This window comes from Nocardia otitidiscaviarum NBRC 14405, assembly GCF_000308635.1.
In the GTDB taxonomy this organism is placed as follows: domain Bacteria; phylum Actinomycetota; class Actinomycetes; order Mycobacteriales; family Mycobacteriaceae; genus Nocardia; species Nocardia otitidiscaviarum.
In genome coordinates, this window is the sequence record NZ_BAGD01000281.1 from 55,693 (window position 1) to 113,363 (window position 57,671).

Annotated in this window: 48 protein-coding genes and 1 tRNA gene (2 of these 49 only partly in view); 32 read left to right on the forward strand and 17 right to left on the reverse strand. The window is 69.9% G+C overall.

Features of this window, described 5'->3' with window-relative positions:
• Positions 1 to 643 carry the 3' portion of an RNA polymerase sigma factor SigJ gene (gene sigJ / locus ON31_RS33505; protein ID WP_039819230.1) on the forward strand. 254 nt of this gene lie to the left of the window's left edge, so 643 of the gene's 897 nt are visible here — the last part of the coding sequence; the start codon falls outside the window, past its left edge; it ends in the stop codon at positions 641 to 643.
• 12 nt (positions 644 to 655) lie between these two features.
• Here sigJ and ON31_RS33510 read toward each other — a convergent pair whose 3' ends face one another.
• Entirely contained in the window at positions 656 to 1,117 is a 462-nt protein-coding gene (locus ON31_RS33510) for an SRPBCC family protein (protein ID WP_029931894.1), read from the reverse strand.
• 256 nt (positions 1,118 to 1,373) lie between these two features.
• On the opposite strand from ON31_RS33510, the gene ON31_RS33515 reads away from it, so the two are divergent.
• Positions 1,374 to 1,979, forward strand: a complete 606-nt coding sequence (locus tag ON31_RS33515; RefSeq protein WP_063821611.1) for a dihydrofolate reductase family protein — start codon at positions 1,374 to 1,376, stop codon at positions 1,977 to 1,979.
• Here the strand turns inward: ON31_RS33515 and ON31_RS33520 are convergent.
• The gene (locus ON31_RS33520; protein WP_039819231.1) at positions 1,966 to 3,030 is read right to left on the reverse strand and encodes a hypothetical protein; all 1,065 of its coding nucleotides are present in this window, start codon (positions 3,028 to 3,030) and stop codon (positions 1,966 to 1,968) included. The two genes, ON31_RS33515 and ON31_RS33520, sit on opposite strands and share 14 nt — an antisense overlap.
• A gap of 364 nt (positions 3,031 to 3,394) precedes the next feature.
• Here ON31_RS33520 and ON31_RS33525 point away from each other — a divergent pair, with 364 nt between their 5' ends.
• On the forward strand, positions 3,395 to 3,760 hold the full coding sequence (locus ON31_RS33525; RefSeq protein ID WP_029931897.1) for a hypothetical protein: 366 nt from the start codon (positions 3,395 to 3,397) through the stop codon (positions 3,758 to 3,760).
• 34 nt (positions 3,761 to 3,794) lie between these two features.
• Here the strand turns inward: ON31_RS33525 and ON31_RS33530 are convergent, their stop codons facing one another.
• Positions 3,795 to 5,606 carry a hypothetical protein gene (locus tag ON31_RS33530; protein WP_051038261.1) on the reverse strand — a complete coding sequence of 604 codons (1,812 nt, stop codon included), beginning with the start codon at positions 5,604 to 5,606 and terminating at the stop codon, positions 3,795 to 3,797.
• A gap of 152 nt (positions 5,607 to 5,758) precedes the next feature.
• Between ON31_RS33530 and ON31_RS33535 the strand changes: the two genes are divergently transcribed.
• Positions 5,759 to 6,679, forward strand: a complete 921-nt coding sequence (locus tag ON31_RS33535) for a LysR family transcriptional regulator (protein ID WP_039819391.1) — start codon at positions 5,759 to 5,761, stop codon at positions 6,677 to 6,679.
• Between the two features lie 106 nt (positions 6,680 to 6,785).
• Positions 6,786 to 7,538: an SDR family oxidoreductase gene (locus tag ON31_RS33540; protein ID WP_039819233.1), complete on the forward strand. Its 753-nt coding sequence runs from the start codon at positions 6,786 to 6,788 to the stop codon at positions 7,536 to 7,538.
• A 6-nt stretch (positions 7,539 to 7,544) separates the two neighbouring features.
• Here the strand turns inward: ON31_RS33540 and ON31_RS33545 are convergent, their stop codons facing one another.
• From ON31_RS33545 to ON31_RS33555, 3 genes are read right to left on the reverse strand one after another with little or no spacing between them, the layout of a single operon-like run.
• Entirely contained in the window at positions 7,545 to 8,354 is an 810-nt protein-coding gene (locus tag ON31_RS33545) for an alpha/beta fold hydrolase (protein WP_039819392.1), read from the reverse strand.
• Positions 8,355 to 8,389: 35 nt separating this feature from the next.
• The gene (locus tag ON31_RS33550; protein WP_039819234.1) at positions 8,390 to 9,535 is read right to left on the reverse strand and encodes an FAD-dependent oxidoreductase; all 1,146 of its coding nucleotides are present in this window, start codon (positions 9,533 to 9,535) and stop codon (positions 8,390 to 8,392) included.
• Positions 9,536 to 9,553: 18 nt separating this feature from the next.
• On the reverse strand, positions 9,554 to 10,873 hold the full coding sequence (locus tag ON31_RS33555) for a carboxylesterase family protein (RefSeq protein ID WP_051038299.1): 1,320 nt from the start codon (positions 10,871 to 10,873) through the stop codon (positions 9,554 to 9,556).
• A gap of 100 nt (positions 10,874 to 10,973) precedes the next feature.
• On the opposite strand from ON31_RS33555, the gene ON31_RS33560 reads away from it, so the two are divergent.
• A complete protein-coding gene (locus tag ON31_RS33560) occupies positions 10,974 to 11,552 on the forward strand; it encodes a TetR-like C-terminal domain-containing protein (protein WP_039819236.1) in 579 nt (192 codons plus the stop codon).
• 71 nt (positions 11,553 to 11,623) lie between these two features.
• Here ON31_RS33560 and ON31_RS33565 read toward each other — a convergent pair whose 3' ends face one another.
• Positions 11,624 to 12,799 (reverse strand): cytochrome P450, encoded by a 1,176-nt coding sequence (locus tag ON31_RS33565; protein ID WP_039819237.1) that lies wholly within the window; start codon positions 12,797 to 12,799, stop codon positions 11,624 to 11,626.
• An 86-nt stretch (positions 12,800 to 12,885) separates the two neighbouring features.
• On the opposite strand from ON31_RS33565, the gene ON31_RS33570 reads away from it, so the two are divergent.
• On the forward strand, positions 12,886 to 13,449 hold the full coding sequence (locus ON31_RS33570) for a TetR/AcrR family transcriptional regulator (RefSeq protein ID WP_039819238.1): 564 nt from the start codon (positions 12,886 to 12,888) through the stop codon (positions 13,447 to 13,449).
• Here the strand turns inward: ON31_RS33570 and ON31_RS33575 are convergent.
• From ON31_RS33575 to ON31_RS33590, 4 genes are all read right to left on the reverse strand, one after another.
• Positions 13,437 to 13,931, reverse strand: coding sequence for a VOC family protein (locus ON31_RS33575; protein ID WP_039819240.1), 495 nt, complete (start codon positions 13,929 to 13,931; stop codon positions 13,437 to 13,439). The genes ON31_RS33570 and ON31_RS33575 overlap by 13 nt on opposite strands.
• A 54-nt stretch (positions 13,932 to 13,985) precedes the next feature.
• Complete coding sequence (locus tag ON31_RS33580; protein ID WP_039819241.1) at positions 13,986 to 15,203, reverse strand: RNA polymerase sigma factor; 1,218 nt, start codon at positions 15,201 to 15,203, stop codon at positions 13,986 to 13,988.
• Position 15,204: 1 nt separating this feature from the next.
• A complete protein-coding gene (locus ON31_RS33585; protein ID WP_039819242.1) occupies positions 15,205 to 15,546 on the reverse strand; it encodes a YciI family protein in 342 nt (113 codons plus the stop codon).
• 105 nt (positions 15,547 to 15,651) lie between these two features.
• Positions 15,652 to 16,833 (reverse strand): cation:proton antiporter, encoded by a 1,182-nt coding sequence (locus tag ON31_RS33590; protein ID WP_039819244.1) that lies wholly within the window; start codon positions 16,831 to 16,833, stop codon positions 15,652 to 15,654.
• Positions 16,834 to 17,366: 533 nt separating this feature from the next.
• Between ON31_RS33590 and ON31_RS33595 the strand changes: the two genes are divergently transcribed.
• Complete coding sequence (locus tag ON31_RS33595) at positions 17,367 to 19,022, forward strand: S8 family peptidase (RefSeq protein WP_039819245.1); 1,656 nt, start codon at positions 17,367 to 17,369, stop codon at positions 19,020 to 19,022.
• Positions 19,023 to 19,029: 7 nt separating this feature from the next.
• Here the strand turns inward: ON31_RS33595 and ON31_RS33600 are convergent, their stop codons facing one another.
• Positions 19,030 to 19,818, reverse strand: a complete 789-nt coding sequence (locus ON31_RS33600; protein WP_039819246.1) for an IclR family transcriptional regulator — start codon at positions 19,816 to 19,818, stop codon at positions 19,030 to 19,032.
• A 104-nt stretch (positions 19,819 to 19,922) separates the two neighbouring features.
• Between ON31_RS33600 and hutH the strand changes: the two genes are divergently transcribed.
• From hutH to ON31_RS33620, 4 genes are read left to right on the forward strand one after another with little or no spacing between them, the layout of a single operon-like run.
• A complete protein-coding gene (gene hutH, locus ON31_RS33605) occupies positions 19,923 to 21,467 on the forward strand; it encodes a histidine ammonia-lyase (RefSeq protein ID WP_039819393.1) in 1,545 nt (514 codons plus the stop codon).
• Positions 21,464 to 23,113 carry a urocanate hydratase gene (hutU, locus tag ON31_RS33610; protein WP_039819247.1) on the forward strand — a complete coding sequence of 550 codons (1,650 nt, stop codon included), beginning with the start codon at positions 21,464 to 21,466 and terminating at the stop codon, positions 23,111 to 23,113. The genes hutH and hutU overlap by 4 nt, the downstream gene beginning before the upstream one ends.
• Positions 23,114 to 23,117: 4 nt before the next feature.
• Positions 23,118 to 24,332, forward strand: a complete 1,215-nt coding sequence (locus ON31_RS33615) for an allantoate amidohydrolase (protein WP_255222366.1) — start codon at positions 23,118 to 23,120, stop codon at positions 24,330 to 24,332.
• Entirely contained in the window at positions 24,329 to 25,624 is a 1,296-nt protein-coding gene (locus ON31_RS33620; RefSeq protein WP_039819248.1) for a formimidoylglutamate deiminase, read from the forward strand. The genes ON31_RS33615 and ON31_RS33620 overlap by 4 nt, the downstream gene beginning before the upstream one ends.
• Here ON31_RS33620 and ON31_RS33625 read toward each other — a convergent pair.
• The 3 genes from ON31_RS33625 to ON31_RS33635 all read right to left on the reverse strand — a co-directional run bounded on the left by ON31_RS33625 (position 25,621) and on the right by ON31_RS33635 (position 28,032).
• The gene (locus ON31_RS33625; protein ID WP_051038263.1) at positions 25,621 to 26,433 is read right to left on the reverse strand and encodes a DUF4389 domain-containing protein; all 813 of its coding nucleotides are present in this window, start codon (positions 26,431 to 26,433) and stop codon (positions 25,621 to 25,623) included. The genes ON31_RS33620 and ON31_RS33625 overlap by 4 nt on opposite strands.
• A 229-nt stretch (positions 26,434 to 26,662) precedes the next feature.
• Positions 26,663 to 27,328, reverse strand: coding sequence for an MspA family porin (locus ON31_RS33630; protein ID WP_029931914.1), 666 nt, complete (start codon positions 27,326 to 27,328; stop codon positions 26,663 to 26,665).
• A 65-nt stretch (positions 27,329 to 27,393) separates the two neighbouring features.
• Positions 27,394 to 28,032, reverse strand: a complete 639-nt coding sequence (locus ON31_RS33635; protein ID WP_029931915.1) for an MspA family porin — start codon at positions 28,030 to 28,032, stop codon at positions 27,394 to 27,396.
• Between the two features lie 343 nt (positions 28,033 to 28,375).
• Here ON31_RS33635 and ON31_RS33640 point away from each other — a divergent pair, with 343 nt between their 5' ends.
• From ON31_RS33640 to ON31_RS33675, 8 genes are all read left to right on the forward strand, one after another.
• Positions 28,376 to 29,428, forward strand: coding sequence for a FecCD family ABC transporter permease (locus tag ON31_RS33640; RefSeq protein ID WP_039819249.1), 1,053 nt, complete (start codon positions 28,376 to 28,378; stop codon positions 29,426 to 29,428).
• Positions 29,425 to 30,474 carry a FecCD family ABC transporter permease gene (locus ON31_RS33645; RefSeq protein WP_039819251.1) on the forward strand — a complete coding sequence of 350 codons (1,050 nt, stop codon included), beginning with the start codon at positions 29,425 to 29,427 and terminating at the stop codon, positions 30,472 to 30,474. The genes ON31_RS33640 and ON31_RS33645 overlap by 4 nt, the downstream gene beginning before the upstream one ends.
• 11 nt (positions 30,475 to 30,485) lie before the next feature.
• Positions 30,486 to 31,325, forward strand: coding sequence for an ABC transporter ATP-binding protein (locus ON31_RS33650; RefSeq protein WP_039819398.1), 840 nt, complete (start codon positions 30,486 to 30,488; stop codon positions 31,323 to 31,325).
• Between the two features lie 123 nt (positions 31,326 to 31,448).
• A complete protein-coding gene (locus ON31_RS33655) occupies positions 31,449 to 38,978 on the forward strand; it encodes a non-ribosomal peptide synthetase (RefSeq protein ID WP_169335065.1) in 7,530 nt (2,509 codons plus the stop codon).
• Between the two features lie 53 nt (positions 38,979 to 39,031).
• Positions 39,032 to 40,015, forward strand: coding sequence for an ABC transporter substrate-binding protein (locus ON31_RS33660; protein WP_255222368.1), 984 nt, complete (start codon positions 39,032 to 39,034; stop codon positions 40,013 to 40,015).
• Positions 40,012 to 41,235: an enterobactin transporter EntS gene (gene entS, locus ON31_RS33665; RefSeq protein ID WP_039819255.1), complete on the forward strand. Its 1,224-nt coding sequence runs from the start codon at positions 40,012 to 40,014 to the stop codon at positions 41,233 to 41,235. Before ON31_RS33660 ends, entS begins: the two co-directional genes overlap by 4 nt.
• A gap of 5 nt (positions 41,236 to 41,240) precedes the next feature.
• Entirely contained in the window at positions 41,241 to 42,077 is an 837-nt protein-coding gene (locus tag ON31_RS33670; protein WP_039819257.1) for a siderophore-interacting protein, read from the forward strand.
• A gap of 6 nt (positions 42,078 to 42,083) precedes the next feature.
• Positions 42,084 to 42,323 (forward strand): phosphopantetheine-binding protein, encoded by a 240-nt coding sequence (locus ON31_RS33675; RefSeq protein ID WP_039819258.1) that lies wholly within the window; start codon positions 42,084 to 42,086, stop codon positions 42,321 to 42,323.
• Between the two features lie 131 nt (positions 42,324 to 42,454).
• Here the strand turns inward: ON31_RS33675 and ON31_RS33680 are convergent, their stop codons facing one another.
• The gene (locus tag ON31_RS33680) at positions 42,455 to 44,107 is read right to left on the reverse strand and encodes a (2,3-dihydroxybenzoyl)adenylate synthase (protein WP_039819260.1); all 1,653 of its coding nucleotides are present in this window, start codon (positions 44,105 to 44,107) and stop codon (positions 42,455 to 42,457) included.
• A gap of 92 nt (positions 44,108 to 44,199) precedes the next feature.
• On the opposite strand from ON31_RS33680, the gene ON31_RS33685 reads away from it, so the two are divergent.
• Genes ON31_RS33685 through ON31_RS33695 form a run of 3 tightly spaced genes read left to right on the forward strand, consistent with a single transcriptional unit; the run spans position 44,200 to position 46,860 of the window.
• A complete protein-coding gene (locus tag ON31_RS33685) occupies positions 44,200 to 45,006 on the forward strand; it encodes a 2,3-dihydro-2,3-dihydroxybenzoate dehydrogenase (protein WP_039819261.1) in 807 nt (268 codons plus the stop codon).
• A gap of 9 nt (positions 45,007 to 45,015) precedes the next feature.
• A complete protein-coding gene (locus ON31_RS33690) occupies positions 45,016 to 46,170 on the forward strand; it encodes an isochorismate synthase (RefSeq protein WP_039819263.1) in 1,155 nt (384 codons plus the stop codon).
• Between the two features lie 27 nt (positions 46,171 to 46,197).
• The gene (locus ON31_RS33695; RefSeq protein ID WP_039819264.1) at positions 46,198 to 46,860 is read left to right on the forward strand and encodes an isochorismatase family protein; all 663 of its coding nucleotides are present in this window, start codon (positions 46,198 to 46,200) and stop codon (positions 46,858 to 46,860) included.
• Positions 46,861 to 46,914: 54 nt separating this feature from the next.
• Here the strand turns inward: ON31_RS33695 and ON31_RS33700 are convergent, their stop codons facing one another.
• Positions 46,915 to 47,826: an esterase/lipase family protein gene (locus ON31_RS33700; RefSeq protein ID WP_051038264.1), complete on the reverse strand. Its 912-nt coding sequence runs from the start codon at positions 47,824 to 47,826 to the stop codon at positions 46,915 to 46,917.
• 163 nt (positions 47,827 to 47,989) lie between these two features.
• On the opposite strand from ON31_RS33700, the gene ON31_RS33705 reads away from it, so the two are divergent.
• From ON31_RS33705 to ON31_RS33745, 9 genes are all read left to right on the forward strand, one after another.
• A complete protein-coding gene (locus tag ON31_RS33705; RefSeq protein ID WP_039819265.1) occupies positions 47,990 to 48,916 on the forward strand; it encodes a cyclase family protein in 927 nt (308 codons plus the stop codon).
• Positions 48,917 to 48,979: 63 nt separating this feature from the next.
• Positions 48,980 to 50,119: an alpha/beta fold hydrolase gene (locus tag ON31_RS33710; protein ID WP_039819267.1), complete on the forward strand. Its 1,140-nt coding sequence runs from the start codon at positions 48,980 to 48,982 to the stop codon at positions 50,117 to 50,119.
• 144 nt (positions 50,120 to 50,263) lie between these two features.
• Entirely contained in the window at positions 50,264 to 51,061 is a 798-nt protein-coding gene (locus tag ON31_RS33715) for a DUF6585 family protein (protein ID WP_039819268.1), read from the forward strand.
• 74 nt (positions 51,062 to 51,135) lie between these two features.
• Complete coding sequence (locus tag ON31_RS33720; RefSeq protein WP_051038265.1) at positions 51,136 to 52,170, forward strand: AraC family transcriptional regulator; 1,035 nt, start codon at positions 51,136 to 51,138, stop codon at positions 52,168 to 52,170.
• Between the two features lie 183 nt (positions 52,171 to 52,353).
• Positions 52,354 to 53,745 (forward strand): lipase family protein, encoded by a 1,392-nt coding sequence (locus tag ON31_RS33725; protein WP_039819269.1) that lies wholly within the window; start codon positions 52,354 to 52,356, stop codon positions 53,743 to 53,745.
• 26 nt (positions 53,746 to 53,771) lie between these two features.
• Positions 53,772 to 55,838, forward strand: a complete 2,067-nt coding sequence (locus ON31_RS33730; RefSeq protein ID WP_147287187.1) for a CocE/NonD family hydrolase — start codon at positions 53,772 to 53,774, stop codon at positions 55,836 to 55,838.
• A gap of 336 nt (positions 55,839 to 56,174) precedes the next feature.
• Positions 56,175 to 56,996, forward strand: coding sequence for a hypothetical protein (locus ON31_RS33735; protein ID WP_147287186.1), 822 nt, complete (start codon positions 56,175 to 56,177; stop codon positions 56,994 to 56,996).
• The gene (locus ON31_RS33740) at positions 56,993 to 57,430 is read left to right on the forward strand and encodes a hypothetical protein (RefSeq protein ID WP_029931936.1); all 438 of its coding nucleotides are present in this window, start codon (positions 56,993 to 56,995) and stop codon (positions 57,428 to 57,430) included. The genes ON31_RS33735 and ON31_RS33740 overlap by 4 nt, the downstream gene beginning before the upstream one ends.
• Before the next feature lie 218 nt (positions 57,431 to 57,648).
• Positions 57,649 to 57,671, forward strand: a tRNA-Ala gene (locus tag ON31_RS33745); it runs 50 nt beyond the window's last position.

Consider the following 57,671-nt stretch of genomic DNA (forward strand, 5'->3'; position numbering starts at 1 on the left):
TATCGGCCCATGGCTTCCCGAACCGCTGCTCACCGACGACGCCGATACCGCCGATGCCGCGCTGCGCACCGAGGCGGTGTCCATGGCCATGCTGGTGGTGCTACAGACCCTGACCCCGTTGGAGCGGGCGGTCTTCGTGCTGAACGAGGTCTTCGGGTACCGGCACGCCGAGATCGCCCCCATGATCGGCCGTGAGGCGGCCGCCGTGCGGCAGCTCGCGCACCGCGCCCGGTCGCACGTACAGGCGCGCCGACCCCGCTTCCGTGCCGACCCGGTGGTGCAGCGGCGGGTCACCGAGCGGTTCCTCGACGCGCAGCGGGGCAGTGATCTGTCGGCTCTGATGGACTTGCTCGCGCCCGACGTCATCTTCCATTCCGACGGCGGCGGACGTATCCGGACCGCACTGCGTCCCATCGAGGGTGCGGCCAAGGTCGCCCGCCTGCTCACCGGTCCCGGCGTCCGGAGCACCATGGTCGATCTCGACCTTCGGCTCGGCCACATCAACGGTGAGCCTGCCGTCGTCTGTTTCCGCCGGGGCGAGCCCTACGGCGTCGGCGTGCTCGACATCGATCCCGAGACCGAGCGCATCCGATGCATCTACACCATCGGCAATCCCGACAAGCTCATCGGCATGGCGCGCTGAGCCCGTACCGGGTCAGCTTCCCGGTCGCGGCACGTCCCCGCGCCAGGCCCCGGTCTCGTGCCCCTGCTCCTCGATGAACTGCTTGAAACGCTTCAGATCGCCCTTCACCCGCAGGTCGAGGACGCCGAGCTTGTCGCCGACGTTCTCCACGAATCCCTCCGGATCGATATCCATCTGCGTGATCACCCGGGTGGTGGTGTCGTCGATGCGGTGGAAGGTCACCACACCCGCGTGCTCCGGCCCGCTGTCGGAGTGCCAGGACACCCGCTCCTCCGGATGCTGTTCGGTGATGGTGGCGTCGAATTCGCGTTCCACCGGACCGAATTTCACCTTCCAGTGCGTATGGGTGTCGTCGAGCTGATCGATGCGCTCCACCCCCTCCATGAAGCGGGGAAACGATTCGAACTGCGTCCACTGGTTGTAGGCCGTCCGGATCGGCACATTGACCTCGGTCGAAGCGGTGACGGTACTCATAGCAACCTCCTTCTCCCGGCGCCCGCCCGGCGTGACGGGACCGGATCTTCGTCTGCCGATACCTTCGACACAGTGGTCGGGCTACCCGGCGGGTGCGCCGATAAACGGTCCGGCGCACCGCTCACCACGGCGGCGCGGGACTCCGGGCACGAACTCGGCTACTTAAGTAGCCGCCGCGGGAATACCGATGCGCCGCGCACCGCGATGACCGAAGACTTCAGTGTCCCTTCGGCTCGGATTCACAGGTAGGTGCGTGATGGCAAGCGTGGCGCTCTGGATGCAGATGTCCCTCGACGGTTTCGCCGAGGGCGCGGGCCGCGAAGTGCACTGGCCGGTGGTGGACGAGGAACTGTGCGCACCGTTCCTGGACGAGTTCCGCGCCGCCGACGCCTTTCTCTACGGCCGCGAAACCTTCGAGATCATGGCCGCGTTGTGGCCGACGGCCGATTCCGACCACGCGATCTCGCCGTTCTATGCCGACTTCGCCCGGGTCTGGAAGGACAAGCCGAAGATCGTGCTGTCCCGTACGTTGCGTGCACCCGGGTGGAACACTCGGGTGATCGGTCGCCGGGCGGTCGACGAAATCGCCGCGCTGCGGTCCGGTCCCGGTGGCACCGTGATCCTGTTCGGCGGCGTCGAGACGGCGTCGACCTGTATCGCCAACGATCTGATCGACGAGTATCGGCTGTTCGTACACCCGATCCTGCTCGGTCGCGGCATACCGCTGTTTCCGTCGTCGGTCGACACCTCGCGGCTCCGGTTGACGGACGTGACCACCTTCGACAGTGCCGTCGTGATGATGCGCTACCGTCCCGAACGCCGCGACGCCTGCGAATTCACCGAGGTGGTCAACGATTCGTGAGTCCGGGCCGCTCCGCCGGTGCTGTCGCGCCGAGGTGGGACACCGCAGCGCTGAACTCCACGATGGGGACCTCGACCTGGCCCCACGGTGTGTGAACGGTTCCGGGCCGGACCAGCAGCTGCGGGACCTGGATGTGCTGGGGGTCGCACCAGGTGGGCCGCGGTTGCGGCGCTGGCGGAAAGTCGGTGCAGCCGAGGCTGTTACCGCCCGGATCGTGATCGTCATCGTCGTCGTGATCCCCGCCGTCGTCGATCGGTCCGCCGGGGAAGCCGGGGTGCGGGGGAAGCCAGGGGAACCACGGCCCGCCGGGGAAGGCCGGGTCCCAGGGGAACAGCGGTCCGCCGGGAATCCCGTGCTGCGGCGGTTGGTCGGTTCGCGGGGGTGCCGCGGGCTCCGATGGTTCCACGGGGTGGGGCGGTTCCGTGGGCTGCGACGGTCCGCCGGGTTGTACCGGGACGGCGGGCTGCGCCGGGATGTCGGGCCGCACCGGGAAGTTCGGCAGGTCGAGCCCGCCCCCGTCGCCGTGACCGGGGCCGCCGGTGCCGTGACCGATACCGCCATCCGAGTCGTGGTCATCCCGCTGCCACGCGGGCCCGTCGCCACGGCCGCCGTCGAACCCCGGGGCGTCGGGGATTCCGCCTCCGATGCCGGGGCCGTCCATGCCCGGGCCGCCGAATCCGTGGTCATCGTCGGTGTCGCCGCCGAAGCCCGGTCCGCCCCCGTCCCAGCCGCCCATACCGGGTGTGCCGCCGCCCGGTGAATCGCCGGGGGTCCGCGAGGGGTCCGACCAGTTGTCGGTATCGAACCCGCCGCCGTCGAACCCGCCGCCGTCGAACCCGCCGCCGTCGAACCCGCCGCCGTCGAACCCGCCGCCGGTGTCGCTGTCACCCGCGGAGCCGTCGGCACCCGGGGCGGCCGTCGCCGTCGCGGCGGTGAATACGCCACCGGCGAACCCGGCCGTGACACCGGCGGGGATCAGGCTCAATGAGGCCGCGATCGCCGTGGTGGCCAGCAGTGTCGGTGTGCGGCCACGCTGTCTCGCAGTGCGCATACCCGTCTCCGTTCATCGGATGCCTTCCGTGCCATCGCACCGAAGGGGTCGGAACTCCTCAATGCATTCAATGTACCGTTGATTAGCGGTACATTGAATGGCGTGTTCTCAGAGCTGGAAGGTTGCATCTCGGGACTGTTGGTCGCTCTTCGGATTGCCGAGAAAGGGCTGTATCCGGCGGATCTCGCCTGGTGAAAGGGCGTCGGTGGGCTGGCGGAGATCTTCCCGGTGCTGGGAACGGTGAGTTCCCTCCTAGGTGTGACACTGGTTAACGCGCCACTGAATAGCGGCAAGAAGCTACCGGATCGATCGGCCACTACCCAGCCCGCCGATTCGACCGAACGGTATGAACGGAGCAAATTCGATGTCCAGCACCACGATGCCGACCACCCGGGCCCGCCGACTGCTGGCCGGTGCCACCCTCGCCTGCGCACTGACCGGCGCGGCCTTCATCACGGGCACCGGGGCCGCGAGCGCCGCGCCCGACAAGGACTTCGGCGATTCGACCGGATGGGATCACATCGACCCGCGCGGGTTCCACCACTCGTTCGACGACCCCCGGTCGCGGGCCGAGCGGGATCGGGCGCGGCGTGACCACCTCCCGACCTCCTTCGGCGAGCAGGCCGAGGCGTCGAACAGCTCCGGCGGCACCACCACCACCTGGACTCAGGTCGGCCGCGACAACGGCTCCGGTTGGGTAGTGTGCCGGCCGCTGGCCCGGGTTTGCTGATGCACCTCGATCGTCGGCTCGGTCGGCCCGCTACTCAGTTGTCCCAGGAGGCGACGCCGACCGGCCCGACGCCGACGCACACCGTGAGCCCCGGGGTGAGCGCGCCGATCCGGAGCGCGCGGCCGCTGCCGACCGTACGCACATAGACGGTGTTCAGCCCGCGCCGGATCGGAACGGTCACCCAGTCGCCGTATTCCAGGGCGACCGTGATGCTGCCGTCCCCGCTCGCGAGGTAATTGAGTTGGGCCGTCCATTCGTGATCGAGCAGGGGGCCGTCGAGCGGGAGAACGGTGGGCGCGGTGCCCTGGACGCGGTATCCGCAGTCGCGGTCGGGTCCTGGAGTGATGCTGCGGTTCCACCAGACCGCGGCGTCGACGATCGCGCCGGTGTCGGTGATCATCCGCAGCCGGGGCGTGGAGGTGGCGAAGGCGTCCGCCGGTGCGACGGCGGACAGCACCCGGCTGACCAGATTCTGCGGATAGACCGTCGGGTTCAGCACCTGCCACGGCACTTCTTGTTCCAGCAGTGGCTCCTGCCGCCAATCACGCAGTGCCGCCTCGGCATTCGCGATGTAGGTGCGCGCCGGGTTGGGCTGCCAGCAGCGCACGAAGGCGTAGGTGGACCACAGGCAGCTCAGGATGAACACCATCGTCACCGCGATGGTGACGCGGGGGCGCACACGGGTGCTGCGGCGGGCGTGCGCCGACAGGACCAGGGCGAGCGCCGCGGCCAGCACCACCGTCGAGTCGGCGAAATAGCGCAGTGACCGGAGCAGTTCCGCCGCAGCGGTATTCGGCCCGCCGCGCGCCAGCACCACCGGCAGCTGTGCGAGCAGGATATAGGCGGCAACCACCAGCCAGACCGCGAGCACGCGCCGGCGGGCGCGGATGGTCACCGCCACCCCGGCGGCCAGCGCGAACCACGCCGCCGCCACCGCCCAGTCCGGCGGATCCGCCCACGGTGTCGCCGGAGGCCAGCGCTCCCAGTGCCACGGACCGCCGAACAGTGCGGGCGTGACCTCCAATGCCGCTGTCCCGGAGAGGAATTCCCGGGTCTCGGTACTGCCGCCCGAGGCGCGGGGCAGCCCGACCACCGCGAGATAGGCCAGTGACCAGCAGGTGAGTACCACGCCGGACCCGATCCACAGCGCCGCACCCCGTCGCGCCACCGTGCGCACCGGCGCTGCCCGCCCGTCGAGGTACCGGACCAGCACCGCGAAGGCGAAGGCCGCGAACGGCACGATCGCCGCCTTCTCGAAGAACAGCAGCGCCACCGCCGAGACCGCGACCCCCGAAATCGCGTACCGTCGTCGCCGAGTCCGCGTCAGCAGCACCGCATCGGCGATCACCCAGGCCAGCGCGCCCTGCAACGGCAGCGCGTTGAGCGCCGCCGACCACCACGCGAAGGCGGGAATCGTCAACGGGCAGAACGCATAGAACACCAGCGGCACCAGCGCCACCCACCGCGCGCCCAGCAGCACCAGCAGCATGCGCAGTACGGCCACCGACGCGACGAATTGCAGCAGCACCATGGAGGCCGCTGCCGCAGTCCACCCCAACGGTGCCACCGCCGTCACCACCCACGCGGTGACGAAGGCCAGCGGCATGAAATGCCCGTCGTGGTCGTGCAGCAGCAGCTCCGCCGACCACACCGGATACTCGGCCGCCCGGCTCACCAGAATGAAATCGTCCCAGTAGAAGTACCCGGACCCGGCGACCCACCCTCGAATCACCAGCTGTAACACCAGCACACCCACCGCCGCGACCACGACCGGCCGCATCCGCGACCGGTGCACCGATTCCGCGCGCACATCGGCCCGCGGCGGTTCGATCATGACGGTGTCCATGCCGCCCCACCGTAACGCGCGGAGGGTCGGACGGCGTGGAGCCCGTGGTGGTACGGCCATGGGGCGGGCATCCGGTCAGCGCGGTCCGACGAACGGTGAGAACCGCTGTCGGTGCGGTGGGCAGCGGCGAACCGGCCGGTAGCATCCGGCGCATGCTGAATACCGCGTTGTCGCCGCTCGGGGAGCCGCTGGATTCGCGGCGTTTGCAGCAATTTCTGTGTGTGGCGGAGGTCGCCAGCTTCAGTCGGGCCGCCGAGCGTCTGCATGTGAGTCAGCAGGCACTCAGCAGTTCGGTCGCCAAGTTGGAAGGGCAGCTGGGGGTGTCGCTGTTCGATCGGTCGGGTCGGCAGGTGCGGCTGACGGCGGCGGGGGAGGCGCTGCGGGCGGGCGCGTCGGTGTTGTTGGCGGCGGGGCAGGTCTTGGCGCGGCAGGTGCGGGATGCGGCGGTGGCGCAGCAGCGGCCGTTCGTGGTGGCGCATACGCCGGCCATCACCGGCGAGGAGGTGCACGGGGTGCTGGAGCCGGTGCGCGCGGGGATGCCGGAGTTGTCCGTGACGGCCATCCAGATGTTTCCGAAGGAGCTCGAAGCGGCGGTGCTGGACGGCCGGGTCGATCTGGCGCTGCGGCGGGGTACGACCGTGCCCGCCACCCTGGCCTCGGCGGTGATCGCGTATCACCCGCTGCGGATCGCCGTCGCGAGCGGACATCCGCTGGCCGGGCGCCGTACCGTCACCCTCGGTGAGCTGCGCACGGAACGAATCGTCGTGTGGGCTCCACCGGGTGCGTCGTTCTACACCGACTTCATTCTGAGCACCTGCCGCCGTGCGGGTTTCGAGCCCGCGCTGGTGGTCGATCGGATTCAGGGCACGACACCGGCGACGGCCGTGCTCGACTATCCGGATGCGGTCGCCTTCGTCACCGCGCCGCCCGGTTCGGCACTCGGCGATCGGGTGTGGATTGTCGAGATCGAGCATCCGCCGCTGGCTCCCGTGCAGGCCGTGTGGCTCCCGCACACTCGTTCGGCCATTCGCGATCTACTGACCACGGGCGATAACCCGCATACACGTGGCTAACAAGCAATATTTGTAGGTTCACCCAAATATTCTGTTTCTCATTTGTCAGTCCGACTCCTAGCGTCGGTACCGGAAGATCTCCGAAATCCGAACGAAGGACTTACCTATGAGCAACACGTTGGCAGGCAGGTCGGCGGTCGTCGCCGCGGGTGCGGAGAACCTCGGCGGACTGATCAGCAACTCCCTGGCGGAACGCGGCGCGAACGTACTGGTGCACTACAACAGCGCGAGCACCGAGGCCGAGGCCGACAAGACCGTCGCCGCTATCGAGGCACTCGGCCGCAAGGCGGTGAAGTTCCAGGCCGACCTCACCGTTCCGGCGAATGTGCGGCAGCTGTTCGACGCGGCCGTCGATGCCTTCGGCACCGTGGATGTCGCCGTCAACACCGTCGGCAAGGTGCTGCGTAAGCCGATCGTGGAAACCACCGAGGCCGAATATGATTCGATGTTCGACATCAACGCCAAGGCCGCCTACTTCTTCCTCCAGGAAGCCGGTAAGCGTCTGGCGGACGGCGGCCGGATCGTCACCGTCGTGACCTCGCTCCTGGCCGCCTTCACCGACGGCTACTCCACCTACGCCGGTGCCAAATCCCCCGTGGAGCACTTCACCCGCGCCGCGGCGAAAGAGTTCGCTGCCCGCGGCATCTCGGTCAACAATGTCGCCCCGGGGCCGATGGACACCCCCTTCTTCTATCCGCAGGAGACTCCGGAGCGGGTGGAGTTCCACAAGTCCCAGGCCATGGGCGGCCGCCTCACCCGCATCGAGGACATCGCCCCCCTGGTGGAATTCCTGGTCACCGACGGCGGTTGGATCACCGGCCAGACCATCTTCGCCAACGGCGGCTACACCACCCGCTGACCCGGGTCAGCGGGCCGGGATCGTCGCCACCAGGTCGAATACCTGCGCAGCGACCTGCTCGGGCAATTCGATTCCGGGGAAATGGGTCTCGCCGTCGAGGCGGGTATAGCTGAACCAGGGGTGGCGGCCGCGGAATTCCTCGTGGAGCGTGTCGTACGCGGCGGACTTGGGATGGGAGAACACGTGCCGGATGGGGCGCGGGTCGGTGAGGCGCTCCATCCGGCCCATCGGGGAGCTCCAGGTGGCGTAGGCGTTCTCGATGACCCGCCCGGCGCGCGCCCACATATCGAAGCCGTGGCCGCCGCTCTGATAGCGCACATGATCGAGGACGGCCTGGTTGGTGGTGTCGGCCAGCCAGGATCGCACCAGGGCGTCTCGCCCGGCCTTCCACTGTGCCGGATCCTGGATTCCACGCAGCGCCGCCAGGAATTCCGGCGGTGCGGGCGTCATGATCAGGTCGAGCAGCAGGGCGGCGGGAACACGTTCGGAACCCAATCGCTCGGCCATGTCGAGGGCCACCCAGCCGCCGTGTGCGTGCGAGACCGGCACGAACGATTCGACTTCCAGTGCGTCGAGCAGGCCGATGGTGTCGGAGGTCATCTCCTCCACCCCGAAATCGCCGACGGGGGTGCGGTCGGGTCCGTGACCGCGCCAGCAGACGCGGATGACCCGATGCCGCTCCCGCAGATACGGCACCATGCCGTCGAAGGCGCGGTGGTCGTGGCCCCAGCCGTTGAGCAGGACCAGGGCGGGGCCGGGCTCGTGGCCCTGATCGTCGAAGGCGATCTGGACGCCGTCGACGGTCATGGTGGTGATCATGGTGGTTCTCCTTCTGTCGGAAGCTGATCCGGCTACGCGGACACGCTGCTGGCCGGACGCATACGGGTCGCGGCCAGTTGGGATTCGGTGAAACCGGCGGTGCGCCCGGCCAGGCCGAGCAGTGGTGTGCGTACTGCGTCCGGGATAGCGTCGAGCAATCGCATGCGGTACGAGGTGCGTTGGGTCCGTTCGATATCCGGTCGCTGCGCGCGCTCCCAGTCGGGCAGCGCATCGGCCGGTGCGCCGGAAGGGCGGCTGACCGCGGCGGCGAGAGCGACGGCATTGACCATGGCGGTGCCGCCGCCCTGGCCCAGATACGGCGGCTGCGCGTGCGCCGCATCGCCGAGGAGTGCCACCCGTCCTCGCGACCAGCTGTCGAGTCGGACGAATTCGAAGTTGTCCCAGGGGATCAACGGTCCGTCGGCGGCCGCGAGCAGCGGTTCCAGTGTCGGAAAGTCGCGCATCCAGGAGGCGGTGTCGATACGTGCTCCGACGGTTCCCGCGTCGTCACGGTCGGCGACGAAGGCGAGATAGACCTGATCCGCCGTACACGGTGTGTAGAGCAGTCGGCGACGCCCGTGGAAGTACTCGTGGTGGTTGGCCCGGTCCGCGTGGGACAGTGCGGTGTCGGAGGCGGGCACCATGAGCCGCGCGGCCCCCTGCCGCAGGCGGAAGCGCCGGTAGCCGATGCCGAGGCGGTCTCGGAGGAACGAGTGCACCCCGTCCGCGACCACCACGAGGTCGGCTGTGACACCGGGTGCGTCGGCGAACTCGACGGTGCCGTCCGGATGGGCGGCCAGTGCGGTGGAGCCGGTGCACAATTCCACCCCCGCGCGTTCGGCCGCCCGCACCAGGGCCGCGATGAGCCGATCCCGCAGCAGCGTGTAGCAGCGCGGCTGTCCGGGGCCGTTGATGGCGATGCGATAGAGGGTGCGGTCGGTGTGTGAGCGGGCCTCGATGGCGGGTCCGACGTGTGCGCCCGCCGTCGCGTCCGTGAATGCGCCGACCTCCGACAGCGCGTGCAAGCCGTTGTCCCACACGTAGATTCCCGCACCGACGGTACGGATCTCGGGCTGACGCTCGTGCAGTCGTACCGTCCAGCCGCGGCGGGCCAGGGCGGCGGCGGTGGTCAGTCCGCCGATGCCGCCGCCGATCACCTCCGCGTGTTCGCTGTGCATTCGTGGGGCCTTTCGTGATCAAGGGAAGGGAAAGCAGGTGCGGGAGCCGACGGTGTGCGGTTGCCAGCGCAGTGGGTCGGCGGTGCCCGAGCGCACGAATTCGCCCCAGGCGCGGCGCATGGGCGCACCGAGGGTGTCGACCCGGTCGAAGGGGAGACCGCGCAGCATGGGCGCGTCGCGCCAGGCGTCGGCGTCACCGAGCAGTAGTGGCAGGTCGATGCAGTGGCAGGCGCCGAACGGCGCGTCCGGTGCCAGCGGTTCGACGCGGTAGCGGTGGACCACCGCACCGGCGGTGGTGAGCTCGTCGGCGAAGAGCCTGGCCGGTTCCTCGAAGACTCTGCGTCCCATCGCATTCGATACCGCCGCCGCGATCCGCCGCCCGACGGCGGGGACCCGGCGAACCGCCGCGAAGACCGGATGCGGGCCGTGGAAGGCGGCCATCTCGTGCTCGGTGTGGCCGATGATCACCCGCAGCGCCCGCGCCCGGTGTCGCACCTCATCGCGCCAGGCTTCCCGATCCGGCAGCGGGTCCACCCCGGCGATCGGCAGGAACGGTGGTGCGGCGTTGAGCCCGCCGGGTCCGGCCAGCGTCCGCACCGCCGCACCCTGTGCCCGCATGACGGCGTCGATCGGTGCGGTGCGCGGGTCTCCGTCGAGCCGGTCGAGTACCGCCCGACCCGCCCGTTCCGCGCGGTCGCGGTCGGGGAATGACAATCCCAGCGGTGCGCTCTGCAGGATGGCGCGGTGGAACAGTGACCGGGTACGCGGGATCCCCAGCAGTGCCGCGATGGACTGCCCGCCCGCGGATTGCCCTGCGACGGTGACATTCTCGGGATCGCCGCCGAAGTCCGCGATGGTGTCGCGGACCCATTCCAGCGCCGTGATCTGGTCGAGCAGGCCGAGGTTGCCCGGCGATACACCCGCCGCACGTAGATAACCCAGCGCACCGAGCCGGTAGTTGACGGCGACGACCGCGATCCCGGTCTCCCGCACCAGTCGCCGCGCGCCGTACCACGCCCATGCGCCGCTGCCGGACAGGTACGCCCCGCCGTGCAGCCAGACCAGCACGGGCAGTGTGCCCGGCTCGGCGTCGGCGGGGACGGTGACCGTCGCCGACAGGCAGTCCTCGGACCACGGCAGCGTCTCCGGTGCGCCCATAATCGCCTCCATGCGCGAAGGCGTCTGCGGCGCAATGGATACCGGACCCACCGGGTTGTCGGGCGGGCCGAGTCGACGGGGTGGTTCGAAACGCAGCGCGCGGGCGTAGCGCACGCCGCGGAAAACGGCTACACCGTCGGTGATCTCACCGCGCCAGCGGCCGGAGTGGGTAGTCGCCATCGACATGATTCCTCACTTCTATCGCAAGTTGACTTGCGATACGGCCACCGTAGGACGCCACCGACAGAAACGCAAGAGAACTTGCGATAAGGTTCCCGGCGTGAACAAGCCGAAGCCCCCGCAGCTGCGCGGCGTGAAGCTGCGGCGAGCGGTACTCGACGCGACCATCGCCCGGGTCGAGGCGGTGGGCATCGACCAGGTGCGCATCGCCGATGTGGCGGTCGCGGCGGGCGTGCACGAGACCTCCATCTATCGCCGCTGGAAGACCCTCGCCCGCCTACTCGCCGACGCGCTGGTCTCCCGCACCGCCGCCGAGGTCCCGATCCCCGACACCGGTTCGATCCGCGCCGATCTGGCGGAATTCGCCACCGCCCTGGCCCGTTTCGTGGCGACCCCCACCGGAACCGCCCTGGTGCGCGGAACCGTGGTGGCCGACGACGACCCCGAGGTCACCGCCATGCGCGAGGAGTACTGGCACCACCGCCTCACCGCCTCCGAGCAGATCGTGCGCCGCGCCCAGTCCAGAGGCGAGGTCGCGGCCACCGCCGACCCGCGCACGGTCGTGCTGTCGCTCGGCGGCCTGGTTCACATTCACGCCACTCACCTGGGCCGCGAGATATCGGCGGAGACGATTCGCGCCGCCGTCGACATGATCGTCGACGGCATCGCGGCATCGTGACCGGGGAGCCTCGGATACGCCTCAGTAGCCGAATCGAGCGGCGGGGCAGGCGCTTGCACCGCCCCGCTTCCTCACCAGGCCACGGGTAGTTCCAGGAGCCCCCCGGTGAGCACATTCGGCCGCGTCCGTAGTCGCTCGGGCTCCACCGCCAGCCGCATATTCGGAAAGCGCGGGATGAGCTGGGCGAACACCTCCTGCAATTCGATGCGGGCCAGTGGTGCGCCGAGGCAGTAGCGGGCGCCGTGTCCGAAGGTGAGATGTTGTGCCGCCGAACGTGTTACGTCCGTCCGTGCGGGTTCGGGGAACACCGTCGGGTCGTGGTTGGCCGCACCGTTGTCCAAGAGCACGAGCTCTCCCGCCTGGACGGTTGTGCCGTCGATCTCCAGGCTGGTTCGGGCGTACCGGGGGATGCCCCCGCCGCCCTTCGCGGGTGCCCGCAGTAGCTCCTCCACCGCGCCCTGGATCAGTTCGGGCTGCGTGAGCAAGGTCTGCCACTGGGTGCGGTCGGCCAGCAGATGTGCTGTACCCAAGCCTATCTGGACCACGGTGGTCTCGTGTCCGGCGAACAGCAGGGCCATGGACAGACTCGCGATCTCGGTATCGGGCACGCCCTCGGTGGCGCACAGCCGGGAGATCACGTCGTCGGCGGGGTTCGCGCGTTTGCGAGCGACCAGTCGCAGGCCGTAGTCGAACAGTGTCGCCAGTCCCTGCTCGGATCGGGCTCCGTCCACGGTGTCGGCGGCGGCCTGTGTCCAGGCGTGGAACCGGTCGCGGTCCTGGTAGGGCACCCCGAGCAGTTCGCAGATCACCAGAATGGGCAGCGGGAGCGCCACCGCCGCGTGCAGGTCGGCGGGTTGGCCCTGCTTCTCCAGTTCGTCCAGCAATTGCGTCGTCAGCTCGCTGACCCGGGGCCGTAGGGCGCGCATATGTGCGGGTGTGAAGTGCGGTCGCAGCAGGCCGCGCATACGGGCGTGATCGGCGCGCTCGGTGTCGAAATTGCCCAGTGGACCGCCGAACAGCGCCGAATGTCCGGTCCGCGCGGCCTTTTCGGGTTCCGGGTGGGCGCGGCCGAGGCGGTCGTCGTCCAGCAGCGCGCGCACCTGTGCGTGGTCGGTGACCAGCCACGCCTCGTCGCCGACCGCGGTGCGTACGCGGTGGATGGCCCCTCTGGACCGCAGGTCGAGCAGTTGCGGTACGGCGGCGAGAGCGTGCGGTTTCTCGAACGGCAGCTGCGGTAAGGGGTTCATGACTACTCCATAAGTACAAGCACTCTTGTATAAGACTACTTAAACAACGCTACTTGTATATTCTCTCCTTAACAAGAGGAGGTGGGATGACGGCCGTTCGCCGATTGCCGCGGGCGGAGCGCCGCGAGCAGATCCTCGCCGCGGCGACCCGGGTGTTCGCCCGGGGTGGTTACGCCGCAACGAGTTTGGACGATGTGGCGGCGGCGGCCGGGATCACCCACGTCATCGTCTACCGGCACTTCACCTCGAAGAACGAGCTCTACCGAGCCGTCCTCGACCGCGCCTGCGTCCACCTCGCCGAGACGGTCGGCGTCGACCACTACGACGAGGGTTCGGTGCCGGCGCTGCTGCGCGCCGCGGCCGCCGATCCGGACGGCTTCCGGCTGCTGTTCCGGCATGCCGTCCGGGAGCCGGAGTTCCGCGACGTCGTCGACGGCATCCGCACGGCCTCGGCCGATATCGCCGAGCGGCACCTGGCCGCGGCCATTCCGGAGGGGCCGTGGCGGGTGTGGGCCGTTCGGCTGGTTCCCACCCTCACTCTCGAAGCCGTGATCGCGTGGCTCGACGCGGGACAACCCGAACCCGACCACGCCGCCGAACGCATCGAGCGGGTGATCGGGTCGGTGGTGCAGGCTGCTCAGCCGGAGTGATCCGCGCTGTCCGGCGAACCGCTCAGCTCCGCCATGCGGCGCGTCATCTCCTCCGGCGCGACATCCTCGACGTGGGTAGCGATCGTCCAAGTGTGTCCGAAGGGGTCGGTGAGGTGGGCGTCGCGGTCGCCGTAGAACTGGTTCTGGGGTGGTCGGACCACGGTTGCGCCCAGTTCCGCCGCGCGGCGCACGGTGTCGTCGACATCGGCGACGTAGAGGAAGAGGAAGATCGGTGTGCCGGGCAGGCCCGCGGGCGGGGGCGCGGTAGTGCCGAACATCGGCGATTCGTCTTCGACGATGAGTACCGCGTCACCGATCTCGATCTCGGCGTGGGCGATACCGCCGTCCGGACCGGGGAAGCGCATGCGTTCGGTGGCCCCGAAGACCTCGGTGTAGAACTCGAGGGCCTTCGCGGCACCGGAGACCACCAGGGCCGGGGTGACGCGACGATAGGTGCTGGGGATCGGCTGAATTGTCGTCATATCCTCCAGACGATCGGTGCCGCCCGGAATGCGACAACGCCGGGATGGAATCCGTCATCCCCACTCCAGTCGTCGGTCGAGCAAGGATTGCTGGGCCGGGTTGGCGGTGAGTTCTCGGGCGCGTTCGTCGGCGGCTTGGGCGGCGGCGGTCTCACCGAGGGCGCGGTGCAGTTCGGCGCGGGTGGCGTGGAAGAGCGGGTAGCGGTCGAGCGCGGGGGCGAGCGGTTCGAGTTCGGTGAGGGCTCGGCGGGGGCCGTGCACATAGCTCGAGACGATGGTGCGGTGCAGGCGGGTGACCGGTGAGGGGGCCAGGAACAGCAGCATGTCGTAGAGGGCCAGCAGTTGCGGCCAGTCGGTGTCCGCCCAGGTGGGTGCCTCCGCGTGGCAGGCCACCAGTGCCGCCTGGAGTTGATACGGCCCGGGTCGGTGGCGGCGGGCGGCGCGGGTGAGCAGGGCGGTGGCGTCGGCGATGGCGCGGCGGTCCCAGCGGTCGCGATCCTGGTCGCGCAGCAGCACCAATCCGTCGGTGTCGAAGCGGGCGGGGGTGCGGGCCCGGTGTAGCCGGATCAGGGCCAGCAGTCCGGCGACCTCGGGTTCGGTGGGCATGAGTTCGGCCAGTAGCGCGGCCAGCCATTCCGCGTCCGCGGCCAGATCAGGCCGGTGCACCGCGTCAGCCGTAGAGGAGAGGTACGCCTCGTTGAACATCAGATAGATGACCGCCAGCACCTCGTCCAGCCGGGCCGGAAGGTCGTCCGCGTCCGGAATCCGGTAGGGGATGGCGGCTTCGGCGATCTTGCGTTTGGCGCGGGTCAGACGTCGCGCCACGGTGGGTTCCGGGACCAGGAAGGCCGCGGCGATCTGCGCGGTCGTCAGACCGCACACCACACGCAGGGTGAGCGCGATCTGCGCGGTGCGCGGCAGGGCCGGATGGCAGCAGGTGAAGATGAGCCGCAGCCGATCGTCGGGCTCGGCACGGACCGGCCATTGCACCTGCGCGAGCTTGGCGCGGTAGGTGCGCTCGCGGCGCAGGATATCGATCCCGCGCCGCCGCGCCACGGTCAGCAACCAGGCATCCGGATGGTCCGGAATGCCGGCGACGGGCCAGCGCCGCAGGGCGCTCTCCACCGCGTCCTGCACGAGATCCTCGGCCGCGCCCACATCCCCGAGCAGGGCGACCAGCGTGGCGGTCAGCCGCGCCGCGTGCTCGCGCAGCGTCCGCGCCAACTCCGCGTGCGAGGGGACGGCGTGGGGATCGGTGGTGGGCTGGCCCATCTCAGGATTCGATCGGCCTGATCTCGACGATCGGGCAGCCGGGCCAGGTCCGCACCATGGCCAGCGCCTCGTCGAGATCGGCCACGTCGATCTCGGTGTAGCCGCTGACCACCTCCTTGCCCTCCACGAACGGACCGTCGCTGATGATCGGTTCCGCGCCGCCGAGCCGCACGGTGGTGGCGGTCTCGGGGACACGCAGTTTCGAGCCGCCGCGGATCCGGTCGGCGTGCTCGGTCATCCACCGGCCGACCCGCTCGTAGGCGTGCTCACGCTCCGAGGGCGACATGGCTTCCAGCTCGGCGGCGAACTTCTCGTCCTCGATGAACAGCAGCACGTATTTCATCGATCCTCTTTCGTCGGCGGCCGGGTACGTCCCAGCCTCTACCCACCAGACGATCGGCACAACGCTGAGCACGACAACCGGACGGCACCGGTTTCGAGCGGTCCGTCAGGCGCTGACCCGCACCGGCGGCGTGAAGGTGCGCAGCAGTGGTTCCACCACGCGGGCGGCGATCGGTCCGAGCACGGCCATGAGTAGGACGTAGGTGGTCGCCAGGGCCGCGAATTCCGCCGGTACCGCACCGGCCGCGACCGCGAGTCCGGCGATGACGATGGAGAACTCCCCGTGCGCCACCAGCGCCGCACCCGCCCGTGCGCGGCCGTTGCGGGAGGCTCCGGCGCGGCGGGCGGCCCACCAGCCGGTGAAGAGTTTGGCGGCGGTGGTCACCACGGCCAACGCGACGGCCCAGCCGAGTACGGGCGGGATGCTGCTGGGGTCGGTGCTCAGCCCGAACAGGACGAAGAACAGCGCGGCGAAGAGATCGCGCAGCGGTTCCAGGAGTTTGGCGGCATTGTGCGCCGTCGATCCCGAGATCGCGATACCCAGCAGGAACGCGCCCACCGCGGCCGAGACCTGGAGCGCGGAGGCGACCCCGGCGATCAGCAGTGCCGCGCCCAGCAGTTTGAGCAGGAAGATCTCGCGAATATCGCTGTCCACGATCATGGATACGTAGCGGCCGTAGCGCAGTGCCACCACGAGCACCACGGTGACCGCCGCCAGCGCGATGGCGACCGACTGCAGCCCGGCGAGGAAGCCGATTCCGGCCAGCACCGCGGTGAGCACCGGCAGATATCCGGCCATGACGAGGTCCTCGAACACCAGGATCGACAGAATGGTCGGCGTCTCCCGGTTGCCGAGTCGGCCGAGGTCGTTGAGCACCTTGGCGACGATGCCGGAGGAGGAGATGTAGGTGACGCCCGCCATGGCCACCGCCCCGGTCACGCCCCAGCCCAGCCACAGCGCCACCAGCACGCCCGGGGTGGCGTTCAACACCAGGTCGACCACGCCCGCCGCCCAGGATCTGCGCATACCTGTGACGAGTTCGCTTGCGCTGTACTCCAATCCGAGCAGCAACAGCAGCAGCACCACGCCGATCTCGCTGGCGAGATGAATGAACTCGTCGATGTGGTCGAGTTCGACCAGCCCGCCGGTGCCGAATACCAGCCCGCCGATCAGGTACAGCGGGATCGGCGACATACCGATCCGCGCGGCCAGTCGTCCGAGCAGTCCCAATCCGAAAAAGACCGCGCCCAGTTGAATGAGTGCGAGCGCGGTTTCGTGTGCCACCATCTACTTTCAGCTATCCCGTCACAGTCATGGCGGCGGGTGGGGCATCAGCCGTTGTCGCGGAGTGTTCTCCGTCCAGACCTCCCGGCTCGCTCGATGGTAATGATTCCGTAAAGAAGTTAGTTTTGCAAACCGAACGCCCTGGTCGGCCACCGACTTCCGGCCAATGCCGACCGGTAGCCATCCTTTCCCCGCGCGGCAACGAATAGCGATCACCGCACGAATCACCTTGCTCCATAACGCATCTTCACGAAGGAGGAATACCTATGATCCCGCGCTTCATCGATGACGTCACCTCGGCAATCAACAACCTCCTCGCCTGGCTGCTGATCCCGTAGCCGCGCCGCCGCCCGGGGCAGTCGCCGCCCCGGGCGGTTCTCCCACCACGCCGGATACGTCCCCGACGCCCGGTAACGGACGCCCGGTAGCGACGGGGTCTCCGCCGCGAATCGAGTACTCGGGTACTCGGTACACCGCGATGTGCCGGGGATAGGTTCTACGGTGGGTCCGGGGTTGCAGGGCGAAAGGGAGTCATCATGCCTACCGCGAATTTCGGGACGAAGGACGAACCCGGTTTCGAACTCGAGCAGAGTCCGGATCTGATCGTGGTGCGCGCGCGGTACGGGCGCGGGGTGCCGTTGCAGGCGGGGTCGGTGCGCACGCCCGTCAGCGGGGTGCTCGAGGACGCGAGCCTCGTGCAGACCTACCCCGAGGCGGGGGTCGAGGTGTATCGCATTCCGCCCGGATCCCGGTCGGTCGAGGAACGCAAGACGCGGCTGAACGCCGCGCCCGAGGTGCGTTTCGCCGGACACGTGCTGGTGGATCCGGTCGGCGACGAACCCGTGCTGTACACCGAGAACATCTTCGTGAAGTTCGTCGACGAGGCGGATCCACGCGACTGCGAGGCCGTGCTGCGCGAGGCCGGGCTGTCGATCAAACAGCGGGTGGACTACGCCGAGAACGCCTACTTCGCCGCCGCGCCGGAAGGTACCGGACAGCGAACCTTCGATATCGCGAACACACTGCTGCGCCGCGCCGACGTCATCTACTCCCACCCCGAACTCATTCGCCGCCGCGCCCGCAAGGCCGTCTTTCCCCCACAGTGGCATCTGCGCACCACCGTCATCGGCGGGGTCACCGTGGACGCGCACGCGAATGTCGAAGCGGCCCATGCCATCACCCGCGGCTCCGGCGCGATTGTGGCCGTCGTCGACGACGGCGTGGACATCGACCATCCGGAATTCGCCGGTACCGGCAAGGTGGTCGCCCCGCGCGACGCCACCCTGCGCACCGACGATCCGCGACCGAAGGACCCGTTCGGCACCGGTCCCGACTTCGGCGACAATCACGGCACCGCCTGCGCGGGCGTGGCCTGCGCCAATGGCGCGCTCGGTGCGTCCGGGGTGGCTCCCGACGCGGCCCTCATGCCGATTCGCCTGGCCTCGGGTCTCGGTTCCCAGGCGGAGGCGCAGGCGTTCCAGTGGGCGGCCGATCACGGCGCGGACGTCATCTCGTGCAGCTGGGGCCCGGCCGACGGCCTGTGGTTCCGGCCCGACGATCCGGCCCATCAGCGCGTGGTGCCCATGCCCGCCAGCACCCGGCTCGCCATCGACTACGTGATCACCAAGGGTCGCGGCGGCAAGGGCTGCGTCATCTGCTTCGCCGCGGGCAACGGCAACGAGTCCGTCGACAACGACGGCTACGCCAGCCACCCGTCCGTGATCGCCGTCGCGGCCTGCAACGACACCGGAAAACGCAGCGTCTACAGCGATTTCGGCAAGGCCGTGTGGTGTGCCTTCCCCAGCAACGATTTCGGCCACGCCCCCTTCGGCCATCCCGACCCCCTCACCCCGGGCATCTGGACCGTCGACCGTCGCGGCACGGACGGCTACAACCCGGGCGATCCCGAATGGGGCGATGCCGCAGGACATTTCACCAACAGTTTCGGCGGCACCTCGAGCGCCTGCCCGGGTGCGGCCGGCGTCGCGGCCCTGGTGCTGTCGGTGCGTCCGGAGCTGACCTGGCGGCAGGTCAAAGATCTGCTCCAGGGCTCCTGCGATCGCATCGACAGTTCCGGCGGCGGATACGACGCGGCGGGCCACAGTGCCAGGTACGGCTTCGGCAGGCTCAACGCGCTGGCCGCGGTGCAGGCCGCCCAGGCGGCGGTACCCGATCCGGTTCCGGTGGTCTGAACCGCGTTCACCCGGCCGGAGCACGGCCGCCGATGGCGGCGGTCACGGCCGCGGCGGCGGTGCGCAGCGGGGCGGCCAGCTCCGGCCAGGTGTGACCGCATTCGATCGCCTCGTCCGGGCAGTGGTGGCGCAGCGTGAGCCCGAGGGCGGCGATGGGTCGCCCGCCGTGATCGAACACCGCGTGGGCGACGGTGGCGAAACCCGGCGTGATGTAGCCGTCCTCGACCGCCCAGCCGCGTGCGGCCTCCACGCGCAGCAGGTGGCGCAGCGCCCGCAGCTCGCGCGGGCCTCGGGAGGTGCGCATGGGAAACGCGGCCGGGCCCGGAAAGAGCGCGCGCACGTGTTTCGGCGTCAGATGCCCGAGGATGGCCCGCCCGGTGGCGGTGAGATGGGCGGGCAGGCGCACCCCCACATCGGTGACCAGGGTCTGCGGGCGCGGCGGTCGCTGCTCGATGAGGTACAGCGACTCGTTGCCGTGCAGGACGCCGAGGTGCCCGGTGCAGCCGACCGCGTCCACCACACCGCGCAGCAGCGGAGCCGCCACCCGCTCGAGCGGATCGTGCCGCAGGTAGGCCGAACCGATCTCGAACGCGCCGATACCGAGCCCGTATTTGCGCTCGGCCGCCAGATAGGCCACGTACCCGGCCGCCTGCAACTCGTTGAGCAGCTGATACGTGGACGAGCGGGGGATGTCGAGCTCGCGGGCGATCACCGCGGCGGGCACCGGATGCGGCCGCTGCGCGAGCAGTCCGAGGATGCGCAGACCGCGCCGCAGCGCCGGAATATCACCGCTCATCCGCCATCACCTCACCCGTCCGCGGTCCATTCTGTCTGAAATACCAGACAAAACCCGGCCCGGGGTGCTCGATCGCGACGGCCCGAGGCGCTGGAATGGTGCCCATGACGATCGGAATCCAGCGGGTGCTGGTGAGCGCGAACCCTGTGACGCGATCGGAGGTGGTGGCGGTCGCGCGGCACGGCGCGCGTGTGGAACTCGCCGAACCGGATCTGGCTCACCTGGCGAAGGTGCGCGGCCATATCGACGAGCTGGCGCACGGGGAACGGCCGGTATACGGCGTGTCCACCGGCTTCGGCGCGCTGGCCCTGCGGCATATCCCGCCGGACCGGCGCACCGACCTGCAACGCTCGCTCATCCGCTCCCATGCCGCGGGCGCGGGCACGCCGGTGGAGGCGGAGGTGGTGCGGGCCATGATGCTGCTGCGCCTGCGCACCCTCATGTCCGGGCACACCGGCGTGCGGCCGGAGACCGCGCGGGCGTTGGCGGCGCTGCTGGACAGCGGCCTGATTCCGGTGGTGCCGGAATACGGTTCGCTGGGCTGCTCCGGTGATCTGGCCCCGCTCGCGGCCGTGGCGCTGGCGCTCATGGGTGAGGGCTCGGTGCACGGTCCGGACGGCCCGCGCCCCATGGCCGAGGCCAGCGCCGCGGCCGGGCTCACCCCGCTGGTGCTGGCGGAGAAGGAGGGGCTGGCGCTGACCAACGGCACCGACGGCATGCTCGGCATGCTGGTGCTGGCCATCGACGATCTGCACCGACTGTTCGATGTGGCCGATCTGACGGCCGCCATGAGCGTGGAGGCGCAGTTGGGCACCGATCGGGTGTTCGCCGCCGACCTCCAGGGCTTGCGCCCGCATCCCGGGCAGGCCGTGTCCGCGGCGAATATGCGTGCGGCGCTCGCCGATTCGGCGATCGTCGCCAGCCACCGCGGCGACGACTGCCCGCGCGTGCAGGACGCCTACTCGCTGCGCTGTGCCCCGCAGGTGCACGGCGCGGCGCGCGACACCCTGGCGTACGCGGAGACCGTGGCCGAGCGGGAACTGCGCGCAGCCGTCGACAATCCGGTGGTGCTCGACGACGGCCGGGTGGAGTCCAACGGCAACTTCCACGGCGCACCGGTCGCGTATGTACTGGACTTCCTGGCCATCGCCATCGCGGATGTGGCGTCCATCGCCGAGCGTCGCACCGACCGCATGCTCGATGTGCATCGCTCGCACGGCCTGCCGCCGTTCCTGGCCGACGACCCGGGCGTCGACTCCGGCTACATGATCGCCCAGTACACCCAGGCCGGGGTGGTGTCGGAGCTGAAGCGCTGCGCGGCTCCCGCCTCGGTGGATTCCATTCCGTCCAGTGCCATGCAGGAGGACCATGTGTCCATGGGCTGGGCGGCCGCACGCAAGCTGCGCCGCGCCGTGGACGGGCTGACCACCGTGCTGGCCATCGAATTGCTCACCGCCGCACGAGCGCTCGACCTGCGCGCGCCGCTGCGGCCCGCACCCGTGACCGGCGCGGTGCGGGATCTACTGCGCACCCACGTACCCGGGCCGGGCCCGGATCGCCATCTCGCTCCGGATATCGCCGCGGCGGTGGAGCTGATCCGAACCGGTGCGGTCGATCGCATTCTCGACGAGGGGATTTCGAACTCATGAGCAGGACCATTCGCGCCGCCCGCGGCGGCGAACTCACCGCGCGCACCTGGCAGGCCGAGGCGGCGCTGCGCATGCTGCACAACAACCTCGATCCCGAGGTCGCCGAACGCCCTCAGGATCTCGTCGTCTACGGCGGCACCGGCAAGGCGGCCCGGGACTGGGCCAGTTTCGACGCCATCGGCCGCTGTCTGACCGATCTGGGCGCGGACGAGACGCTGCTGGTGCAGTCGGGCAAGCCGGTCGGTGTGCTGCGCACCCATGAATGGGCGCCCCGGGTGCTCATCGCGAACTCCAATCTCGTGCCGGACTGGGCGACGTGGCCGGAGTTCCGGCGGCTCGAGTCCATGGGGCTCACCATGTACGGCCAGATGACGGCCGGATCCTGGATCTACATCGGCACCCAGGGCATCCTGCAGGGCACCTACGAGACCTTCGCGGCCGTGGCGGCCAAGCGCTTCGGCGGCAGCCTGGCCGGAACCCTCACCGTCACAGCGGGTCTGGGCGGCATGGGCGGTGCGCAGCCGCTGGCCGTCACCATGAACGACGGTGTGGCGCTGTGCATCGAATGCAATCCGGCGCACGCGCAGCGGCGGGTGGAGACGCGCTACCTCGACGAGATCGCCGCCGACCTCGACGATGCGCTGGACCGGGTGCTGGCCGCCAAACGCGAGCGGCGGCCGCTGTCGGTCGCCGTCATCGGCAATGCCGCCGAGGTGCTGCCGGAGCTGCTGCGCCGCGAGATCGAGGTGGACGTGGTCACCGACCAGACCTCGGCACACGACCCGCTCACCTATCTGCCGATCGGGGTGGCGCTCGAGGACTGGGACGACTACGCGGCGCGCAAGCCCGACGAATTCACCCGCCGCGCCCGCGAATCCATGGCCGCCCACGTCGGCGCGATGGTGGGCTTCCTGGATCGCGGCGCGGAGGTGTTCGACTACGGGAACTCGATTCGGGGCGAGGCGCAGCTCGCCGGTTACGAGCGCGCCTTCGACTTCCCGGGCTTCGTACCCGCCTACATCCGCCCGCTGTTCTGCGAGGGCAAGGGACCGTTCCGCTGGGTGGCGCTCTCCGGCGATCCGGCCGATATCGCCGCCACCGACCGCGCCATCCTGGAACTGTTCCCGCACAACGAATCCCTGGCCCGCTGGATTCGCCTGGCGGGGGAGCGGGTGGAGTTCCAGGGGCTGCCCGCCCGCATCTGCTGGCTCGGCTACGGCGAACGGCACCTGGCCGGACTGCGCTTCAACGAGATGGTGGCCAGCGGCGAGGTGTCCGCGCCCATCGTGATCGGCCGCGACCACCTGGACTGCGGTTCGGTGGCCTCGCCGTACCGCGAGACCGAGGCCATGGCCGACGGCTCCGACGCCATCGCCGACTGGCCGCTGCTCAATGCTCTGGTCAACACCGCCTCCGGCGCGAGCTGGGTGTCCATTCACCACGGCGGCGGCGTGGGCATGGGCCGGTCCATCCATGCCGGACAGGTCACCGTCGCGGACGGCACCGAACTCGCCGCGCAGAAGATCGAGCGGGTGCTGAGCAACGACCCCGGGATGGGCGTGCTGCGTCACGTGGACGCCGGCTACCCGGAGGCCGACGAGGTGGCGCGCGCCCGCGATGTACGAATCCCGCTGTGGGAGCGGTGATCCGGTGAGCGTGCAGACGCCCGCGGCCAACACCCTGCTGGCCGAGATCGAACGGATCGGCGCGGACGCCGTGCGCGGTGGCTATTCGCGGCATGTCTTCACCGCCGCCGACGGCGCACTGCGCGAGTGGTTCACCGCCGCCGCCCGGGCGCGCGGCCTGGCGGTGCACACCGATCGCAACGCCAACCTGTGGGCCTGGTTCGGCACACCCGGACCGGATGCCGTGGTCACCGGCAGCCACCTGGACTCGGTCCCGGGCGGCGGGGCCTACGACGGTCCGCTGGGTGTGGTGAGCGCGCTGGCCGCCGTCGATCTGCTGCGCGCACAGGGATTCACACCGCGACGTCCGCTCGCCATCGTGGTGTTCGCCGAGGAGGAGGGCGGCCGCTTCGGGGTACCGTGCCTGGGTTCTCGGCTGCTCACCGGCACCTTGGCCGCCCCGGAGGCGCTGGCCCTGCGCGATGCCGACGGCACCACCTTCGCCGAGGCCGCCCGCGCCGCCGGAGCGTGCCCGGAGCACTTCGGCCGCGACGACGAAACCCTCGGCCGCATAGGAACATTCGTGGAACTGCACGTGGAGCAGGGTCGCGGCCTGGTGCACCTGGACGCGCCACTGGCCGTGGGCAGCAATATCATTCCGCACGGGCGCTGGCGGTTCCGTTTCACCGGACAGGGCAACCACGCCGGCACCACGCTCATGTCCGACCGCCGCGATCCCATGGTGGCCGCGGCCCAACTGGTGCTGGCGGTGCGGCGGTGCGCGGCGGCCGTACCGGAGGCCCGGGCCACCGTGGGGCGGCTGACGCCGACCCCGGGCGGTACCAACGTGATCGCGTCCCAGGTCGACGTCTGGTTGGACGCGCGACTGCCCGAACCGGGCAGTGTGCGCGATCTGGTCGCGGAGATCACCGCCGCGGCCGGCGCGGCGGCCGAACTCGAGGGTTGCGCGGTCGAGGTGCGCGAGCAGTCCTTCGAGGGCACCGCCGATTTCGATCCGGCCCTGCGGGATCGGATCGGCGCGCTGCTCGGCGGCGCGCCGATCCTGCCGACCGGAGCCGGGCACGATGCCGCGGTGCTGGCCCCCTTCGTGCCCACGGCGATGCTCTACGTGCGCAACCCCACCGGTATCAGCCACGCGCCGGAGGAGTTCGCCGAACCCGCCGATATCGATTACGGGACAGTGGAACTGGCTCGCGTGCTGCGGAGCCTCGCCGCATGACCGCGTACTGGTGCGAGCGGGCGTGGCTGCCCGACGGCGTCGCGGACGGCGTGCGCGTCGAGGTGGCCGACGGCGTCATCACCGCGGTGTCCACCGGCGCGCCGCGCGCCGGGACGGTGCTGTCCGGCCTGGTGGTGCCCGGCTTCGCGAACACCCACTCGCACGCCTTCCACCGTGCTCTGCGCGGGCGCACCCATGACGATCGTGGCAGCTTCTGGACCTGGCGCGACCGCATGTACGCGCTGGCCGAACGGCTGCAACCGGATTCCTACTACCGGCTGGCCCGTGCGGTGTACGCGGAGATGGTGTCGGCGGGCTACACCAGCGTCGCCGAATTCCACTACCTGCACCATCCCGGTGGCGGGCAGCGCTACGCCGATCCCAACGAGTTCTCCCACGCGCTGGTCGCCGCGGCCGTCGACGCCGGAATCCGGTTGACCCTGCTCGATGTGTGCTACCTGGCGGGCGGCTTCGAGCAGCCCACCGCCGGTGCGCAGCGGCGGTTCGACGACGGCGATGCCGACGCCTGGGCGCGACGCGTCGAATCCTTCCGTCCGGCAGCCGGTCTCGTCGTCACCGGAGCCGCGATTCATTCCGTGCGGGCCGTCCCGGTCGACCAGCTGCCCACCGTGGTGGCCGCAGCCGCGGACCGCCCGTTGCACGTGCATCTCTCCGAACAGCCACGCGAGAACGCGGAATGTCGCCAACGCTACGGGTGCACTCCTACGCAACTGCTGGCCTCGGCCGGTGCGTGGACGCCCCGTTCGGTGGCCGTCCACGCCACCCATCTGGAACCCGCCGACATCACCGCGCTGGCGGGGAGCTGGGTATGCCTGTGTCCCAGTACGGAATCCGATCTGGGCGACGGTATCGGCCCCGCACGGCGGCTCGCGGACGCCGGGGTGCGGCTGTGCCTGGGCAGCGATTCGAACGCGGTGGTCGATCCGTGGTTCGAAACCCGGGCGCTGGAATGGCACGAACGCCTGGCCGCCGGTCGCCGAGGCCGCTTCGAGCCCGTGGAACTGCTGTCCGCCGCGACCGGGCACGCCGCCTCGGGCTGGTTCGGACCGGGGGAGATCGCACCCGGGCGGGAGGCCGACCTGGTGGTCGTCGATACCGGCTCACCGCGTACGGCCGGTGCGGATGGCGCTGGAACCCTGTACGCCGCAACCGCTTCCGATGTCACCGATGTGATGGTCGCGGGCCGGTGGGTGGTCCGTGGGCGAGTGCACCGCGACATCACCGATATCGCGGCAGCACTCGCCACCGAAATCGCCGCGCTGACGACCTAGTCGGCCTGTGACGTGTCGACCGTATCGGTGTCGTCGTAGCTGGGCTGGGCGACGGACTGGCCGATGCTGGCCAGAATGCCCAGCACCAGAATGACGATGAGCAGGATCTTGCCGCCCTGCGAAACCCACAGCGGTCGGGTGGGGGAGGCGGCCGGCGGCTGCGCGGCGGCCAGCACCGGATCGGTGGGCTGGGTGCCGTCACCGAAGGGCCCCTTCAGATAGGTGGGGGTGAGCAGATAGGCGTAGGCGCTGGTGCGCAGTTGCGTGCGGATCACGGCGGCGGTGGCCTCGAACACCGGCTGCGGCATGCGGCCGGTGATGAGGACGATGAGCCAGATGAAGAAGGCGATGACCGTCCACCCGGTGGTCAGCCAGCTGGCGAAGATCAGGATCGGGATGGCGAGGATCAGGCGGAACAGCACCGCCAGCCGGTTGAGTTCGGTCGGCGGGTGGAACAGGACGCGGACCGGATAGTCGGCCGGATTCCAGGCGAAGGGCGGGTAGGCGTCCACCAGCAGCATGCCGTAGCCGTAGACCCGAGTGGTGTAGGAGAAGTAGCCACGCAGAAACTCCGTGCACCAGTCGGGCAGGCGGCCGAGGACGAGCGCGCCGAACCAGCCGCAGATCACGACGACGATCGCGGCCAGCCCCAGGAACCAGACGACAATGGCCTGCGGAATGATCAGCAGCAGGCGCAGTAGCACGGTGAGGCGTGAATGCTGTTCCGGTGGAAAGATATCCAGATCGACAGTGGGTTCCTTGACCGGAACCCCGGTCTCGGGGGCGGGATAGTTTTCGGGGCCAGTCATGAGGGGACCTCCCGGGTCGACGTAGTCGGTGCGTTCTTCGATTCAGGCGAATGTAGCCCAGAATTCGCTAGCGAGGGTGGTGTGAAACCCCCGGACGCCTCCGAGTGACGCTGCCATGGTCTCATCCGAGAGCCGCCGGTGCTACCTCGATTTCGATGGGACCGCAGGCACGGCCGCGGTCCCGCCCGTGGGATTCGGGTGGGGCCGCGGCCGCACCTGGGCCGTCCGGTCAGCCGAGGCTGAACGGCTGGCCCCACAGGCGCAGCTCGGAACGGCCGAACTTGGTGGTCACCTCGACGCCGACGAAGGCGCGGGCCTGGGCGTATCCGGCGCAGCCGGACAGGCCGAGCGTGGAGTCCTTCCAGTTCACCGACGCCTGCTGCTCGGTGAACTTGAAGCCGCGCAGGTAGCTCTTCTCGCCGTAGGCATCCGGGCCCTCGAGGTCGAGCAGCCAGAAGGTGGACGCCTGGCCGGGGCCCAGCGTCAGGTTGCCGCCGGTGCTGACGCCGCCGCTGCCCTTGCCCTCCCAGGTGGTGGCGGCGTTCGCGCCACCGGTGCCATTGCCGCCGCTGATGTCGACCTGGCAGCCGACCACGTAGCCGGGGTAGATCTTCGAGTACTTGTGCTCGCCGTGGATCTCCACCTCGGCCCGGCCGGACGCCCACACATTGCGGTGCAGCGGAGTGGCACCCATGGACGGGTTGATGTTGACCGACTCGTTCACCAGGCGGATGGTGACGGCGGTGCCGTCGGGCAGCGTCTGGGTGATCTCACCGCCGGGCAGCGGGATGAAGGTGTCGGCGTGTGCGGCACCCGGGGAGAACAGGCCCAGCGCGACGGTGGCGGTCGCCGCGACACCGGCCAGGCGGGCGGCGGCTTTCTTCAGGATGGTCATGATGATGTCTCTTTCGGAGCGTGAATGCTGTTCAGCACGAGGGGGATCGACGAAGACGGCCGGTGTCAGCCGATGCTGAACGGAGCCCCGTAGAGGGTGGTCTTCGAGTAGTTGGTGCCGATGATCTCGACCACGGTGTAGGCGCGCGCCTGCGCGTATCCGGCGCAGCCCTGGATCTGGAGTTCCACATCCTTGTAGCTGACGTGGTACTGGCCCGCCTCGACGATGTCGAAGCCCTCGACGCCGACGAACTTGACCTCGCCCGGGCCGATCTTCACCGAGATGGAGCCACCGGCGTTCATGCCGGTGGTGGTGATGCCACCGGAGACGCCGGCGGAGATGGCGTTGTCGGCGATGCTGACCTGGCAGCCGATGATGTAGCCGGTGTTGATGCGCGAGGAGCCGTGCGTGGAGGAGTTGTTGGTACCCGGCGCACCGCTGCCGCCGACGAAGGGCTTGGGGTCGCCCTTGGGGGTCTCGGTCACGTCGGCGAGCACGGTGCCGCTCACCCAGGCCACGCGTCCGGCGCCGTTGGCTGCCATGGACGGCGAGATCAGGGCGCTCTCCGCGACCCGCTTGATGGTCACGCCGGGTCCGACCGTCTCACCGTCCGGCAGCGGGACGAAGGTGTCGGCGGTCGCCGTACCGCTGGCCAGCCCGAGGGCGGCGGTTGCCAGCGCGGAGGCAGCAAGGAGTTTTCGCATCGTGGGGGTTTCCTCATCAGGTGGGGGAATCGAATCGCGTTCTCGGACAACTCGCAGCGACCGGGAACCGACTCGCGTCTAGCAGTGGGAAGGACTACCACCACCAGCACCGGGAATAGGGCTCGTACGGTGTACAAATATGGGATGTATCACAGTGCTGCTGTGAAAGAGCCTGGTGGGCAAGCAAGTTCGCTAAGACTGGAAGGATTCGCCGTACCGGTCCTCGATATCCGCGCGGCTGGACAAAGCCCCCGGTTCGTAGGTTAGGCTAACCTCGCTTGTTGTGACCGGAGTCGTTGACGTGCCGCGTGACCTGCACTGACGCGCTGATGAGAAAGCCCCGATGGACAGACCGCGAGAAAGCCTCAGCACGGCCAGCGATGCTCCGGCAATCGCCGCCGCGCCCACCCGGCATTGGCGGGGTTGGCTCGCGGCCGGTGCGGTGCTCGCGCTGGTCTGCCTGTTCAGCCTGCTCATCGGTGCGAAATCCATTGCGGTGGGCGAGGTGTGGGCAGCCCTGTGGCACGGCGGCGACTCGTCGGACCGGCTTATCGTCACCGAGTACCGCCTGCCGCGCACCCTGCTCGGCCTGCTGGCGGGCATCGCACTCGGCGTCGCGGGCTGCCTGATGCAGGGACTCACCCGCAATCCGCTCGCGGATCCGGGGCTGCTCGGCATCAATGCCGGGGCCGCCTTCGCGATCACCGTCGCGGTCGCCTTCCTCGGCGTCACCGATATCGCCTCCTACGTGTGGTTCGGCTTCATCGGTGCCGCGCTCATCGCGCTGGTGGTCTACCGCCTGGGCACCGCGGGCAGGCAGGGTGCGGATCCGGTGCGCCTGACCCTGGCGGGCGTGGCGGTCACCGCAGTGCTGACCGGCCTGACCAAGGGCCTGATCCTGCTGAACGCCAAGGCTTTCGACGAGATGCGCCAGTGGGATTCCGGATCGCTGACCGGGCGCGGCTACGACATCATCGCCGGGGCGGCGCCCTTCATCGCCGTCGGACTGGTGGCCGCCGTCATCGCCGCGCGCTCGCTCAATGCCGTCGCCCTCGGCGACGATCTGGCCCACGCGCTGGGCGTGCGCGTCACCCGCACCCGGCTGCTCACCGCCGCGGCCCTGACCCTGCTGTGCGGCACCGCGACCGCCGCTGTCGGACCCATCACCTTCATCGGACTGGCGGTCCCGCACATCGCCCGCTGGATCGTCGGACCCGACCAGCGGTGGATCATCGCCTACTCGTTGCTGCTCGCGCCCACCCTGGTGCTGGGAGCGGATGTGCTGGGCCGCATCCTCATTCCCGGTGACGAGGTTCCCGCGGGTCTGGTGACCGCCTTCCTCGGCGCACCCGTACTCATCTGGCTGGCCCGTCGCGCCCGAGCGGGTGCGGCATGAGCACGGAGATCGATTTCGGCCGGACCACCCTGGTGGTGCGCGCCCGCGGCCGCAGCGCCCGGATGGGGCTGCGCACCGCCGTGGTGTGCGCGGTGCTGCTCCTCACGGCGCTGGGCATGGCCGTACTGGCGCTGGGCACAGGCGATTACGCCATTCCACCGGATCGGGTGGTGCGCGCGCTGTTCGCCGGTGACAACCGCTTCGACCGACTGGTGGTGTGGGAGTGGCGATTCCCGCGGGTACTGCTGGCCCTGGCACTCGGCGCGGCGCTGGGCGTGAGCGGTGCGATCCTGCAGTCGGTGACCCGGAATCCGCTGGGTAGCCCGGATATCGTGGGATTCAACACCGGGGCCTACACCGGTGCGCTGATCGTCATTCTCACCTTGGGCGGCGGCAACTTCCAGACCGCGGCCGGTGCGCTGATCGGTGGTCTCGGTGCGGCGCTGGCCATTCAACTGCTGGCCTTCCGGCACCATGTCTCCGGCTTCCGGCTGATCATCGTGGGTATCGGCGTGAGTGCCATGCTGGCCTCGGTCAATACCTGGCTGATTCTGCGGGCCGATCTGCACTCGGCCATGTCGGCCGCCGCCTGGGGTGCGGGTTCCCTGAACGGCCTGTCCTGGCCGCAGGTCGGTCCGGCGCTGCTCATGCTGGCCGTCCTGACCATCGCCGTGATCCCGGCCGCGTCCCGGCTGCGCATGCTGGAACTGGGCGACGATCTGGCCCACGCCTTCGGAATTCGGGTGGGCCGGGCCCGCATGCTCCTGATCGTGCTGAGTGTGGCGCTCACCGCGACCGCCACCGCCGTGGCCGGGCCGATCGCCTTCGTCGCCCTGGCCGCACCGCAACTGGGACGCCGCCTGGCGCGCACCCCGTCCACCGCGCTCGCCCCGGCCGCCGCCATGGGTGCGCTGCTGCTGGTCGCCTGCGACTGGATCGCGCAGCGCGCCTTCGCCCCCGCCACGCTCCCGGTCGGCGTCGTCACCGCCTCGATCGGCGGACTGTACCTGGCCTATCTGCTGGTGGCCGAGGCGCGACGGAACTAGAGGAAGCGATGATGAACGAAACCGCCGACACCGCTGGGGAATCAGCCGCCGCCGCGGCGCGGCTGCGTGCGGACCGGGTTCGGCTCGGCTACGGCGGCCGCGTGATCAGTGACGGTCTCTCGGTGGATATTCCGGATGGGACGTTCACCGTCGTCATCGGCCCCAATGCCTGTGGTAAGTCCACGCTGCTGCGGGCGCTGGCCCGGCTGCTGAAGCCCGAGGACGGCGCGGTGCTGTTGGACGGCAAGGCCATTGCGTCGTATCCGGCCAAAGAGGTGGCCCGGCGCATCGGCCTGCTGCCGCAGACCTCCACCGCGCCCGACGGTATCCGGGTGGCGGATCTGGTGGCGCGTGGCCGCTATCCGCACCAGTCGCTGCTGCGGCAGTGGTCGCAGGCCGACGCCGAGGCCGTCGCCGCCGCCATGGCCGCCACCGGCGTGACCGAACTGTCCGCGCGCCCGGTGGACGAACTGTCCGGCGGGCAGCGGCAGCGGGTGTGGATCGCGATGGTGCTGGCACAGGACACGCCGGTGATCCTGCTGGACGAACCCACCACCTACCTGGATATCGCCCATCAGATTCACCTGCTGGATCTGTGCCGGGCGCTGAATCGGGAATCCGGCCGCACCGTGGTGGCGGTGCTGCACGACCTGAACCACGCCTTCCGCTACGCCGATCACCTGATCGCCATGCGGGACGGGCGCGTGGTCGCCGCCGGACCGCCCGGCGAGATCGTCACGGCGGAGCTGGTGCGGGAGGTTTTCTCGCTCGGCTGCCGGGTCATCGACGATCCGGAAACCGGTGCGCCGCTGGTCGTTCCACTGGCGCGCGGCGCGGCCCGAATCGGTTGACGACCGCCGGTCGGGGGGCGTCGAGACGAAGCTTCCCCATTGCAACTTAAGTTAGGCTAACCTACTTCAGTTGTCTGTTGGTTGGTCGTCCGCCGGGGTGGTGCGGGCCGAATGTTGTTGCTGATGAAGGGAGTTGCCGTGGTGTCGGTGGAGCGGGATGATGCGAGAACCTCTCTCGGACTGCCGCTGACCGGACCGCAGCTGGGCATCTGGAACGCTCAGCGCTTCGATCCCGAGTCGGGCCGCTATCTGGTCGGCGAGGTGCTGGAGATCACCGGCGACGCTCCCGTCGACGTCGAACTGCTCGCCGAGGCCATCCGCCGCACCGTGGCCGAGGCCGAGAACATGCGGCTGCGCTTCCGGGAAACCGCCGAGGGGCCACGGCAGTTCGTCACCGATGCCGAGGCCGTGCTGCGGCCGACCATCGACCTGCGCGCCGCCGCCGAACCCGTGGCGCTCGCCCACGAGGCGGTGGCCCTCGAACGGCAGCGCGCCGCCGAGGACTGCCGCGCCATGGTGGACCGGCAGCTGTACAACTACACGCTCATCCGGGTCACCGACTGCCAGGTGTGGTGCGTGCAGCTCTACCACCACCTCATCGTGGACGGTTACAGCGCGGCCCTGCTCTCGCGTCGGGTGGCCGCGCACTACACCGCGCTGCGACGCGGAAAGCCCGCGCCCAAGCCCACTTTCGGCACCATCGCCGCACTGGTGGCGGAGGAGCGGGAGTACCGCGCCGGTGCGCAATTCGAACTCGACCGCAGATTCTGGCGCGATCAGCTCACCCCGTGGCCCGATCTCGACGGCCGCGGCCGCCACGTGGGCGGAGCGGTGGAGCGCACCCTGCGCGCCGAGGCCGTGCTGTCGGCCGAAACGCTGACCCGGCTGCGTGAATGCGCGGAGAACTACGGCATCACCTGGGCGGATGTACTGGTGGCCAGCTACGCGGCCTTCCTGAACCGGCAACTCGGCACCTCCGACGTGGTGGTCTCCATGCTGCTCATGGGCCGGGTCGGCCGGGCCGCCCTGAGCACTCCGGCCATGGCCGTGAATGTGCTGCCGCTGCGCCTGCCCGTGCGCGCCGACGACCGCCTGAACGATCTCGGGCCGCGCGTGGCCGAGGCGTTGCGTGCGGTGCGGGCGCACCAGCGCTACAGCGGTGACGATCTGGCCCGAGACTTCCACGGCTACGGCGCGGGCGACCTGCTGCACGGCGTCGGCATCAACCTCAAGGTCTTCGACTTCGCCCTGGACTTCGACGGTGCGCGCGGCGTCCTGCGCAATGTGGCCGGTGGGCCGCCGGAGGACCTCGGCCTGACCGTCACCCCGCTGCCCGACGGTACGGTGCTGCTCGGCTTCGAACCCGATGCGCGCACCAATGATCCGGAGGATGTGCGGCGGCGCATCGACGGCCTGGTTCGGGTGATCGACGCCTTCACCGGCGGTGACAAACCCGCGGTCGGGGCGCTGGAGATCATCGCGCGGGAGGAGCGCGCCCGGCTGCTGGCCGCCCGGTCCGGTGCGGCGGCGACCGACAGCGCCGAACTGGTGCCGGATGCTCTCGACCGTCTGGTGGCCGAGCGACCCGATGCCATGGTGCTCGCACCGGGCGACGAGGGTGAGAACCCGTGGTCGGCTGCCGAACTCGGTGCCCGAGTCAACCGCCTCGCCCGCTGGCTGCGCGGCCGCGGGGTGGGGCCGGAAGTCGTGGTCGGCGTCGCTCTACCCCGCACCCCGGACCTGGTGGTGGCCCTGTTCGCGGTGTGGCGCGCGGGCGGTGTATTCCTACCCCTGGATCCCGAACACCCGCTACCGCGTCTGCAGGCCGTCATCGATGACGCCGCCCCCGAACTGGTACTCGGCGCGGGCGACCTGGCCGACCGACTGGCCGTCGCGGCCGACACCCGGGACCCTCACGGCACCGAGTCCGGGGCGGTGAGCCCGGAGCCCGGACACGCACCGCTCCGATACGTGGACATGAACGCCGTGGGATTCCGCGACGAACTCGACCGGTGCTCGGCCGCGCCATTCGATAGCGACGGTGTGGACGGCGCGGTGTCGGCTCTCGCCGTCGGCACGGGGGCAGGTGCACGGAAACCGTCGTCGCCTGGCGGCGGTCTGGACGCGCGACACGGCGCGTACCTGATCTACACGTCCGGGTCGACCGGGCGGCCCAAGGGCGTACTGGTGGAGCATGGGGCGTTGGCGTGGCTGCTGGCCGCGCATCGGGCCGGGATGTACGCCGAGGCGGCCGAGCGTGCCGGACGCCCGCTGGCCGTGGCGCATACCACGTCGTTCGCCTTCGACGCCGCGCTCGATCCGCTGCTGTGGCTGCTCGACGGCCACCGTATCCACGTGTACGACAGTGAGATCCGGCGTGATCCCGCCGCTCTGGTCGCGGCCTTCGCGCGGGACGGGATCGACGTCGTGGACGGAACCCCCACGTTCGCGGCGGCGCTGTTGGAGCACGGGTTGGCCGATATCGGCCCGCGACTGCTGGCGCTCGGCGGGGAGGCGTGCCCACCGGAGCTGTGGCAGGCCGTGCGGCGTGCGGGGATCCCCGCGGTCAATCTGTACGGGCCGACCGAGGCCACCGTCGACGCCCTCACCGCACCGGTCGACGGCGCGCGCCCGGTCATCGGTTCGCCGGTTCCGGGAGCACGAATCTATCTGCTGGACAACGCTCTCCAGACCGTCGCCGATCATCGGGTAGGGGAGCTGTATCTGGCCGGGCCGCAGCTCGCGCGCGGCTATCTCGGCCGTCCGGACGCGACGGCGGACCGCTTCGTCGCCGACCCCTACGGACCGCCGGGCGCGCGCATGTACCGCACCGGCGACCGGGCGCGCTGGGTGCCCGGCCGTGGTTACGAGTATGTCGGCCGCGTCGACAATCAGGTCAAGATCCGTGGTCACCGCGTGGAATTGGGGGAGGTCGAGGCCGCGCTCGGGACGCTGCCCGAGGTGCGGGCGGCGGCCGCCGACATTCGTGAGATCTCCGGACGACCCACGCTCGTCGGCTACGTGGTCACGGCCGGGGCCGCGCCGAACGCGGTCGAATTGCGTTCGCGGCTGGCGGATGTGGTGCCCGATCACATGGTGCCGTCGCGACTGGTCGTGGTGGACGCGCTGCCGCACACCGTGAACGGGAAGATCGACCGTGCGGCATTGCCCGAACCGCCGTCCGACACCGGCGGCCGCCCGCCGTCCACCCCGGCGGAGATCGCGGTGTGCGAGGTGGTCGGGTCCGCGCTGGGCCACGACACCGTCAGTGTGGACGAGGACTTCTTCGGCGTCGGCGGGGACAGCATCACCGCCATCAGCGTCAGCAGCCGCCTGCGTGAGCGCGGGTTCGTGCTGACACCGCAGGAGCTGCTGTCCCGCCGGGCGCTGAGCGAACTCGCCGCCAGCGCAACGGTTGTCGGGGAGGCCGCGCTCCCCGGCCGACCCGCGCGGGGCCTGACGCTGCCGCGGGCGAGCTTGGACTATCTGGCGGCCCGCTACGGCGAGATCGCCGACGTACTGCCGCTGTCCCCATTGCAGGAGGGCCTGCTCTTCCACGCACTGCGCGACGGCGACGCCGACGTCTACACCATGACGGCGCGATTCGACCTGGAGGGGCCGGTCGCCCCGGACCGGCTGGCGACGGCCTTCCAGCGCATGCTGGCCCGGCACCCGAATCTGGGTGCGGCCTTCCGCTACGAGGACTTCGATCAGCCGGTCCAGGTGGTTCCGGCTGTGCCGCGAGCCGACTTCCGGGTGGTGGACCTGCGCGACCGCACGGCCGGGGAGGCCGAGCGGACCGCCGCCGAACTGGAGTTGCGCGCGGGTGCCGAACCCGTCGATATCGCCGAACCGCCGCTACTGCGCGTCGTCCTGATCCGCCTGACCGATACCGCGCACCGACTTGTGCTCATCGCCCACCATCTGCTCGCCGACGGCTGGTCGGTGCCGATCATGTTGCGCGAAACGCTCGCGCTGTACCACGGCGACGACCGAAATCTGCCTGCCCCACCGTATTACGGTGACTATCTGGCCTGGCTCGGCGGCCGCGACACCGCGACGGCGGTCGAACGGTGGAGCGACTACCTGACCGGGTTGCCCGCGCCCACGCTGGTGGGTGTCCCCGCGGGGCGACGCCTGCCCGCCATCGGTCAGGACGTCGAACTACCCGCGACCGTGGGCACCGGCCTGGAGGCTCTGGGCCGCCAGTACGGCCTCACCATGAACACGCTCGTACAGGGCGCGTGGGCGATGGTGCTCGCCGAGCACTTCGGCCGCACCGATCTGGTCTTCGGGACCGTCATCTCCGGCCGCCCGGCCGAACTGCCGGATGTCGAGAGAACCGTCGGGCTGTTCAGCAATACGGTGCCGGTACGCGTGCGGCTGGACGCGGACCGGCCGCTCGCCGCGCAACTCGGTGAGATCCAGCGGTCGTGCTTCGACATGCAGGCCCACGGCTATCTCGGCCTGGCCACCGTCGAGCGCGCCGCCGGGCTCGGACGACTCTTCGACACCCTCGTCGTCTTCGAGAACTTCCCGAAATCGGGCCTGCGCCAACCCGATACCCATGAGGTGCGGGTCGCGGACGTGATGGTGCACAGCCTCACTCACTTCCCGATCACGGTCACCGCACGCCCCGGCGAGCGGTTCCGCCTGATGCTGCACCACGACCCGGCGGCGGTCGCGGACGCGACGGCGGCACGCCTGGCCCAGCACCTCGGTGCCGTACTGTCCGCTCTGGTCACCGATCCCACCGCCACGGTCGCGACGCTGGCCGCCGCGACGGCGCGACGGGAAACGCGGGGCAGCACGCTCGCGGACTGGGGGACCGCCGTCGCACCGACGGCACCGGCCGTGACGCTCGCGGGCACCACGATCGACCACGGCGAGTTCCGCGCCCGCGCGAATCGTCTGGCGCGCTGGCTCATCGCGCGCGGTATCGGCCCCGAGACCGTGGTGGCGGTGACCATGCCGCGCACCATCGACGCGGTCGTCGCCGCCCACGCTATCGCGCGCTCCGGCGGCGTCTACCTGCCGGTCGACCCCGACCAGCCCGCCCAGCGCCGCGAACGCATACTCGACACCGCCGCTCCGGCACTGGTTCTGGAATCTCTGGACGATATCGACACCGCCGGATTCGCGGACACCGAACTGAGCGACGCCGATCGCACCGCACCGCTGCGGCCCGCCCATACCGCCTATCTACTGTTCACCTCCGGCTCCACCGGCGTGCCCAAGGGAGTGGCAGTCAGCCACGAGTCCATTGTGAACACCTTCGAATGGTTGTGGGAACAGCAGCGTTTCGGCCCCGGCGATACCGTGCTGTACCGCACCCCGCCCATTTTCGACGCCTCGCTGCTGGAGCTGTATCTGCCGTTGCTGGTCGGCGCGCGGATCGTGCTCACCCGCCCGGACGGCCATCGCGATCCCTACTACCAGGCCGAACTCATGCGCACCGAGCGGGTGAGCGTCGTGCAGATGACCACCTCCATGCTGACCGTGCTCGCCGAGGAGACCGATCTGGCCGGGTGCGCCGACCTGCGCTGCGTCATCACCGGCGGGGAGGCGCTGCCCCCGGCCACCGCGCGGCGGGTGCGGGAACTGACCGGCGCACGGGTGCACAACCTGTACGGCCCGACCGAGGCCGCGGTGTGCATCACCTACCACGAGGCCACCGACGCCGATACCGCGTCGGTGCCGATCGGCAAGCCCGCCAAGGGATCCGGGGCCCGCGTCCTGGACGAGCGACTGCGCCCCGTCCCGGTCGGAACCATCGGCGAGCTCTACCTGACCGGTGCCCAGCTGGCCCGCGGCTACCTGTCCCGCCCCGACCTGACCGCCGCCGCCTTCGTCGCCGACCCCTACGAACCCGGTGCCCGCATGTACCGCACCGGTGATCTGGTGAAGTGGAACCCGAACGGCGAACTCGACTACCTCGGTCGCGGCGACAGCCAGGTGAAGCTGCGCGGCCAGCGCATCGAACTCGGCGATATCGAAGCGGCCCTGCTGACCTGCACGGGCATCGCGCAGGCCGCGGTCCTGCTCCGCGAGGACACCCCCGGCGACCAACGCCTGGCGGCCTACCTCATCCCACGCTCAGCCGCCGACCTCGACCCCGACACGATCCGCGCCGAACTACGAACCACACTGCCCGCGTACATGATTCCCGCCGCGTACGTGGTACTCGACCAGATCCCCCGCACCGCCAGCGAGAAGATCGACCGCAAGGCCCTGCCGGTCCCGGTCTACGCCGAGCCTGCCGCCCCGGCAGTCCCGGGTGCCTCCGGCGGCCACCCCCACACTCACGAAAAGCCCGACAGCGGTTCGGCTCCCGCCCGGAACGGTGGCGGCACGGCGGCGCATCGGTCCACGGCACGACAGGAACTGCCGACTGCGGGGGAGTCCACGCGGCCAGCGGATGTCGCCGCGCCGGGGAACTCGGATCCGGGAGCGGACCCCGTGCTGACAGCGGGCGCTGCCGTGGGGGAGCACTCCGGTCCGGAGGCGGCGACAGCGCTGCTCGGTGATATCCGCGCCGCCATGGCCGCGGTGCTGTCCACACCCGATCTCGGCGCGGACGACGACTTCTTCGCGGCGGGCGGCCACTCGCTCACCGCGGTCCGGCTCACCGGGCGACTGCGGCGCGCCGGAATCGACACCGTCTTGGACGACATCTTCGCCGCCCCGACAGCACGCGCGCTCACCGCCCGCATCAGCGCGCGCGGCTCGGTGCGGGGTCTCGACGCCGTGCGCGGCCACGTCGACGATGCGAGCCCAGCCACGGCTGCGGCTCCGCCCGCCACGGGCGCGGCGGTTGTCGCGGGTACGCGGGATGCCGCGAGCGCGTACGGAGCCGGGAGTACCGACGGAGCCGGGGGTGACGCGCGCACCGCGGCCCGAGTCGATGCCCACCTCGGTGGTCTCGCCCTGCTCGGCAGCCGTCTGGACCACGTCCTGGAACTGCGCGCTACCGGTTCGGCCGCGCCACTGTTCTGCGTGCACCCGGTCGGCGGTACCGCCTGGCAGTTCGGGCCGCTGGCCCGGCTGCTGCGCGCGGACCGCCCGATCATCGGCCTGCAACTGCCCGCCCTGCGGGACCGGAATTTCCACGCGGACACCCTGGAAGAGCTGGCCCGCCACTATCTCGGCACCATTCGGCGCATACAGCCGAACGGCCCGTACCATCTGCTCGGCTATTCGCTTGGCGGCAATATCGCGCATGCCATGGCAGCGGCTCTCGAAGCCGAGGGGGAGTCGCTCGCCTATGTGGGCCTGGTGGATTCGCACCCGCTGGCGACGCTCACCGATCAGGCCGCCCGAGCGCTGACCGCACCGGCCGACCTGGACCGGTTGCTGCCCGAACTCCCCTCGGACGCACCGGAACTCGCGGCCGCCGTGCGCACCGCCGCGACCGCGCTGCTGGACATGGTCACCCGTTCCACGCCGCCGCGCTACCACGGCTCCATGGCCCTCTACGCCGCCGACACCGGCGACCAGCCCGGTCGGGCCGAGGCCCAGCTGTCCGGCTGGCTGGCCGACGGCGCGCGGCTGGTGGTGCGCCGCCTGCCCTACTCGCATGTCGACATCGTGTCCCCGACCGGCTGGACCGAGGTCGCGGCGCTGCTGGACGCCGATCCGGCGATCCGCGCATGACCCTCCCCCAGAAGAAGAAAAGAAAGAACACACCATCCATGTCGCTGTACCGAATGACGGCCCGCCTCCGCGCCGCCGTCGCGCTGTTCCTGCTCTCGTTGATCGCGGTGGTGGCGGGCTGTAGCAGTTCCGCCGCCGACGATGCGAGCGCATCCGGCACCCGTGAGGTGCAGACCGACCGCGGTGCGGTGAGCGTGCCCGCCGATCCGCAGCGCATCGTCGTCGTCAACGGCTCGCTCGCCGGGTACCTCTACGATCTGGGCGCCAAGGTGAAGGCCGCCGACCCGCGCGTACTCGGCGTGACCCTGAAACCCGGTGAGTTCCCGGCCGCCTGGGCGGAGGACGCCAAGGCGCAGGGCACCGAGGTGCTGCCCTCCGGCGACGACATCAATCTGGAGTTCATCGCCTCCCAGCAGCCGGATCTGATCATCGGTGGCGGCCAGGGCTACCCGGGCCAGCAGTCCATCGACGCCTACGACAAGCTCACCGCCATCGCCCCGACCGTGCTGGTGCCGTCGAACCTCACCAACTGGCAGGACCAGCTGAAGTCGGTCGCCGACGCGGTGAACCGGTCCGCCGAGGTCGAGGGCCTGATCAGTTCGTACAACGACAAGGTCGCCGAGGTGAAGTCCACCATCAAGGTGCCGCAGGGCGCGGTGTCGGTCTTCCAGTCGCGCAAGGATCTCAAGCCCTCGGTCATCGCCCCCGGCACCCCGCTGGCCGCACTGCTGTCCGAGGTCGGCTTCACCATCGACGACAAGGTCGAGGCCAAGGCGGGCAACCCCACGCGCGCGGCGGCCGCCGACTGGGTCTCGTTCAGCCCGGAACTCACCACCACCGTGGTCGACGCGCCCGTGCTGTTCGTCGTGCAGCTCGACGGCGGTCGCAGCATCGCCCAGCTGCGGGAGGACCCGATGCTGGCGGCGCTCCCGGCCTTCCGGTCCGGCCAGGTCTACGACCTGCCCGCCACCAGCCAGCGCCCCGACTACCGCAATGTGATGGCCACCCTCGATCTGCTCGCGGAGCGCTTCCGGTGACAGCCGTCGGCGGCCTGCTCATCGATACCTCGCCCCTGCGCGCCAGCCGGGAGTTCCGCTGCGCCTTCGCGGCCCGGCTGGTATCGGTGCTGGGGATCGGGCTGCTCATGGTGGCCCTGCCCGTGCAGGTCTACCAGCTGACCGGCTCCTCGCTGCAGGTCGCCGGCGTTACCACGGTCACCGCGGTCGCCCTGTTCGCCGGAAGTCTGGCGGGTGGAGTGATCGCGGACCGCTACGACCGCCGCGATGTCATTCAGTGGTCGCGCACCGCGGCGGGACTCGGTTTCCTCGCGCTCGGCCTGAACGCCTTACTGCCGGAACCGTTCCTGGCCGTCATCTACGCCGCGGGCGTGGTGGACGGTCTGGCCGGTGGCGTCAGCGGCTCGGCGCTGATGGCGCTGGTCCCCATGCTGGTCGGCCGGGAGAAGGTGGCCGCCGCCGGTGCCCTCACCGCGCTGACCTCCGATCTGGGCACCATGATCACCCCCGCCCTGGCCGGTCTGCTGATCGCGAAAACCGGTGTGGGGCCGGCCTTCTTCCTGGCGGCCGGTGCGACCGTGGCCACGGTCGGGCTGATCCGCGCCATCGGACCGCAGCCGCCCCCGGCCCGCGAGATCCAGCATCCGCTGCGGGAACTGGTCATCGGCATTCGGTTCGCGATGCGGCACCGGGCGATTCGCGCCGCACTACTGACCGGGCTGATCGCCATGCTGGTGAGCGGCCCGCTGGTGCTGCTGCCCGCCCTGGCCGAACACGATCTCGACGCGGGCACGACCACGCTCGGCCTGCTCTACGCCGCCCCTGGTGCGGGCGCGGTGCTGGGTTCGCTCACCAGCGGCTGGATCGGGCGCAGCGTCCGGCCCGGCCGTGCCCTGCTGATCTCGCTGGCACTCATGCCGATCGGCGTCATCGTGGCCGGACTGGCGCCGCACGCCGCCGTGGTCTTCCTCGGCCTCGCCGGATTCGGCCTGGCCCGCGCGGTGAACATGGTGCTGCGCTACACCGTGCTCCAGCAGCAGGCCCCCGAGGAGCTGCGCGGCCGGGTGTCCGGCCTGCTCATGGTGCAGGCCGTCACCGGCACCGCCGTCGGCTCCATGGTGGCCGGGCTGGTGGGCCAATTCTTCGCGCCCGGAACCGCTCTCGTGGTCTACGGGCTGTCCGTACTGGTACTCGGCGCGGTCACGGCCCTGGCCGCCGCGCCCCTGTTGGGAAGGGAGTAGCGCCCATGGATCGTGCCGCCTATGCCGAACGCATCACCGAGGTGCTGTCCGGCGAGCACGGAGCCAAGGTCGGCTATCCGATCGGATTGTGCGCGGTGGAGGTGAAACGCACCGTCGCGGTGGGAGCCGGTCTGGTGCGCATCACCTTCGGTGGCGAGGAGTTGGCCGGCTTCCACAGCTATGTGCCGGATGAGCATGTGCGCCTGGTCTTTCCGGACGACGACGGGGTGCTGCGACTGCCGAGGAAGGACGGCCTGTCCCTGGAATGGGGCCAGCCGCGCCCGGTGTCGCGCGAGTACACGGTGCGCCGCTTCAGCGCCGCGGATCGGGAACTCGATATCGACTTCGCCATCCACCCCGGCGGTCTGGCCTCGGACTGGGCCCTGGCCGCCACGCCGGGCACCCCCATGCATATCGCCGGGCCGCCCGGCGGCGTCGTGGTGCCGACGAACTATGACAGGTTCCTGCTGGCGGGCGATATCACCGCCCTGCCCGCCATCGCCCGCTGGCTGGAATGGCTGCCGCGCGAGGCGGCCGGATGGGCCGTCATCGAGGTGGGCGGTCCGGACGAGGAGATCGCCATCGACGCCCCGCTCGGCGTCGAGGTGCGGTGGGTGCACCGCGGCGACGCCGAACCGGGCACCGGCGACGCCTTCGAAAGGGCGGTTCGCGGTGTGGAAGTGCCTGCCGGGGAACGGGTGTACGTCTGGCTCGCGGGGGAGGCCGGGGTGCTGAAACCGCTGCGCCGCTGGGTGCGCACCGACCTGGGGGTGGGACCGAAGGACAGCCTGATCGCCGGGTACTGGAAGCGCGGCGTGGCCGACTACGACCGAGACGAGTGAGGGATCATGACGAACGAGAACACCATCGTGGCCGAGCGTGCGCGCGTGATCGCCGATGTGGCCGCCGCGCTGGGCGTGGAGCCCGCCGAACTCACCGACGAGACCAATCTGCTCGATGCCGGACTGGATTCGGTGCGCATCATGTCGCTGGTGGAGACGTGGCGCTCCGCCGGATTCGAGCACATCGACTTCCCCACGCTGGCCTCCGACCCCGTACTGGGGTCCTGGATCGAAGCCCTGGGCTGATGACCGCGTGCCCCGGCGCGCCGACCCGCCCGCGACCGGCCGCCTCCGCGGTGCCGCACCCGGCGGCGGCCGACCGTGGCGGGATTCCGCCCGCGGCGGCGGTCGGCCGCACCGGGATGCCTGGGCCGGCGCTATCGAACCCGCTGTGCCCCGTCGGCCAGCAGCCGCCGCAGTTCCTTGCGACTGGTCTTGCCGACGCCCGTCTCCGGGAAGTCGTCCACGACCTCCACCGTGTCCGGCATCTTCCAGGCCGCCACCCCGCGCTCGCGTACGAAGGCGCGTACGCCGGTCAGGGTGGGCCGGTTCGCCGGGTCGGTGGGTTGAACGAAGGCGGAGATGCGCTGTCCCAGCACCGGATCGGGGGTGCCGACGATGACCGCGTCTCGAATTCCCGGATGGGCCAGCAGATGCGCCTCCAACTCCTCGGCCGAGACCTTCTCGCCGCCGCGGTTCACCCAGTCCCCGGCCCGGCCCAGCACGTCCAGATTGCCGTCCGGGCGGATGCGCACCATATCGCCGGTGCGGTACCAGCCCTGCGCGGTGAAGCTGCGGGCATCGGCCTCGGGATTGTCGTAGTAGCCGCGAATCGTGTACGGGCCGTGTGTGATCAGGTTGCCGGGCGTGCCGGGCGGCACCTCCGCGCCGGTGTCGTCCACGACCATGACGCGATCGTGTTCGGACATCGGGCGGCCCTGGGTGCTCACCACCACCTCGAGCGGATCGTCCAGCCGGGTGTAGCAGACCAGGCCCTCGGCCATGCCGAACACCTGCTGCAGGGTCACGCCCAGCGCCGGACCCACCCGGCGCGCCAACTCCTCCTGGCAGCGGGCCCCGCCCACCTGCACCACCCGCAGGCTGGACAGGTCCGGGGTGTCACCGCTCTCGGCCTTCTCCACCCACAGCCGGGCCAGTGGCGGCACCAGCCCGGTGATGGTCACCCCGAAGCGTTCGATGGCCCGGAAGGCCGTCGCGGGCGTGGGGTCCGGGGTCATGGCCACCGTGCCGCCCGCCCACAGCGCGCCCAGAATGCCGGGCGAGCTCATCGGGAAGTTGTGCGCCACCGGCAGGGTCGCGAGATAGACGGTGTCGGTGTCGAGTTGGCAGATCTCGGCGCTGCGCCGCACGCTGTAGAGGTAGTCGTCGTGGGTGCGGGGGATGAGCTTCGGGATGCCGGTGCTGCCGCCGGACAGTTGCAGGAAGGCGACATCGCTCGCCGCGGGCGCGGGCAGCTCACCGGGTTCGTCCCGCAGGGCCGCGAGATCGTGCGCCCCCTCCGGCAGCGCGGCGTCCCCGTCGTCGGTGACCACGAGGAGATGGCGCAGCGACGGCACCTGCGCGCGGACCGAATCCGCCAGTGCCGCATAGTCGAAACGCTGATGCACCCCGCTGGTGATGACGGCCGTGGCGGCGCTGGCCGTGGCGATCGGCACCAGTTCCGCCTGCCGATGCGCGGGCAGGCAGAACACCGGCAGCGCGCCGAGCCGGAAGAGCGCGAAGATCACCTCCACGAATTCCGCGCGATTGGGCAGTTGCACGAGCACCCGATCGCGCGGGCGGATGCCCAGGCGGGCCAGCCCGGTGGCCAGCGACCGGGAGCGGTGGTCCAGTTCGGCGTAGGTCCAGCGGTGCCGCTCGTCCACGACGGCGATGGCCGCTCCGGCGACGGATGCGCGGGCGGTCAGCACGTCGCCGAAGGTCTCTCCGGTCCAGCAGCCGAGTTCTCGATACCGTCGCGCCTCATCGGTCGGCCACGGTGTGAAGCCGGGGAGAACGGTCGATGGCATTGGGGGACACCTTCTTTCGCGGATTCGATCGGTGTTGGCGCATACCGGGGGAGTGGTACACACACCTATTCTTATCAGGTTAGGCTAACCTTATGTTCATGATCGATTCGGGTAAGCGCGCGGTCGTCGTGACCGGTGCGGCCGCGGGCATCGGAGCGGCCGTCGCCGCCGAGCTCGCGAGCGGAGCGCACGCGCTGGCGCTCTGGGACCGTGATCCGCGGGTACACCGGGTGGCGCGCGAGATCGCCGACCGCACCGGCGGATCCGTACACGCTGCCGAGGTGGATGTGGCCGACGCGACGTCGGTGCAGGCCGCCTTCGACCGGTTCATCGGCGAGTTCGGCCCGGCCGACGTGCTGGTGCACGCCGCCGGAGTCATGGATTCCGGTACGGCACTGGATATCACGCCGGAGGTGTGGGACCGCAGCTTCGCCGTCAACGCCACCGGCACCATGCTCGTCACCCAGCGGGCGGCCCGGGAGATGGTCACCGCCGGACGCGGCGCTATCGTGGTGGTCTCCTCCAATGCCGCGAGCACGCCCCGCGTCGGCATGGCCGCCTACTGCGCCGCCAAGGCCGCCGCCACCGCCTACACCCGCGCGCTCGCCCTCCAGGTCGCCCCGCACGGCGTCCGGGTGAATCTGGTCTCGCCCGGCTCCACCGACACCGCCATGCTGCGCGGCCTGTACGCCGACGGCGACGACCGCCCCCTCGACGATGCCGCCCACGCCGGTCTGCTGGCCGGTGATCCCGAGCAGTTCCGGCTCGGCATCCCGCTGCGCCGCATCGCGCGGCCCGCCGATATCGCCGCGGCCGTGCGCTTTCTGGTATCCGACGACGCTCGCCACATCACCCTGCACGATCTGCGGGTGGACGGCGGCGCGACCCTCGATATGTGACCCGAGAGGATGATCCCTATTTCCGCCACACCAGATACCGATTCGACCGACAGCGCGGACCCCGCCTTCGTGCTCGCCCGCCCCTACCGCACGGTGGTGGCGGGGCGCGGTGGCCGCGTCTTCCGATCCGCACACGACGCGGTGTCGGCGCTGCGCGCGGGCGAGGTCGGCCATATCGTCGGCGCGCTGCCCTTCGCGCCGGACGCCCCGGCGGCGCTGTGGGCGCCGGACTCGATCACCGTGACCGAATCCGGTTACGTACCCGACGCCGGTAGCCGTCCGGTCTTCGACTTCGCGGCCGCCGTTCCGGAGCCCGACACGCACGTGCGGCGGGTGGCCGCGGCGGTGCGGCTGCTGGCCGATGAGACGCATCCCATTCGAAAAGTGGTGCTGGCCCGGTCGATTCGCGCCCGCGCCGCCTTCGCGACGCGGGCGGTGGAGATCCTGGACCGCCTGGTGTCGACCGATCCCATGGGCAATGGTTTCCTGGTGGACCTGTCCGCCGCGGGCGCGCCGTACACCGGCAGGCATCTCGTCGGGTCCAGCCCGGAAATCCTGCTCCGACGCGACGGCGCCGAGGTGCTCAGTCATCCGCTGGCCGGATCGGCACGGCGGATTCTCGACGACGAGCGGGCCGACCGGGTGGTGGCGGAGACACTGCTCGGCTCCTCGAAGGATCAGCACGAGCATCGCTATGTGGTCGACCAGGTCAGCGGCGTGCTGCGCGACCGCTGCGCCGAGGTGGTCGCGCCCGCCCCCGAACTCACCAGCACCCCCGAGATGTGGCATCTCGGCACCCCGATCACCGCCACGGTGCGCGCCGACGGCCCCTCCGCACTGGAGTTGGCGGCGGCCCTGCACCCCACCCCGGCCATCTGCGGTACCCCCACCGCCGAGGCGGCGCGGCTGATCGCCGAACTCGAGGGAGACCGCGGCTTCTACGCGGGCGCGGTCGGCTGGTGCGATGCCGCGGGCAATGGCGAGTGGATGGTCAGCATTCGCTGCGCCGAACTGGCCGCCGACGGTCTGAGCCTGCTGGCGCACGCGGGCGGCGGCATCGTGGCCGAATCCGATCCGGTGGCCGAATTGGCCGAGACCACCGGCAAATTCCAGCGCATCCTGGCCCCGCTCGGCATCGCGGACCTACCGGTCACCGTCGCCTGACCGCCACACACGACTTCGGGAGATCTCATGCCTATTCCGCCGATCGCGCCCTATCCGATGCCCACGCCCGAGGAGGTGACCGCCAACCAGGTGGGGTGGACCGTCGATCCGGCCCGCACCGCGCTGCTCATCCACGATATGCAGCAGTACTTCCTGGCCGCCTACGACACCGGGGCGGAACCGGCGCGCACCCTCATCGCCAATATCGCGCGACTGCGAAACCGCTGCCACGACTTGGGGATTCCGGTCATCTACACCATGCAGCCGGGCGACCAGCATCCGTCCCGCCGCGGCATCCTGGCCGACTTCTGGGGCACCGGCATGTCGCACGGCCCGGAGACCGAGGTGATCGCCGAACTGCGCCCCGACGATCGCGACATCCAGGTCACCAAATGGCGCTACTCCGCCTTCCAGCGCACCGACCTGCGCGAGCTGCTCGGCTACTACAACCGCGACCATCTCCTGGTCACCGGCGTGTACGCGCATATGGGCTGCATGCTCAGCGCCGCCGAAGCCTTCATGAGCGATGTGCGGCCCTTCCTGGCCCTGGACGCCACCGCCGACTTCAGCCGCGAGGAGCACCTGATGGCCCTGAACTACACCGCCCGCCGCTGCGGCGCGGTGTCGACCACCGCCGAACTGCTGGACCAGCTTGACGGCGCGTCGGTGGCCGCGCGGCGCGCGTCATGAGAGGGTGACGGACCGGCCGAGCGGGGTGGTGTCCGCGGCGGACCGGTCAGAACGTCATCCCCCGGGGCAGGGTGTGCCTCGGTATGGCAGGTCGAGCGCCCGGTGCACCAGATACGACACGGCGGGGGATTCCGGGAGGATGCCGTGGTGGTGGGTGTCGGTCGGGCAGACGTCCTGCACCCAGACATTGGTGACGGTGGCGCGCGGTCCGGCGCGCAGGAAGGCGGCCTCCGGCGGGGTGACCACGCGGTCCTCCCGGCTGGCGATGGCGGTGTAGGCGACACCGGGTTCGGTGTCACCGGCGGCGTTGAGCGTGGCCAGGAACTCGCTGTCGATGAGCTGCTGCGCGGCCGCGGTCCCCAGCACCCGGGCGATCAGGCTGTCGGCCACCGCACCCGCGCTGCCGGACGGCAACAGGTAGCGCAGACCCTCGGCGGTGGTGCCGTGATGGGTGGCGGCGATGCTGATCAGACGCCGAATGCTGGTGCGGCCCGGGTCTTCTCGATGCGCGCCGCCTTCGAAGCGCAGATACTGCCGAACCAGGGGGCCGCCCTGGGAGTGCGCCACCACATCGACCTTCGCCGCGCCGGTGGCGGTGCGCACCCGGTCGACGAAGGCCGCCAGCTCCTTGGCCGAGGTGCGCATATCCGCTGTCCCGAAGACGCCCGGGGCCGCGCCACGCAGGCTGGCGGTGGCGTGCCCGTAATTGAGCGTGAACACGCAGACGCCGTGTGTCTTCAGCACGGGAGCCAGTGTGTCCCAGGAGTTCTGGTTGCCCCAGGTGCCGTGCACCAGCAGCACCGGTTCCGGGTGCGCCGCCGTGGGCGTACAGCTCCAGTCGTTCGCGCCGACCGGTGCGCGGCCCTCGTCGTGTGCGGATGCGGGCGCGCTCGTGAGCGCGGCGGTCGCGATCGCGGCGAGCAGTGTGATTCCGCAATGGCACCAGCGTTTCTCGCGCGCAGGCATCCGGCGCAGCCCCTTTCGCCAGCACAGTGTTTCGGGCGGGCAGCGTTCGGTGTGCGAGATGCCAAACCATCAGGTTCTTCGGAGCTCATGGAACCATTGGGGCTACCGGTCGGCAATCTTCGCAGCGGTGTGGCGCGGGCGATTTTCCGGTAGTTTGCCCACCATGGCGCTACCGTCCGAGTTCCTCGCTGTCGCCGAACGCGTGAACAATTGGGGGCGTTGGGGTTCCGACGACGAGCTCGGCACGCTCAACCTGATCACCGACGAGGTGGTGCGGGGTGCGGCCGCGACGGTGCGGGCGGGTCGGCGGGTGCCGCTGGCGGTGCCGTTGCGCCAGCAGGGGATCCAGACCGGGCTGATTCCCGGCCGGGTGAACCCGCTGCACACCATGCTCGCGGTCAACTGGGAGATGTTCGGCCCCGACACCATCGCCACCAGCGACGACGCGGTGACGATGGGATTGCAGGCCGGAACGCACTGGGATGCGCTGACCCACATCTCCTACCACGGCCGCATCTACAACGGACGCCCCGCCGACAGCATCACCGCCCACCACGGCTGCGCCTTCAGCGGCATCGAGAAGGCGCGCCACATCGTGTCGCGCGGTGTGCTGCTGGATGTGGCGGCCGCCCACGGCGTCGCGGGCCTGCCGTCGAATCACGCTGTCACACCGGAGGATCTGGCGGCGGCCGAGGATTTCGGGGGAGTGCGGGTGCGGGCCGGGGACGTGGTGCTGGTGCGCACCGGACAGCTGCGGCTCTATCTCGCCGGTGACCGCGACGCCTACGCCATGCCCTCGCCCGGACTGTCGATTCGATGCCCGGAATGGTTCCACGCGCGCGATGTCGCGGCCGTCGCCAACGACACGCTGGTCTTCGAGATCTTCCCGCCGGAGATCGAGAACCTCTTCCTGGCGGTGCACGCGCTGCACCTGGTCGATATGGGCATGTTGCAAGGGCAGAATTGGAATCTCGAGGAACTGTCGGAGGTGTGCGCGCAGGAGCGGCGATACGAGTTCCTCTTGTCCGCCATGCCGGAACCTTTCGTCGGGGCGACCGGAACACCCGTCGCCCCGGTCGCCGTTCTCTAGCTATGGGTCGGTTACCGTCGATCCGGGTCACCGGTGGCCCGGGAATCGACAGGAGGCTGATTCATGAGCGCGCTGCGTCGGGCACTGGTCGGAGCTGCCGTGGCGGTGGCGCTACTGACCCCGGCGACACCGGCCACCGCCGCCCCCACCGCGACACCCGGCGGCCTCATCGACGTCATCGCCCAGCCCCCGGGCTGGCGTGGCATGACCGCCGGGTTCGTCGTCGACTACTGGATGACCGGATCGCAGGGTGAGCCGGTTCCCGCCAGCGGCGCGCTGTTCGTCCCCGACGGGCCGCCGCCGCCCGGTGGCTGGCCGATCATGGTTTACGACCACGGCACCAGCGGCCTCGGGCCGAACTGTGGCGGGCAGACCACCCCCGACGCCGAGCCGCTGTGGCCGCTGTTCCGCGACCTGGTGGCCCGGGGCATCGCGGTGGTGGCCCCCGACTATCTGGGCCTCGGGCGCTTCGACACCGGCACGCACCCCTACCTGGAGATCCGCACCGAGGCCACCGCGGCCATCGATCTGGTGCGGGCCGCGCGGGCGGCGAATCCGGGCCTCTCCCGCACCTGGGCGGTCTTCGGGGAATCGCAGGGCGGCCAGGCGGCCTTGGGTGCGGCCCACCTCCAGGCCACCTACGCTCCCGAACTCGACTTCCGCGGCACCATCGCCCTCGATCCGGAATCCGATGTGGAGAAGGTCGCACCCCTGATGGGTCCGTGGGTGCCGAACGCCCGCGCGCTGGACAAGATCACCGATTTCTCCGCCTACATTCTCGCCGGATTGCGGGCCGCCCGACCGGATTTCGACGTGGACCACTACCTCAGCCCCACCGGTCGCGCGGTGGTCGACAGCATCGGCGGGCTGTGCTCGGTGCAGATCACCGAGCGCCTGGCCGGACTGTCCCTCGGCGACCTGCTGGCCCAGCCGCTGGTGGACGACCGTTTCCGCAGCACGCTCACCGGCTACATGGAGGTACCCGTCGCCGGATACGACCGCCCGATCCTGTTGCTGGTCAACGCCACCGACACCACGGTGCCCTCCCCGCTGCACGCCGCCCTGATGGCTCAGTTCGCCGCGCACGGCGTGGACTTCCGGACCGTCTTCGGCCTCGGCGCGCACACCGATATGAACGCGGCGATGCACGAGGCCACCGCCGCGTTCATCGCCCGGATCTTCGCGGCGCCCGCCGTCTCCTGACCGAATGCGGGGTGTGCGCCCCAGCCCCGGATCTTCGCCGACCCCGCTGCGCTCCGGCCGTGTGCGGGGCATCTGCCACACCTCTGTCAAGGAGGGTTGCCGCGGGTGGTTTGGGCCGCCGCGCGGGTGGGCACCTGATCGGGAATGGACGTAGTCAAGGATCTCGACATCCGCACCGCCACCGTCCGGGGCGACTCCGGTGCGGGACTCGGCGCGCACCGGGACACCTATGTCGCCGTGCGGCCGCCCACCCGGCGGCACGCGCTCGAGGTCATGGGCCTGATGCTCTGCGGAACGGTCGCGGCGATCGGCGCGGCCACCGGCGCGGCGGTCCTGGTCATTCCGGGTCTCGCGGGTGCGCTCATGCTCGGCGTGCGCCTGCTGTGCGAGCTGACGCGGTCGGCCTACGTGCACGGACGTGATCGCGATACCCGGCTGGAGTTGTACGACGGCGGCTGTGTGGCCGTGGTCGGCGGCCGCGCACGGACCATCCGATACGACACCGCCACGGTGCGGCGGGCGGTGACCGGGGACGCCGACCACCACGTGCCCGACCGGACCGCGCACGCGTACACGGTGACCGACACCGGCGGCGATCCGATCGTGCTGCGGCACACCATCGACCACCCGGAACAGTGGGGTCCGGAGATCGACCGCGCCGTCACCGAGGCGCAACTGCCGCGGGCGCTGGCCACCCTGGAGTCGGGCGGACGCCTCGACTTCGCACCCTTCTGGATGACATCCACCGAGATCGGCGTGGACCACCGCGCGGTGTCGTGGGCCCGGGTCAGCGGCATCGTCGTGCACAAGGGCTGGGTCTCGGTACGCATCCGCGGGGAATCGCTGCCGCTGGATTCGCTGCCCGCGGACGTGGTCGGGAACTTCACACTGTTCCGCACGCTCGCCGAGCGGATGCGGTCGGCGACCGCGACCCGGGCCTGACCGCCGCGTTTCGGGTGCGGAGCCGTCCGCACCGTTCCTGATACGGTCGCAGCAGCCGTCGCCGAGGAGAGCCGGTGAGCGATAAGTCCGCGACCGCCGAGAGCGCCCGTACCGTGCCCATCGGCTTCGTCCGTGCCGCCGTGGTGACCGCGGCGCGCCGCGGCGTGGACACCTCCGACCTGCTGCGGTCGGTCGGCGTGGCCCCGGACCTGATCGCGCAGGATCGCGCGCGGGTGACCGTGGCGCAGATGGCACACACCGTGCGGCGGCTGTGGCGGTTGAGCGATGACGAGCTGTTCGGACTCGGACCGCGACCGGTACCACGCGGCACCCTGCGGCTGATCGGCTACGGCCTGCTGGGCTGCCCGGACCTGGGGTCGGCGCTCGCCCGCTTCACCGACTACCAGCGGCTGACGCCCGGCCTGCCGCCCATGGCGGCCGTCACCGCGCGGGCACGCACCCGATTCACCATCGACACCGCGGTTCTCGACGATCCCGAGCACTTGATCACCGCCTTCCTGCTGGCCTCCGCGCACCGCTTCATGGCGTGGGGGATCGGCCGCCGCATTCCGCTGCGGCAGGTGGAGCTGTCCTTCCCGAGGCCACGCAATATCGGGGACTACGACCTGGTGTTCGGTATCCGCCCGACCTTCGACAGTGCGACCGCCGCACTGGTTTTCGAGAGTTCCCTGCTGTCGTCGCCGATCGTGCGCGACGAGGCGGCCCTGCTCGCGTGGCTCCGGGACGCACCGACGGATCTGCTCGCCCGTCGTGATTACGGATCGTCGATGTCCGAGCAGGTGCGTCGCATACTGGCGCGCGGGCTCACCGGTACCTGGCCCAGCGCCGAGAACATCGCCGACCGGCTGTCGTTGAGCGCCCCGACGGTGCGCCGTCGACTCGGCGAGGAGGGGACCTCCATCACCGTCATCAAGGAGGAGATCCTCCGCGACGCCGCCATCGCGAGTCTGGTCGCCGGCACGGAGACTGTGGAGGAGCTGTCGTCGCGCCTGGGCTTCTCCGAACCGAGCGCCTTCCGCCGGGCCTTCCGGCGCTGGACCGGCAGCCCACCGGGTGCCTATCGTGCCCGAGCGGGCGAACGATCATAGAGATTTCCGGGGCGCGATGGAATGACCGCGCTTCGCGGGAAGAATGACCGCCGCGCTCGATTCGTCGCAGAATGTGATTCCATCTGGTTTCGGACTGTTTCCCTGCCTACGCTCCGATGCACCACGGTGGGACCGCGCCTGGATGCCCATCGATTCAACAGTGCTTCGGGAAAGGCAAACGGGATGAACGTGCGCAGAGTCGGGCGCGTCGTCGTAATCGGTGTCATCGCCGTGATGACACCGTGGGCGGCAATGGTTTCGGGCCATACGGCCCCGGGCGATCAGGGTGCCCGCATCGAGCCCGCGCCCGCCCTCACACTGCCGCCGGAACTGGACGATTTCTATCGACCCGCGGCCGATATCGTCGCCGCCGCGCAACCGGGCGAGATCATCCGGGCACGCCGCATCAATCCGGCGTTCTTCGGTCTGCTGCACTTGAATGTCGATGGCTGGCAACTGCTCTACCGCACCGCCAACAGTCGCGGCGAGGCCATCGCCACCGTCACCACGGTCTTGAAACCGCGGGGCGCGGCACCGGCGGGCGGGCGCAAACTGCTGTCGTACCAGATCGCCGAGGACAGCGTGGCCCAGTACTGCGCACCCTCCTACGTCATCCAATCCGGGGCCATTCCCTTCGATTACGTGAACGCGGCGGAGACCCTCATCCCCATCGCCGCCGGTATCGGCCAGGGCTGGACGGTCGCGCTGCCGGACTACCAGGGTCCGAATTCGGCGTACGGCGCATCCCGCATGAACGCCCAGGCCACCCTGGACGGTATTCGCGCGGTCGAGAATTTCGAACCCGCCCAATTGAGTGGGGCGAGTACACCTGTCGCCCTGTGGGGCTATTCCGGCGGCACCATTCCCACCTCCTTCGTGCCCGAGATCAAGGACGAGTACGCGCCCGAGTTGAATATCGTCGGCGCGGCCTCGGGCGGAGTGGCGGCGGGCGATTACGCGGCGGTGGTGCGGCACAACAACGGCGGCCTGTACGCCGGTCTCATCTCCGCTTCCTTCGCCGGACTGGCCACCGAGTACCCGGAGATGGAACGCGTGCTGCGGGAGCGGGTGGACATCCTCGGCCAGTTGGTGCTGGGCTCGAAGAAGGTGCTGTGCCATCCGATGGGCGCGACGCTCTTTCCCGGATTCAACTATCTGGGCACCTTCCAGGGCGCGGATCCGCTGCTGCTGCCGGAGATCCGGTTCGCCATCGAAGACAATTCGCTGGGGCAGCGCACCCCCTCGGTGCCGGTGTACTTCTATCACGCGCAGTGGGACGAACTCATTCCGATCGCCGGAACCGACGCGGTCGTCGACCGATACTGCCGGGCAGGTGCGCCGAGCGTCACCTACGTGAGAGAGGCCGCCGCCGAACATATTTCCGGCGTCGTCACCCATATACCCGGTGCCTTCCACTGGCTACGGGACCGATTGAACGGTATCCCCGCCCCCTCCGGCTGCACCATCACCGAACCCGTGACCGCTCTGACCGATCCCGCGTTCGGTCAGGCCCTGGGCGAGATCCTGCCGACCATGGCACAGGCCCTCGTCGGTCATGCCATCGGTCAGCGGTGACCGGCGCGACCGAGAGGCGATCCACTGTGCGTACGAGAGCACGAATCATGCGCCGCGCCGTCGCCGTCGCGGCGGCGATCCTCGCGACGGCCCTGCCCAGCGCCGTTCCGGTGGGCGCGATGCCACCGCCCGGCGCGGTCGAGACGTACCCGAAAGTCGATGCGCGCACCGGACTTCCGGACGGTTGGCAGCCGGGACCGGAGCGCTACGGTGTCGGCGAACACAAGAACGTCGAGCTCACCATGGACGACGGGGTGGTGCTGCGCGCCGATGTGCGCTATCCGGTGGACACGTCCGGAGCCCCGGCGGCCGGACCGTTTCCGATCGTGATGACCCAGACCTCGTACGGCAAGGACAGCGCCGGGCTGATGCGGCTGCTGTCCTACGAGGGGCTCGGCCCGCTGCTGGACGACGCGCTGCCGACCGTCGTCGCCGTGGCCGAGCAGATCGCCGATGCCGCGGGGTACGGCGACTACTTCGTCAAACGCGGCTACATCAGCGTCGTGGTCGATATTCGCGGCACCGGATCCTCCGGAGGCCACTGGAGCGTGCTGCAACCGCAGGAGCGTGAGGATTCCCTGCGGATCGTGGAATGGGCTGCGGGGCTGCCCAATTCGACCGGGGAGATCGGCTTGTGGGGGCTGTCGTACCTGGGCATGAGCGGATTGTTCACCGCCGGGGCGCTGGGGCCCGATTCGCCCGTCAAGGCGCTGTTCCCGCTGATGCCGGGCAACCACGCCTTCCAGGACCTCCTCGATCACGACGGATTCTTCAATATCGCCTTCCTGTCCTCCATGCTGGCGGTGCCCATTACGGCACTGCCGCAACTGGATCCGATCCTGGGGCTGTACCGCGAGCCCGGCAAGATGCTGAGCGTCTTCACCGATCACCTGCTCACCCATCTGCGCGACGACGCCACCTGGCCGTCGATCATCAATGCCCTGCTCGACGGCGACAAGCTCTACAACGGCCCGTACTGGGAGGCTCGCGCCATCGACAATGTGCTGGAACAGATTGCCGCCAACGACATTCCGACCTACCTGGTCGGTGGACAGTACGACCTGCTTCAGGACGGCACGCCGCGCACCTTCGCCGGATTGCAGAACGCCTACGCCGGGCGCGGCAAGAACGGTCCGATGCCCGCCGACGCCACCGGCAGCGGTCGATTCCAACTGCTGACCGGTCCGTGGTTCCACGTCCAGCCCGGAAGTCAGCGCAACACCGGCGATCTCGATATGCACGCCATCCAGCTGGCCTGGTTCGACCGGTGGCTGAAGGGGGACCGCAATGGCATCGATGAGACCGACACCCCGCTGCGCGCCATCGACCTGGACGGCAATGTCATCGAAAGTGCTACCTATCCGGTACGGGAAGCTCCGGCACGGCGGCTGTACCTCCAGGAGGGTGGGCGGCTCACGACCGACCCGCCCACCGCGCCCACCGGCTCGGACCGGCTCGACTTCACTCCGGTCAATGCCGGAACCATCTGCAACGCGTCGTTCTCCCGCAACTTCTCCGGCGTGTTCCAGTTGCTGAGCAGCCTGCTCGGCGTCGACGATCCGTGTGCGCGCTTCCCGGCGCATCCGGAAGTGCCCGGACTGCTGGAGAATCAGCGCTACACCACCGAGGCGTTCAGCGAGCCCACGGTCCTGGCCGGACCCATCGGACTCACTCTCTTCGCCACCTCCGACCGCCCCGCGTCCGCCTTCAGCGTCACCGTGCAGGACATCGCTCCGGATGGGACCGCCACCGCGCTCACCGATGGGCAACTGGCCGGTAACTACCGGGCACTGGACGAGGACCGCACCTGGCGCGCACCGGATGGCAGCGTGCAGGGGGCATTCCACCCCGGCACCCGCGAATCGCTGCTGCCGGTGGTGCCGGGCGAGGTGACCGAGTATCACATCAAGGTGCGCCCGGCCTTTCATGTGCTACGTCCCGGGCACCGGCTCCAGATCACCCTGGGCACCGGGGACATGCCGACACACCTGCTGAACCCGAAGGACTACCCGGCGCTGCTGGGCAGTTCGTACGACGTCCGGCGTCATGCGGGCGCGGCGTCCTTCCTGACCGTGCCGCTGTCTCGGACGTAACCCGACCGGTCTCATCGGCCCGGAACGAGCGCCCGCGGGAGTCACGCGGGCGCTTCGCCGTGTCCGGGGCCGAATCCCGCAGCGGGTCAAGACAACTTGACCGTCGTCGGCGGGCGTGGCGGGGCCGGAGTGCTGGTGGCGAGGGGTCCGGATCGGAGTGTCGCGGCGGGACGCGCGCATCCGGCGAGCAATTCCTCGGAATCGGTTGCTCTAAAACTGCTCTGCTGTCAGGATATCTCGCACGTGACCGCTTCCGATCGGATGCGGTCGCGATGTATTCCCTTTCGCGAGAACAGTATTCATCGGTGCGCGTTGTCCAATTTCAGGAGTTAGGCCATGACTGCGGGGACCTTCTCCGATACGGGGAATCTTCTCGCCCTGGGGCGAGAGACCGCTCGGGAGCTACTTCTCGAATTATCCGATGGAGCAAGAGAATCGCGGACGGGAGTATTACGTGTCACCGGAGATCCGGGAGGCGATTTCCATATCGTCCGGGGCCGGATAGTCATCGTCGATTCGCCCGGTGCGCCGGGCGTCGGCGATCTGCTGACCCGTCCCGGACGGACCTCCTCCGGTGTCGCGGAAATGCGGGTGGTGGCGATGATGGCGGCGCTGGACGGGGCGTTCGCCATAGCCGCGGGCTGGCTCGGCGGCTGCTACTGGCAGGAGCCGATCGAACCGCCACCACCCGTTTTCGCACCGCCCACACCCGGTATCGAGCCCGGCTGGCTGCTGTTCGAGACCGATCGGCGATTGCGCGCCCTCGCGCACGCCGGGGTGTCGCCGCACCGAAACCACCTGGCGCTCACCGACCGCGGCCGCACCCTGCTGGCCGATACCGGCCCGAATCCGCGTGCGGAGATCCTGCTGTGGGTGAACGGCCACCGCAGCTGCCGCGATATCGCCCTGCAGCTCAGCCGCGGTCTCTACCCGGTCACCGTGGAGGTCTCCCGCATGCTCGGCGACGACATCCTCACGATCACCCCGCCGCAGCGGGAGATCCCCGAGCCGCCGCGCACACCCTCGGGCCGCTCCCTGCTGCCGCGCCGCCGCCGCGGGGCCAGCGGCATCAACGACACCCTCCGACCACCTCCGCCGCGCGCCCGGATCGGTCAACAGATCATCCCCGTCGCGCGGGAACCAGAAAGGAAGCCATGAACACCTCCGCCCCCGCCGGACAAGGCAGTCTCTCCGATCGCATCGCGATTCTCGTGAAGGTGATGCGGTCCGAGGTCCCCGAATGCATCGCCGCCGGCGCGATCGACATGGCCACGGGCATGCTGCTCGCGGTCGAAACCGTCGACAATCACCCGCAGGAGGTTCTCGATCTCCTCGCGGCCGCCACCCTGGAAATCTTCCAGGGCCGCAATGTCACCATGATCGAAGACATTTGGAAGGAACGCCGCGGAGTACGAACCGACCGCCACTATTTCCAGGAAATCCTGGTCAACAGCGACAACCTCACCCACCTGTTCATCCGTACCGAAAGCCGAGACGACGTGGTCGTCGTCGCCGTCTGCCGCAAAACCGTCAATGTCGGCATGCTCTTCGCTCAGGCCCGCCGAGTCCTGAAAGATACCGGCCGCCTTTAATCTTTTCGCCAGGCAACCCCTTGGCTACCACCCTCCCCACACCTCCGGGTGCCGCTGCTCAGGCGTCGGACCGCCACCGCACGCCAGGCCCCCGGACGCACTCCCGGCCGCCCCCCTCACATCGGCCGGGAGTGCCCCCTCCCACCCGATTTGCCCCCACACCCCCACCCCGTGTAATTTTCATCCGCGCACTCGGAGCACTCCGAGAGCAAACACTCGGGGCTATGGCGCAGCTGGTAGC

Excerpts from the sequence above, each read along its gene's own strand:
- ON31_RS33740 (WP_029931936.1), top strand. The coding sequence starts at position 56,993 with ATGAACACCTCCGCCCCCGCCGGACAAGGCAGTCTCTCCGATCGCATC.
- ON31_RS33530 (WP_051038261.1), bottom strand. The coding sequence starts at position 5,606 with ATGGACACCGTCATGATCGAACCGCCGCGGGCCGATGTGCGCGCGGAA.
- ON31_RS33640 (WP_039819249.1), top strand. The coding sequence starts at position 28,376 with ATGGACAGACCGCGAGAAAGCCTCAGCACGGCCAGCGATGCTCCGGCA.
- ON31_RS33510 (WP_029931894.1), bottom strand. The coding sequence starts at position 1,117 with ATGAGTACCGTCACCGCTTCGACCGAGGTCAATGTGCCGATCCGGACG.
- ON31_RS33595 (WP_039819245.1), top strand. The coding sequence starts at position 17,367 with ATGCCTACCGCGAATTTCGGGACGAAGGACGAACCCGGTTTCGAACTC.
- ON31_RS33535 (WP_039819391.1), top strand. The coding sequence starts at position 5,759 with ATGCTGAATACCGCGTTGTCGCCGCTCGGGGAGCCGCTGGATTCGCGG.
- ON31_RS33625 (WP_051038263.1), bottom strand. The coding sequence starts at position 26,433 with ATGACTGGCCCCGAAAACTATCCCGCCCCCGAGACCGGGGTTCCGGTC.
- hutU (WP_039819247.1), top strand. The coding sequence starts at position 21,464 with ATGAGCAGGACCATTCGCGCCGCCCGCGGCGGCGAACTCACCGCGCGC.
- ON31_RS33650 (WP_039819398.1), top strand. The coding sequence starts at position 30,486 with ATGAACGAAACCGCCGACACCGCTGGGGAATCAGCCGCCGCCGCGGCG.
- ON31_RS33715 (WP_039819268.1), top strand. The coding sequence starts at position 50,264 with ATGGACGTAGTCAAGGATCTCGACATCCGCACCGCCACCGTCCGGGGC.
- ON31_RS33675 (WP_039819258.1), top strand. The coding sequence starts at position 42,084 with ATGACGAACGAGAACACCATCGTGGCCGAGCGTGCGCGCGTGATCGCC.
- ON31_RS33570 (WP_039819238.1), top strand. The coding sequence starts at position 12,886 with ATGACGGCCGTTCGCCGATTGCCGCGGGCGGAGCGCCGCGAGCAGATC.
- ON31_RS33580 (WP_039819241.1), bottom strand. The coding sequence starts at position 15,203 with ATGGGCCAGCCCACCACCGATCCCCACGCCGTCCCCTCGCACGCGGAG.
- ON31_RS33660 (WP_255222368.1), top strand. The coding sequence starts at position 39,032 with ATGACGGCCCGCCTCCGCGCCGCCGTCGCGCTGTTCCTGCTCTCGTTG.
- ON31_RS33645 (WP_039819251.1), top strand. The coding sequence starts at position 29,425 with ATGAGCACGGAGATCGATTTCGGCCGGACCACCCTGGTGGTGCGCGCC.
- ON31_RS33705 (WP_039819265.1), top strand. The coding sequence starts at position 47,990 with ATGGCGCTACCGTCCGAGTTCCTCGCTGTCGCCGAACGCGTGAACAAT.
- ON31_RS33585 (WP_039819242.1), bottom strand. The coding sequence starts at position 15,546 with ATGAAATACGTGCTGCTGTTCATCGAGGACGAGAAGTTCGCCGCCGAG.
- ON31_RS33690 (WP_039819263.1), top strand. The coding sequence starts at position 45,016 with ATGATCCCTATTTCCGCCACACCAGATACCGATTCGACCGACAGCGCG.
- ON31_RS33725 (WP_039819269.1), top strand. The coding sequence starts at position 52,354 with ATGAACGTGCGCAGAGTCGGGCGCGTCGTCGTAATCGGTGTCATCGCC.
- ON31_RS33735 (WP_147287186.1), top strand. The coding sequence starts at position 56,175 with ATGACTGCGGGGACCTTCTCCGATACGGGGAATCTTCTCGCCCTGGGG.
- ON31_RS33590 (WP_039819244.1), bottom strand. The coding sequence starts at position 16,833 with ATGGTGGCACACGAAACCGCGCTCGCACTCATTCAACTGGGCGCGGTC.
- ON31_RS33515 (WP_063821611.1), top strand. The coding sequence starts at position 1,374 with ATGGCAAGCGTGGCGCTCTGGATGCAGATGTCCCTCGACGGTTTCGCC.
- ON31_RS33575 (WP_039819240.1), bottom strand. The coding sequence starts at position 13,931 with ATGACGACAATTCAGCCGATCCCCAGCACCTATCGTCGCGTCACCCCG.
- ON31_RS33710 (WP_039819267.1), top strand. The coding sequence starts at position 48,980 with ATGAGCGCGCTGCGTCGGGCACTGGTCGGAGCTGCCGTGGCGGTGGCG.
- hutH (WP_039819393.1), top strand. The coding sequence starts at position 19,923 with ATGACGATCGGAATCCAGCGGGTGCTGGTGAGCGCGAACCCTGTGACG.
- ON31_RS33635 (WP_029931915.1), bottom strand. The coding sequence starts at position 28,032 with ATGCGAAAACTCCTTGCTGCCTCCGCGCTGGCAACCGCCGCCCTCGGG.
- ON31_RS33525 (WP_029931897.1), top strand. The coding sequence starts at position 3,395 with ATGTCCAGCACCACGATGCCGACCACCCGGGCCCGCCGACTGCTGGCC.
- ON31_RS33680 (WP_039819260.1), bottom strand. The coding sequence starts at position 44,107 with ATGCCATCGACCGTTCTCCCCGGCTTCACACCGTGGCCGACCGATGAG.
- ON31_RS33670 (WP_039819257.1), top strand. The coding sequence starts at position 41,241 with ATGGATCGTGCCGCCTATGCCGAACGCATCACCGAGGTGCTGTCCGGC.
- ON31_RS33620 (WP_039819248.1), top strand. The coding sequence starts at position 24,329 with ATGACCGCGTACTGGTGCGAGCGGGCGTGGCTGCCCGACGGCGTCGCG.
- ON31_RS33550 (WP_039819234.1), bottom strand. The coding sequence starts at position 9,535 with ATGCACAGCGAACACGCGGAGGTGATCGGCGGCGGCATCGGCGGACTG.
- ON31_RS33600 (WP_039819246.1), bottom strand. The coding sequence starts at position 19,818 with ATGAGCGGTGATATTCCGGCGCTGCGGCGCGGTCTGCGCATCCTCGGA.
- ON31_RS33540 (WP_039819233.1), top strand. The coding sequence starts at position 6,786 with ATGAGCAACACGTTGGCAGGCAGGTCGGCGGTCGTCGCCGCGGGTGCG.
- ON31_RS33655 (WP_169335065.1), top strand. The coding sequence starts at position 31,449 with ATGAAGGGAGTTGCCGTGGTGTCGGTGGAGCGGGATGATGCGAGAACC.
- ON31_RS33685 (WP_039819261.1), top strand. The coding sequence starts at position 44,200 with ATGTTCATGATCGATTCGGGTAAGCGCGCGGTCGTCGTGACCGGTGCG.
- ON31_RS33555 (WP_051038299.1), bottom strand. The coding sequence starts at position 10,873 with ATGGCGACTACCCACTCCGGCCGCTGGCGCGGTGAGATCACCGACGGT.
- ON31_RS33700 (WP_051038264.1), bottom strand. The coding sequence starts at position 47,826 with ATGCCTGCGCGCGAGAAACGCTGGTGCCATTGCGGAATCACACTGCTC.
- ON31_RS33695 (WP_039819264.1), top strand. The coding sequence starts at position 46,198 with ATGCCTATTCCGCCGATCGCGCCCTATCCGATGCCCACGCCCGAGGAG.
- ON31_RS33565 (WP_039819237.1), bottom strand. The coding sequence starts at position 12,799 with ATGAACCCCTTACCGCAGCTGCCGTTCGAGAAACCGCACGCTCTCGCC.
- ON31_RS33630 (WP_029931914.1), bottom strand. The coding sequence starts at position 27,328 with ATGACCATCCTGAAGAAAGCCGCCGCCCGCCTGGCCGGTGTCGCGGCG.
- ON31_RS33520 (WP_039819231.1), bottom strand. The coding sequence starts at position 3,030 with ATGCGCACTGCGAGACAGCGTGGCCGCACACCGACACTGCTGGCCACC.